This window comes from Tepidibacter mesophilus (assembly GCF_002724055.1).
Classification (GTDB): Bacteria; Bacillota; Clostridia; order Peptostreptococcales; family Peptostreptococcaceae; genus Tepidibacter_A; species Tepidibacter_A mesophilus.
The window spans coordinates 1-55,879 of sequence record NZ_BDQY01000023.1; the positions used below are offsets into that span (position 1 = coordinate 1).

The 55,879-nt window shown below is 27.3% G+C and carries 61 protein-coding genes and 2 pseudogenes; 54 read left to right on the plus strand and 9 right to left on the minus strand.

Annotated features, from left to right (window positions below; all coding sequences use genetic code 11):
• A pseudogene (locus Tmeso_RS12685) lies at positions 1 to 92 on the plus strand (IS200/IS605 family transposase); the annotation flags it as partial.
• A 136-nt stretch (positions 93 to 228) separates the two neighbouring features.
• On the opposite strand, the gene Tmeso_RS12690 reads toward Tmeso_RS12685, so the two are convergent.
• Positions 229 to 471 (minus strand): hypothetical protein, encoded by a 243-nt coding sequence (locus Tmeso_RS12690; RefSeq protein WP_099191772.1) that lies wholly within the window; start codon positions 469 to 471, stop codon positions 229 to 231.
• 31 nt (positions 472 to 502) lie between these two features.
• Between Tmeso_RS12690 and Tmeso_RS12695 the strand changes: the two genes are divergently transcribed.
• On the plus strand, positions 503 to 763 hold the full coding sequence (locus Tmeso_RS12695; protein ID WP_187296346.1) for a group II intron maturase-specific domain-containing protein: 261 nt from the start codon (positions 503 to 505) through the stop codon (positions 761 to 763).
• 240 nt (positions 764 to 1,003) lie between these two features.
• Positions 1,004 to 1,419: pseudogene (locus tag Tmeso_RS17200) on the plus strand (hypothetical protein); the annotation flags it as partial.
• Positions 1,420 to 1,634: 215 nt separating this feature from the next.
• Here Tmeso_RS17200 and Tmeso_RS12700 read toward each other — a convergent pair.
• Positions 1,635 to 2,039 (minus strand): pyridoxamine 5'-phosphate oxidase family protein, encoded by a 405-nt coding sequence (locus tag Tmeso_RS12700; protein WP_099191776.1) that lies wholly within the window; start codon positions 2,037 to 2,039, stop codon positions 1,635 to 1,637.
• 240 nt (positions 2,040 to 2,279) lie between these two features.
• Between Tmeso_RS12700 and Tmeso_RS12705 the strand changes: the two genes are divergently transcribed.
• From Tmeso_RS12705 to Tmeso_RS12715, 3 genes are all read left to right on the plus strand, one after another.
• Positions 2,280 to 2,921 (plus strand): CatB-related O-acetyltransferase, encoded by a 642-nt coding sequence (locus Tmeso_RS12705; protein WP_099191778.1) that lies wholly within the window; start codon positions 2,280 to 2,282, stop codon positions 2,919 to 2,921.
• A gap of 27 nt (positions 2,922 to 2,948) precedes the next feature.
• Entirely contained in the window at positions 2,949 to 3,722 is a 774-nt protein-coding gene (gene trpA, locus Tmeso_RS12710; RefSeq protein WP_187296348.1) for a tryptophan synthase subunit alpha, read from the plus strand.
• 61 nt (positions 3,723 to 3,783) lie between these two features.
• Positions 3,784 to 4,467 carry a histidine phosphatase family protein gene (locus tag Tmeso_RS12715; RefSeq protein ID WP_099191782.1) on the plus strand — a complete coding sequence of 228 codons (684 nt, stop codon included), beginning with the start codon at positions 3,784 to 3,786 and terminating at the stop codon, positions 4,465 to 4,467.
• Positions 4,468 to 4,581: 114 nt separating this feature from the next.
• Here Tmeso_RS12715 and Tmeso_RS12720 read toward each other — a convergent pair whose 3' ends face one another.
• On the minus strand, positions 4,582 to 4,905 hold the full coding sequence (locus Tmeso_RS12720) for a winged helix-turn-helix transcriptional regulator (protein WP_330400355.1): 324 nt from the start codon (positions 4,903 to 4,905) through the stop codon (positions 4,582 to 4,584).
• Between the two features lie 1,043 nt (positions 4,906 to 5,948).
• On the opposite strand from Tmeso_RS12720, the gene Tmeso_RS12730 reads away from it, so the two are divergent.
• The 8 genes from Tmeso_RS12730 to Tmeso_RS12765 all read left to right on the plus strand — a co-directional run bounded on the left by Tmeso_RS12730 (position 5,949) and on the right by Tmeso_RS12765 (position 14,932).
• On the plus strand, positions 5,949 to 6,653 hold the full coding sequence (locus Tmeso_RS12730; RefSeq protein ID WP_099191784.1) for an endonuclease V: 705 nt from the start codon (positions 5,949 to 5,951) through the stop codon (positions 6,651 to 6,653).
• A 901-nt stretch (positions 6,654 to 7,554) separates the two neighbouring features.
• Positions 7,555 to 8,412 (plus strand): alpha/beta fold hydrolase, encoded by an 858-nt coding sequence (locus Tmeso_RS12735; protein WP_099191786.1) that lies wholly within the window; start codon positions 7,555 to 7,557, stop codon positions 8,410 to 8,412.
• Between the two features lie 740 nt (positions 8,413 to 9,152).
• Positions 9,153 to 10,388 (plus strand): serine/threonine transporter SstT, encoded by a 1,236-nt coding sequence (gene sstT, locus Tmeso_RS12740; RefSeq protein ID WP_099191788.1) that lies wholly within the window; start codon positions 9,153 to 9,155, stop codon positions 10,386 to 10,388.
• A 177-nt stretch (positions 10,389 to 10,565) separates the two neighbouring features.
• Entirely contained in the window at positions 10,566 to 12,266 is a 1,701-nt protein-coding gene (locus tag Tmeso_RS12745; RefSeq protein ID WP_187296349.1) for a sensor domain-containing protein, read from the plus strand.
• 192 nt (positions 12,267 to 12,458) lie between these two features.
• Positions 12,459 to 13,307, plus strand: coding sequence for a stalk domain-containing protein (locus Tmeso_RS12750; RefSeq protein ID WP_187296350.1), 849 nt, complete (start codon positions 12,459 to 12,461; stop codon positions 13,305 to 13,307).
• 61 nt (positions 13,308 to 13,368) lie between these two features.
• Complete coding sequence (locus tag Tmeso_RS12755) at positions 13,369 to 13,563, plus strand: YwbE family protein (RefSeq protein ID WP_099191794.1); 195 nt, start codon at positions 13,369 to 13,371, stop codon at positions 13,561 to 13,563.
• A gap of 121 nt (positions 13,564 to 13,684) precedes the next feature.
• Complete coding sequence (locus Tmeso_RS12760; protein WP_099191796.1) at positions 13,685 to 14,332, plus strand: alpha/beta fold hydrolase; 648 nt, start codon at positions 13,685 to 13,687, stop codon at positions 14,330 to 14,332.
• Between the two features lie 150 nt (positions 14,333 to 14,482).
• Entirely contained in the window at positions 14,483 to 14,932 is a 450-nt protein-coding gene (locus Tmeso_RS12765; protein WP_099191798.1) for a rhodanese-like domain-containing protein, read from the plus strand.
• A 76-nt stretch (positions 14,933 to 15,008) separates the two neighbouring features.
• Here Tmeso_RS12765 and Tmeso_RS12770 read toward each other — a convergent pair whose 3' ends face one another.
• A complete protein-coding gene (locus Tmeso_RS12770; protein ID WP_145993163.1) occupies positions 15,009 to 17,978 on the minus strand; it encodes a hypothetical protein in 2,970 nt (989 codons plus the stop codon).
• An 11-nt stretch (positions 17,979 to 17,989) separates the two neighbouring features.
• Positions 17,990 to 19,999 carry a DUF3859 domain-containing protein gene (locus tag Tmeso_RS12775; protein ID WP_099191802.1) on the minus strand — a complete coding sequence of 670 codons (2,010 nt, stop codon included), beginning with the start codon at positions 19,997 to 19,999 and terminating at the stop codon, positions 17,990 to 17,992.
• Between the two features lie 183 nt (positions 20,000 to 20,182).
• Between Tmeso_RS12775 and Tmeso_RS12780 the strand changes: the two genes are divergently transcribed.
• The 5 genes from Tmeso_RS12780 to Tmeso_RS12800 all read left to right on the plus strand — a co-directional run bounded on the left by Tmeso_RS12780 (position 20,183) and on the right by Tmeso_RS12800 (position 25,722).
• Positions 20,183 to 20,509, plus strand: a complete 327-nt coding sequence (locus Tmeso_RS12780) for a winged helix-turn-helix domain-containing protein (protein WP_099191804.1) — start codon at positions 20,183 to 20,185, stop codon at positions 20,507 to 20,509.
• Positions 20,510 to 21,051: 542 nt separating this feature from the next.
• Positions 21,052 to 22,206: an MFS transporter gene (locus Tmeso_RS12785; RefSeq protein WP_099191806.1), complete on the plus strand. Its 1,155-nt coding sequence runs from the start codon at positions 21,052 to 21,054 to the stop codon at positions 22,204 to 22,206.
• A 161-nt stretch (positions 22,207 to 22,367) separates the two neighbouring features.
• Complete coding sequence (htpG, locus tag Tmeso_RS12790) at positions 22,368 to 24,242, plus strand: molecular chaperone HtpG (protein WP_099191808.1); 1,875 nt, start codon at positions 22,368 to 22,370, stop codon at positions 24,240 to 24,242.
• An 86-nt stretch (positions 24,243 to 24,328) separates the two neighbouring features.
• Positions 24,329 to 24,943 carry an ABC transporter ATP-binding protein gene (locus Tmeso_RS12795; RefSeq protein ID WP_099191810.1) on the plus strand — a complete coding sequence of 205 codons (615 nt, stop codon included), beginning with the start codon at positions 24,329 to 24,331 and terminating at the stop codon, positions 24,941 to 24,943.
• 2 nt (positions 24,944 to 24,945) lie between these two features.
• Positions 24,946 to 25,722 (plus strand): ABC transporter permease, encoded by a 777-nt coding sequence (locus Tmeso_RS12800; protein ID WP_099191812.1) that lies wholly within the window; start codon positions 24,946 to 24,948, stop codon positions 25,720 to 25,722.
• A gap of 50 nt (positions 25,723 to 25,772) precedes the next feature.
• On the opposite strand, the gene Tmeso_RS12805 is transcribed toward Tmeso_RS12800, so the two are convergent.
• A complete protein-coding gene (locus Tmeso_RS12805; protein WP_099191814.1) occupies positions 25,773 to 26,717 on the minus strand; it encodes an L-lactate dehydrogenase in 945 nt (314 codons plus the stop codon).
• A 284-nt stretch (positions 26,718 to 27,001) separates the two neighbouring features.
• Between Tmeso_RS12805 and Tmeso_RS12810 the strand changes: the two genes are divergently transcribed.
• From Tmeso_RS12810 to Tmeso_RS12895, 18 genes are all read left to right on the plus strand, one after another.
• The gene (locus Tmeso_RS12810) at positions 27,002 to 27,349 is read left to right on the plus strand and encodes a four-helix bundle copper-binding protein (protein ID WP_099191816.1); all 348 of its coding nucleotides are present in this window, start codon (positions 27,002 to 27,004) and stop codon (positions 27,347 to 27,349) included.
• Between the two features lie 117 nt (positions 27,350 to 27,466).
• Entirely contained in the window at positions 27,467 to 27,745 is a 279-nt protein-coding gene (locus tag Tmeso_RS12815) for a metal-sensing transcriptional repressor (protein ID WP_330400356.1), read from the plus strand.
• Positions 27,746 to 27,771: 26 nt separating this feature from the next.
• Positions 27,772 to 30,216, plus strand: coding sequence for a heavy metal translocating P-type ATPase (locus Tmeso_RS12820; protein ID WP_099191818.1), 2,445 nt, complete (start codon positions 27,772 to 27,774; stop codon positions 30,214 to 30,216).
• Positions 30,217 to 30,486: 270 nt separating this feature from the next.
• Entirely contained in the window at positions 30,487 to 30,615 is a 129-nt protein-coding gene (locus tag Tmeso_RS16985) for an LDCC motif putative metal-binding protein (protein ID WP_099191820.1), read from the plus strand.
• Between the two features lie 13 nt (positions 30,616 to 30,628).
• Positions 30,629 to 30,916, plus strand: coding sequence for a DUF2933 domain-containing protein (locus tag Tmeso_RS12830; RefSeq protein ID WP_187296351.1), 288 nt, complete (start codon positions 30,629 to 30,631; stop codon positions 30,914 to 30,916).
• 40 nt (positions 30,917 to 30,956) lie between these two features.
• Positions 30,957 to 31,166: a heavy-metal-associated domain-containing protein gene (locus tag Tmeso_RS12835; protein ID WP_099191822.1), complete on the plus strand. Its 210-nt coding sequence runs from the start codon at positions 30,957 to 30,959 to the stop codon at positions 31,164 to 31,166.
• Positions 31,167 to 31,363: 197 nt separating this feature from the next.
• Positions 31,364 to 31,594 carry an SHOCT domain-containing protein gene (locus tag Tmeso_RS12840; RefSeq protein ID WP_099191824.1) on the plus strand — a complete coding sequence of 77 codons (231 nt, stop codon included), beginning with the start codon at positions 31,364 to 31,366 and terminating at the stop codon, positions 31,592 to 31,594.
• Between the two features lie 72 nt (positions 31,595 to 31,666).
• A complete protein-coding gene (locus Tmeso_RS12845; RefSeq protein WP_330400357.1) occupies positions 31,667 to 32,461 on the plus strand; it encodes a tRNA threonylcarbamoyladenosine dehydratase in 795 nt (264 codons plus the stop codon).
• A gap of 14 nt (positions 32,462 to 32,475) precedes the next feature.
• A complete protein-coding gene (gene larE / locus Tmeso_RS12850; RefSeq protein WP_099191827.1) occupies positions 32,476 to 33,297 on the plus strand; it encodes an ATP-dependent sacrificial sulfur transferase LarE in 822 nt (273 codons plus the stop codon).
• Positions 33,298 to 33,665: 368 nt separating this feature from the next.
• Positions 33,666 to 33,854, plus strand: a complete 189-nt coding sequence (locus Tmeso_RS16510; RefSeq protein WP_099191829.1) for a hypothetical protein — start codon at positions 33,666 to 33,668, stop codon at positions 33,852 to 33,854.
• A 34-nt stretch (positions 33,855 to 33,888) separates the two neighbouring features.
• On the plus strand, positions 33,889 to 34,716 hold the full coding sequence (gene lgt / locus Tmeso_RS12860; RefSeq protein WP_242967929.1) for a prolipoprotein diacylglyceryl transferase: 828 nt from the start codon (positions 33,889 to 33,891) through the stop codon (positions 34,714 to 34,716).
• 108 nt (positions 34,717 to 34,824) lie between these two features.
• Positions 34,825 to 35,235: a hypothetical protein gene (locus tag Tmeso_RS12865; RefSeq protein ID WP_099191831.1), complete on the plus strand. Its 411-nt coding sequence runs from the start codon at positions 34,825 to 34,827 to the stop codon at positions 35,233 to 35,235.
• Between the two features lie 407 nt (positions 35,236 to 35,642).
• On the plus strand, positions 35,643 to 35,996 hold the full coding sequence (locus Tmeso_RS12870; protein ID WP_099191833.1) for a NusG domain II-containing protein: 354 nt from the start codon (positions 35,643 to 35,645) through the stop codon (positions 35,994 to 35,996).
• A gap of 105 nt (positions 35,997 to 36,101) precedes the next feature.
• Positions 36,102 to 36,290, plus strand: a complete 189-nt coding sequence (locus Tmeso_RS12875) for a hypothetical protein (protein ID WP_099191835.1) — start codon at positions 36,102 to 36,104, stop codon at positions 36,288 to 36,290.
• A 53-nt stretch (positions 36,291 to 36,343) separates the two neighbouring features.
• Positions 36,344 to 36,502, plus strand: a complete 159-nt coding sequence (locus tag Tmeso_RS12880) for a Spo0E family sporulation regulatory protein-aspartic acid phosphatase (protein ID WP_187296352.1) — start codon at positions 36,344 to 36,346, stop codon at positions 36,500 to 36,502.
• A 26-nt stretch (positions 36,503 to 36,528) separates the two neighbouring features.
• Complete coding sequence (locus Tmeso_RS12885) at positions 36,529 to 37,284, plus strand: peptidoglycan-binding domain-containing protein (RefSeq protein ID WP_099191838.1); 756 nt, start codon at positions 36,529 to 36,531, stop codon at positions 37,282 to 37,284.
• A gap of 114 nt (positions 37,285 to 37,398) precedes the next feature.
• Positions 37,399 to 38,106 carry a TIGR01906 family membrane protein gene (locus Tmeso_RS12890; protein WP_099191840.1) on the plus strand — a complete coding sequence of 236 codons (708 nt, stop codon included), beginning with the start codon at positions 37,399 to 37,401 and terminating at the stop codon, positions 38,104 to 38,106.
• A gap of 138 nt (positions 38,107 to 38,244) precedes the next feature.
• Entirely contained in the window at positions 38,245 to 38,505 is a 261-nt protein-coding gene (locus Tmeso_RS12895; protein ID WP_099191842.1) for a NusG domain II-containing protein, read from the plus strand.
• Here Tmeso_RS12895 and Tmeso_RS12900 read toward each other — a convergent pair whose 3' ends face one another.
• Positions 38,506 to 38,709: a DUF1657 domain-containing protein gene (locus Tmeso_RS12900; RefSeq protein ID WP_099191844.1), complete on the minus strand. Its 204-nt coding sequence runs from the start codon at positions 38,707 to 38,709 to the stop codon at positions 38,506 to 38,508. It abuts the gene before it with no gap.
• A gap of 173 nt (positions 38,710 to 38,882) precedes the next feature.
• Between Tmeso_RS12900 and Tmeso_RS12905 the strand changes: the two genes are divergently transcribed.
• The 15 genes from Tmeso_RS12905 (at position 38,883) to Tmeso_RS12975 (ending at position 52,827) form a co-directional block, all read left to right on the plus strand.
• On the plus strand, positions 38,883 to 39,335 hold the full coding sequence (locus Tmeso_RS12905) for a spore coat protein (RefSeq protein WP_099191846.1): 453 nt from the start codon (positions 38,883 to 38,885) through the stop codon (positions 39,333 to 39,335).
• 74 nt (positions 39,336 to 39,409) lie between these two features.
• Positions 39,410 to 40,102 carry a YetF domain-containing protein gene (locus Tmeso_RS12910; protein ID WP_187296354.1) on the plus strand — a complete coding sequence of 231 codons (693 nt, stop codon included), beginning with the start codon at positions 39,410 to 39,412 and terminating at the stop codon, positions 40,100 to 40,102.
• Between the two features lie 11 nt (positions 40,103 to 40,113).
• Positions 40,114 to 40,821, plus strand: coding sequence for a DUF421 domain-containing protein (locus Tmeso_RS12915; protein WP_099191850.1), 708 nt, complete (start codon positions 40,114 to 40,116; stop codon positions 40,819 to 40,821).
• 48 nt (positions 40,822 to 40,869) lie between these two features.
• Entirely contained in the window at positions 40,870 to 41,040 is a 171-nt protein-coding gene (locus Tmeso_RS12920) for a YgaP-like transmembrane domain (RefSeq protein WP_187296355.1), read from the plus strand.
• A 195-nt stretch (positions 41,041 to 41,235) separates the two neighbouring features.
• Positions 41,236 to 41,520, plus strand: coding sequence for a hypothetical protein (locus tag Tmeso_RS12925; RefSeq protein WP_099191854.1), 285 nt, complete (start codon positions 41,236 to 41,238; stop codon positions 41,518 to 41,520).
• Between the two features lie 114 nt (positions 41,521 to 41,634).
• Entirely contained in the window at positions 41,635 to 43,092 is a 1,458-nt protein-coding gene (locus tag Tmeso_RS12930; RefSeq protein WP_099191856.1) for a two-component system sensor histidine kinase NtrB, read from the plus strand.
• Positions 43,067 to 44,413 (plus strand): sigma-54-dependent transcriptional regulator, encoded by a 1,347-nt coding sequence (locus tag Tmeso_RS12935; RefSeq protein WP_330400358.1) that lies wholly within the window; start codon positions 43,067 to 43,069, stop codon positions 44,411 to 44,413. Before Tmeso_RS12930 ends, Tmeso_RS12935 begins: the two co-directional genes overlap by 26 nt.
• Before the next feature lie 263 nt (positions 44,414 to 44,676).
• Positions 44,677 to 46,428 (plus strand): urease accessory protein UreH domain-containing protein, encoded by a 1,752-nt coding sequence (locus Tmeso_RS12940; protein ID WP_099191859.1) that lies wholly within the window; start codon positions 44,677 to 44,679, stop codon positions 46,426 to 46,428.
• Between the two features lie 156 nt (positions 46,429 to 46,584).
• Positions 46,585 to 47,637: an ACR3 family arsenite efflux transporter gene (arsB, locus tag Tmeso_RS12945; protein WP_099191861.1), complete on the plus strand. Its 1,053-nt coding sequence runs from the start codon at positions 46,585 to 46,587 to the stop codon at positions 47,635 to 47,637.
• Positions 47,638 to 47,659: 22 nt separating this feature from the next.
• Positions 47,660 to 48,022 carry an arsenite efflux transporter metallochaperone ArsD gene (gene arsD / locus Tmeso_RS12950; RefSeq protein ID WP_099191862.1) on the plus strand — a complete coding sequence of 121 codons (363 nt, stop codon included), beginning with the start codon at positions 47,660 to 47,662 and terminating at the stop codon, positions 48,020 to 48,022.
• Positions 48,023 to 48,041: 19 nt separating this feature from the next.
• Positions 48,042 to 49,784, plus strand: coding sequence for an arsenical pump-driving ATPase (arsA, locus tag Tmeso_RS12955; RefSeq protein ID WP_099191864.1), 1,743 nt, complete (start codon positions 48,042 to 48,044; stop codon positions 49,782 to 49,784).
• Positions 49,785 to 49,934: 150 nt separating this feature from the next.
• Positions 49,935 to 50,246, plus strand: coding sequence for an ArsR/SmtB family transcription factor (locus tag Tmeso_RS12960; protein ID WP_099191866.1), 312 nt, complete (start codon positions 49,935 to 49,937; stop codon positions 50,244 to 50,246).
• A 15-nt stretch (positions 50,247 to 50,261) separates the two neighbouring features.
• Positions 50,262 to 50,969 carry a metallophosphoesterase family protein gene (locus Tmeso_RS12965; RefSeq protein ID WP_099191868.1) on the plus strand — a complete coding sequence of 236 codons (708 nt, stop codon included), beginning with the start codon at positions 50,262 to 50,264 and terminating at the stop codon, positions 50,967 to 50,969.
• A 153-nt stretch (positions 50,970 to 51,122) separates the two neighbouring features.
• Positions 51,123 to 52,271 carry an aminotransferase class V-fold PLP-dependent enzyme gene (locus tag Tmeso_RS12970; RefSeq protein ID WP_099191870.1) on the plus strand — a complete coding sequence of 383 codons (1,149 nt, stop codon included), beginning with the start codon at positions 51,123 to 51,125 and terminating at the stop codon, positions 52,269 to 52,271.
• A gap of 25 nt (positions 52,272 to 52,296) precedes the next feature.
• The gene (locus Tmeso_RS12975) at positions 52,297 to 52,827 is read left to right on the plus strand and encodes a (Fe-S)-binding protein (protein WP_099191888.1); all 531 of its coding nucleotides are present in this window, start codon (positions 52,297 to 52,299) and stop codon (positions 52,825 to 52,827) included.
• Between the two features lie 222 nt (positions 52,828 to 53,049).
• On the opposite strand, the gene Tmeso_RS12985 is transcribed toward Tmeso_RS12975, so the two are convergent.
• The gene (locus Tmeso_RS12985; RefSeq protein WP_099191874.1) at positions 53,050 to 53,475 is read right to left on the minus strand and encodes a SoxR reducing system RseC family protein; all 426 of its coding nucleotides are present in this window, start codon (positions 53,473 to 53,475) and stop codon (positions 53,050 to 53,052) included.
• 161 nt (positions 53,476 to 53,636) lie between these two features.
• Entirely contained in the window at positions 53,637 to 53,987 is a 351-nt protein-coding gene (locus tag Tmeso_RS12990) for a L,D-transpeptidase (protein ID WP_099191876.1), read from the minus strand.
• 189 nt (positions 53,988 to 54,176) lie between these two features.
• On the opposite strand from Tmeso_RS12990, the gene Tmeso_RS12995 reads away from it, so the two are divergent.
• Together Tmeso_RS12995 and Tmeso_RS13000 are read left to right on the plus strand one after the other, a co-directional pair.
• Complete coding sequence (locus tag Tmeso_RS12995) at positions 54,177 to 54,713, plus strand: sigma-70 family RNA polymerase sigma factor (protein WP_099191878.1); 537 nt, start codon at positions 54,177 to 54,179, stop codon at positions 54,711 to 54,713.
• A gap of 17 nt (positions 54,714 to 54,730) precedes the next feature.
• Entirely contained in the window at positions 54,731 to 55,645 is a 915-nt protein-coding gene (locus Tmeso_RS13000; protein ID WP_099191880.1) for a DUF3298 and DUF4163 domain-containing protein, read from the plus strand.
• Positions 55,646 to 55,879 lie beyond the last annotated feature (234 nt).

Below are 55,879 nucleotides of genomic sequence, written 5' to 3' on the forward strand. Positions count from 1 at the left end.
AAATACAAGAAGATATAGTACAAGAACAAATAAGTCTGAAAGAATATATAGACCCGTTTACGGGTGAGCCAGTAAACAAGGGCAAAAAATAAACCCCTTTTAGGGGTAGCCTGGGAAAAAGCGCGGTCGGCATACTTTTCAAAGTGTCTTGAGACACGGTAAGCAACATGCCCTTATAGGGCTCATGCAAACCACCCGTTTTACGGGTGGTCCTGATTATAAAATTAATTATAATGTACAAAGCTGTATAACATCTTCGTATATAGGATGACTCAGAATATCTTTATCAAGCAATCCAAATTTACTTAAATCATCCATTATAGGTTGTGAAAATTCAATAGTATATATTGTAGCTCCATAAGAGTTTTTGTACGTAGAAACCTCAATGGATAAATTTTCAAATAGAAGATTTACATCTTCTGACTTCTCAAGTTCATCATCATAAGAAATTATATTTTTATATCCTTTCAATGTAATTAGATTATCTTCATTAAAAACCCATTTGAATAAGATAATAAGGAAGAAAATAAAAGAAACTATAATGAATAATCGTTTTCTGAGCATGAAAGATATAATTAAATGCATAAATCCGATACTTACTGGTTGGGTAAATTATTATAGAGTTGGATATTCAAGTAAAGTACTCTCTAATATACGAGATTATGTAGAAAAGTGCATACGCAGATTATTGGAAAAACGTACAAGAAAGGGCGAGGTTTCGGTTGGAAGAAATGAAGTAGTCACTTTATTTATGGAGTACTAGGGTTGTACTGGGACTATAAAATTAAGTATTTACAACCACTAGGAATAAAAATGAACTGATGAAAGTTGACCAACTAGAATAGGAAACATAAACTTTAACAAGAATTCTTTAGGTGAGCTGTGTGAGGGAAAACTTCATGCACGGTTCTTTGGGGGGAGAAGCTGGAAACAAGAACTTATTGCGCCAATCTTTTACCCGACATAACAATAGATTCAGAAAAAGCATTTTCCAGTCTTTTAAAAAGAGACTTACTTTGGATTTAAGTTACATGCATTAACTACAACAAAAGGATTTTTAACTGATGTTGTTGTAACACCAGCGGATATAGATGATAGGGAAGCTATATTTGATTTTCTTGAAGCGCGATAATAGTAATGATCAGTACCCCAAAGATATAAGGCAGTTAATATTTAAAGTCAGAAGAAGAATAGAAACTAGCTTCTCACAATTGTTCGGAGCAATTAAATATAAATAGGGTGAAAAGCAAGTCATACTGAGGGTTTATTACCAGAACTAAGATAAAAATTCTTTCTCATAATATATCATTTTTTATAAATAAACTTCTTGGGAATGATGAGAATATAGCAAAAATTAAATCTTTAATATTTGGACAACATATGCATAAATTTGAATTAAAGAGGATATTTTTTTGTTGAAATCAATTTACCATATCAAGTGAATTGATTTTAACTAGCATAATAGATTGAATATATAAATTCTTAATATTTTTTAAATATAAAAAAGCTACAAAAATTACTGAGATAATTCTTAATCTAGTAATTTTTGTAGCTTTTTAAATTTGATTTGCAGCATTTTATTTGTTTGAAATGTAAATTACACACTTTATAGAAACTTTTTATATAAATAAAGTCTATATTGTATAGTGATGTGCCCCATTTACAAAATCATATGTTTGAACTCTCTTAACATCCATATAAAAAATCTTAAATAGTTCATTATCAGATGATTTATATATTTCTTTAATAGCAGGATATTCATTCAAAGCTCTTTCCTTTAACTCTTTATCTTCAACGAATGTAACAGGACCATCAATAGATAAAACACTAGAATAGTCTTTTGCATGTGAACAAAAAGAAGCTTCCGGGATTTCTGTTAATTGATCATAAACTGGTTTATCATTACTTGTTCCAAAATAAACCTTGTTTCCATTAGCAAAAAGGAATTGAAATGCTCTAGTTGATACACCTGTATTATTCCTTGTTGCAAGTACTCCACAAAGATTTTCTTTTAAAATTTTAACATAGTTAATACTCATTTTCCTAAAACCTCCTATATAGTAATTAAATTGTAACTACATAGTATAAAAATATCTATTAAATGTAAATAACGCACTTAAAAGTAACATAGTAACCTAAAAGATACTTAATTACTAAAAAGTGCCTAATTTACAAAAATTGCGACAATATTATACAATTAATTTACATAAAGTTCTTAATTAGTTAATTATATACTTTATTTACATAATACATTAAATATAAAGGGGAGAATGAATAAGATGACTGATTTTAAATCTTGGAGAGATATTGAATTTGTAAAAGACAAAATTGAAAATCCTCATATTTATGTAGGTGAATATACCTATTATGCTGGATATTACAATTTTAGAACTTTTGAAGATACTTGTGTCAGATATTTAGATGATGAGGAAGATAACTGTGATAACTTAATAATTGGTAAATTCTGTTCTATAGCTTCTGGAGTAGTATTTAACTTAGGAGGCAATCAAAGACATAGAAAAGATTGGGTTACTACTTATCCACTGTATCAAATGTTTCCCGATGATTGTCCTGAAAATGGATTTGCTCCAATGGGTGATACAGTCGTAGGAAATGATGTTTGGATAGGAAGTGATGCCCTTATAATGCCAGGTGTAACTATAGGAGATGGGGCTATTATTGCAGCAAAATCTGTAGTTACTAAAAATGTAGAACCTTATTCTATTGTAGCAGGAGTACCAGCAAAACAAACTTCCAAAAGATTTTCAGATGAAATAATCAAAGCTCTTCTTGAAATAAAATGGTGGGATTTCCCTATTGAATATATAAAAAAATTAATGCCTTTTCTTGCTAGTAATAATATTGAACTAATGATTAATAAGTCAAATGAACTTTTAAGAGAATTAAAACAAATTAGTTAACCACAAATATTAGAGAGGATGATAAACATGAAGAAACTTTTTTCTAAAAGAAATAAAGCTGCAATGTTAAAAAGAGGTAAATTATTTATTGGATATATCACAGCTGGATATCCTCAGAAAGATTCCTTTATCCCAATTTTAAAAAAATGTGAAAATGAAGGAGTTGATATTTTTGAAGTAGGATATCCTTCATTAAATCCGTTTGCAGATGGAGAAATTATTCGTAATGCTCAAAAAAGTGTAGATTGTTCAATTAGAACTGATATAGAGTATTGGAAGCAATTACGCTCTGAAATTGATGGACCTATTTGGGTTATGGGTTATTCAGCTGATCTTATTGGTACAGGTAACTATTTAAAAATAGCTGAGGCTGGAGTTGCAGATGCTTTTGTTATTCCAGACATTAATATAGATGAAACAATTAAACTTGGTGAAGAATTATCTAAATACGAAATAGATATGGTTTACTTTGTAAAAAACGGAGAACCTGAACTTGAAAAGTACTTTGAGCATAGTTCTCTGATTTATTATCAGTTAATTAATGGACCAACAGGTTCAAAAACAACACAGTCAGATGATTTTTCAGTATTTTTAAATCAATCAAAACAGTATGATGATATATACGTTTTTGGAGGCTTTGGTATAAACAGTGGAGAACGAGCAGTTAAATTACTTAACTCAGGATTTGATGGTACAATAGTTGGAACTGCTATGATATCTCATTTAAATGAATCCGAAGAATCTCTTTTATCATTTATAAGCGATATACACTCTGCTATTACAGAGTCTTCACATGCCTAGTGAATTTCATTTAATACAAAATCTTAAGGACAAAATTTAAAAAGTTGAAAGGATATATTATATGTACTTAAATAAAAATGATAAATCAAATTCTATTAATATAACAAAACCAGTGGAAATTTGGATGGTACGTCATGGAGAAACTATATTTAATATAAAAGGGCTTGTACAAGGATGGTGTGATTCACCTTTAACTAAGAAGGGAGTTATTACAACCTCTTATTTAGGGAAGGGACTTAAAGAAAAAAATATTCAATTTGAAGCACTATACAGTAGTGACTTAACTCGTTGTTTAGATACATCTCAAATTCTACTTGATAATATGGGTATTTCATTAGAAATAAATTTAGATAAGCGCCTTCGTGAAATAAATACTGGTGATGGTGAGGGGGATCCTATAACTGAACAACTAAAAAAATATCCCCATTCATTTAATTTTAAAAAACATCCAGGAACACCAAATGGTGAAAATTGGGATGATGTATTTAATAGAGTAATTCCGGCTTTAAAAGATATAGGAGAGGCTCATAAATTATCAGGGGGTAAGATTCTTGTAGTTTCCCATACTATGACAATAGCTGCCGTTATGGGTTATTTAAATCCAGAGCAAGAAATTGCTTCTTCCGTTCCAAATAGTAGTGTTACTATTTTTGAATATGAAGATGGTAATCTCTTCTTAAAAAAAGAACCGGATACTTCTTATAGTGAAATTGGTATAAATATATCCGAATCTAAGTTGGCATAAAGCTATTATCTGTTTCATTAATTTATGAAAAACTAAACCTTCTGTGTTGATTTTTGAAAAACCATTAAAACACATTTAGGTTTAGTTTTTTAGTATTAAACTTTACTATATAGTTTATGTATCTTTTATATTGTTAACTGTTTCTATATAAAACTCTCCCCAATTTAATAATTCGTTTAAAATTGGATCTATAGAGTATCCTAACTCTGTTAAAGAATATTCAACCTTTGGTGGAACAACGGGATACACTTTTCTATTTATTAATCCACCTTTTTCCATGACCTTCAAATTTGAAGAAAGTACTTTTTGAGTTATAGTCTTTAATGATTTTTGTAATTCTCCAAATCTCTTTGTTCCATTTAAAAGTTCTCTTATAATTAAAAATCTCCATTTATCACCTAACAGTTCGAGAGTTACTTCCATAGGGCATTTATTCAAAATATAACCTCCTTTAAATTTTTATTATCTAGTATTATATATATTAAAATTTTATCTATAGCATCTCGTATGTTTTAACTATATTTTGGAACCCTAATTTTATTTAAATTTAATATTTTTGCAAATGGAAGTTTTTTAGTTTGATTATTTTATAACATTATTTATTTCAAATTATATAAAATTATACATATTATGTCAACTGATGTCTTGTTTTCTATAATTTTACTGAAAATATTATTATTTAGATTGAAAATATTTTTTAATTGATCCAAGAAATTTAGAATATGTAAAATAATGGTTAGAAAGTTATAAAAATGAATTATCAGAAAAAACAACTAACTTTGGAAAGAGCCATTCATATTGTATCGTTTGTACATTGAGCAAAAATACTGAATAGGATAGAGGAATCTATCCTATTATACTTTTATTGTTTTCTACGTGGAGAACCTGCATATCTTATTTAAAAAAACTCGGCTAAATCTTTATCGACTGCAACTAAATCACTTCTATCTAATTTTTTTAAGTGAATTCTTACCAATAGCTTGGACTGCAAGTTTCATTTCAGTAATACATGATTTTAAGAAAATAGAAAGATGTGAAGCTGATTCGTCTATTTCTAATTGATATAGGTGTGATTTTATTGTATATATCATCAATAACTACAAAAATAGTTGTTAATAAATCCGTTAAATTCTTAAGTTTTTTTAATTTATTTAAACTATTTATATATTCATTAATAGTTTGTTTATTGTTAGAGTTAGGTAGGAATTCTTTACTCTTGTATTTTTTATAAATAAATATTGAGCAGTTAAAAAAATCTGTTTATATTTTACTTAAGCCATAGAGTGTGGAATTTATGGTAAAATAAGGACATATTTTTTTCGATAAATAATAAAGAATACTAATATGTTTCAAAATTAAGGTTAATATCTAAAGATATCTGCATTGTGACTTATGGTGAAAAGGCGAAAATAAAGAACAAATAAATCAGAATAGTAATTTAGTTAGCTTTTAAATAAAGAGTACTTGAAGGGGATAAAAATATGAAAATAGAGTATATACATAGATTTGATTATAATGATGAACAAGATTTTGTTAAAATACAAAATGATTTAAAGAGGCAAATTGAATTAAAAAATAGAATCGAAGAAAATAAAATAAATATTTGCGCAGGGGTAGACTTAGCTTACTGGGAAAAAGACGGAGAAACATATGGAGCCTGTAGTATTATAGTTTTAAATTATAAGAACAAAGAGATTATAGAGAAAGTTTCTAGCCATGGAAAGATAAAAGTTCCCTATGTTGCAGGATTTTTAGCTTTTAGAGAAATTCCTTTAATAATAGAAGCTGTTGAAAAATTAAATTTAGAACCAGATGTATTCTTATTTGATGGTAATGGATATCTTCACTATAATCATATGGGTATAGCAACACATTCATCATTATTTTTAAATAAGCCTACCATAGGAATAGCTAAATCTTATTTAAAAATAAATGGAGTAGATTATATAATGCCTGAAAATGAAAAAGGATCTTATAAGGATATTTTAATAAATGAGGAAGTATACGGTAGAGTAGTAAGAACAAGAAAAGATGTAAAACCTATATTTATTTCTTGTGGAAATTACATCGATTTAGAAACATGTAATAAAATTGTAATGGAGCTGGTAAATAAAGATAGTAGACTGCCAATACCAGTTAGGCTAGCAGACTTAGAAACACATGTATTGAGAGAAACTTTAAAATAACCATATGATTAACACAAAAGTTATAAACAGGTTATAATGCTGACAAGAGGATTAATCTCAATTTAGATAGTAGTCTTTATAGTAAATTTGCCACCAATGTATAAAATACAATTTATTAAGTTAAGGTCAAAGCATACAGAGTTATTGAATATCGTATATATGAACGTATAAGTTAGATTATAAAACATTTTAAGATATATCTAAATATTATAAAATGTTAGATTTATATAAATGCTCTATATTGAAACTGTCGCACTTATTCGTAAAAAGAATTAGAAAATTGTATAGTGGTTAAGCACAAATGACGCTTATTAAAAACTAGTAGCTAACATTTTAATAGGCGCGCCATATACATTTAGTAGGTGAAAAATTAGATTCCAGAACGAAGTATAAGTTTGAAAATAAAGAGAATAAGAAGAGTTTTAAAACTTAAATAATATAGTGGGGAGTATTTTGATTACGAAAATTTAGGTTGAAAATTTAATATTCCACCAACGGGGGAGTTTGTTGGTGGAATAAGCTAAGGTTTTAATAAAAGAAATAAAATCTTTTATTAAGAGTCATTAAATTTAGTATAGACTTAATTTAAGTATTTACAAGCTTTATGAATTTCATACACTTAATATTAAAAAAAGTAATAATTTATTTTGTTTATATAAATTAACTTTTATGCCTGATACCATTATTAAAGATATAAAAAGCTTAAAAACTAAAATGAATGAGTTTTTATAAGAAATTATTTTGTATAAGTTTTTTATATAATGTTAATTTCTCGGGAAATATACGGATTGATGTTAGAGCTGTTTATTGTAATCCATAAAACGATAGTATTAAGTACTGTGTTCGAAAAGATTGAAGGTAGGTATATTGAATTATATATTATTTTTAGGGGGGATGAATTATGTGGAAAGAACTTTTTATAAATAATAAAAATGGTAGTACATTGTTCGTAGATCACTATTACTATAGTGATAATGCTCCTAATATTATTTATATTCAAACGCCAGTAACATCCGTAATAGAGTATAAAATGTGTTATGAACCATTAGCTAAGTATGGATATAATATTTTTGCATTAGATTTATCTGGCATAGGAAAAAGTGGAGGAAATATTAATGAATTTTCAATTAAAACAATGGAATTTGATATTGATGCTTGTATAGACTACATAAGAGACAACTTTTCAAATAGAATTCATATATATGGAGGATCAGGAACAGGAGGAGCATTAGCTCAATTCTACGTTTCACATAAGAATTGCATAGCAAGTTTTGCTCAATATGGTGTTGCAATACATAATGATTTATCACATATGGGTATAAGTGCTGGGTTAATAAAAATACTATATCCTTTTTTAAAATTAATTCAAAAAATTAGCCCAGATGCTTCTTTTAAACTCTCATTACCAAAGTATACTGGGAAAAACGCACAACTTGAAAACCAATACTATGAGAATTTTATGAAATCTCATCCAGATATTTTTAATATGAAAATTAGCTTATTGTTAAGTTATCTTAGAATGTTTCTTGAAAAAGATAGCTGTATTCAGAATTCAATCAAATGCCCTACTCTTGTTTTTGAGGCCTTACATGATAGATATTATCCGGCCAAATATTATAGAAATTATTATAATTCATTAACTTGTGAGAAAAAATTATATTCTATTGATGATGTACACAGTAGTTTTGTTTTTCATGCAGAAGAAGTATGCTCTGTTGTTGCCGATTGGTTTTCTCAACATACAGAGATTAATATATAAATTAATTAGAAAAACTAGTAGATTTTATTTTAAATAGCTATATTTATATTAGTGAAAAGTATAAAAATAACCTAGCGAAATTAAATTTCGCTAGGTTATTTTAGTGTGTAAATTATGTTTATATGGATGATATAATTAATTTTTACAAAAATTACAATTTAAGTAATTTAAAAAATCAATTTGATGAAAAAAAATTATTTTTGAATTATTTTAAAAATATTCCATATAAAGTAAGTGGCAAGTTAATTGAAAACATGCCTTTTGTACATAGTGTATATACAAAATAGTGAAATTATGAAATCGAAGAATAAATTAGCTTATTACAAGAGTAATTTTTAGATTAAAAGTGATTAAAAATTTATTATAAACTATTAGTGTAAAATATGGTAAATGCTCAAATTTTAAGGGGTTGAACGTATAAAAAAATTAACATTATATATAAAATTAATTTTATGAATATTAAGTATAGAAAAGTATAAAAAGAATATTTCGGACTATTCTGACAATGAAAAAAATATAGAAAAATGTGCAAAAGAGTCTATAAAAACAAAAATAATGATTAAATTTCTTGTAATGAATTGCAAACTGTGGTAAGATGTCAGTGTAGTCAGAATTTTAGAAGTATTCAATTGAATGAAAACGGAAAACGTTTACTGGCATTATAAATTTTTTTCTTCAAGTTGAATACATTCTTAATTTATGGCAAACATATTTTAATAAAGTCATAGGAGGAAATCAGAATGACAAATTTGTTAAATCAATGGAATCAAATGAGTTTAGTTAAGAGAATCATTATAGGATTAATCGTCGGAATTATTTTAGCTATTACAGCTCCAGAGGTAGCACAACCAATTTCTATTTTCGGATCATTATTCGTAGGTGCTTTAAAATCCGTTGCACCTATATTGGTATTTTTCTTAGTAATGGCTGCTATTTCTCAACATAAGAGTGGTCAAAAAACTAATATGAAATCAATCATCGTTCTTTATCTTTTTGGAACATTTGTAGCAGGACTTGTTGCTGTTGTAGCAAGTTTTATGTTCCCAGTAACGTTAACACTTGGAGCAGGTGTTGAGAATGTATCGCCTCCAGGAGGAGTTTCTGAGGTATTAAAAGCATTATTAATGAATATAGTTTCTAATCCAGTAACAGCACTTTCTAATGCTAATTACATTGGTATTTTAGCTTGGGCACTACTTCTTGGTCTTGCATTAAAAAATGCACCTGATACTACAAAAACAATGATTAGTAATTTTGCAGATGCTCTAGCTCAGGTAGTAAGATGGGTAATAAACTTTGCACCACTTGGTATTATGGGTCTAGTATTTGATGCAATTGCTACAAATGGTATTGGATCTTTAGGTAACTATGCACAGTTACTTGCTGTATTAGTTGGATGTATGTTCTTTATGGCACTTGTTGTAAATCCACTTATTACATTTGTTGCTATTCGTCAAAATCCATATCCATTAGTATTAAAATGTTTAAAAGACAGTGGTGTTACAGCATTCTTTACACGTAGTTCAGCTGCGAATATTCCAGTAAATATGAACTTGTGTGAAGAGTTAAATTTAGATAAGGATACTTACTCAGTATCAATTCCGCTTGGTGCTACTATAAATATGGCTGGTGCAGCGATTACAATATCTGTATTAACACTTGCAGCAGTTAATACTTTAGGTATTAAGGTAGATATGGGTACAGCATTAATCCTAAGCATACTTTCAGCTGTAAGTGCTTGTGGAGCTTCGGGAGTAGCTGGTGGTTCATTATTATTAATTCCTCTTGCATGTAGTTTATTTGGTATTCCAAATGATGTAGCAATGCAAGTGGTTGGTGTAGGTTTTGTTATAGGGGTTATTCAAGATTCTTGTGAAACTGCGCTTAACTCTTCAACAGATGCACTTTTCACTGCTGTTGCTGAATTTGCACAGTGGAGAAAAGCAGGAAAGGCAATAGTTATTCCTAAAAAATAATAATTTGGTTTTTAGATATATAAACAAGCCCTCTATTGTAGTTGCAAATACAATAGAGGGCTTGTTTTGTTGTGGATTTATATCAATAAGCATAAATTAAAACAGTAAAATAGTATATATATTATAGACGTTTTTAATATAACTAATATGGGTATATATATTATGATAATTTTGCACTTGGAGGGAGGTTTTCATATTTATTTTAATTGGGGAATTAAACAAATAATAAAATTAGCAGAATCAATAGCTAAAAATATAAATGAAGCTATATTAATTACAGATAAAGAAACCAAAATTATTTATGTGAATGATGCGTATTGTAGAATTACAGGATATAAAAAATCAGATGTTTTAGGAAAAAAAACATCACAATTTAAATCAGGAAAACATTCTAAAAAATTTTATACAAAAATGTGGGAGGATATTAATGCAAAAGGCACATGGAAGGGTGAAATTTGGGATATAAATAAAAGTGGCAAATTATATCCTAAGTATTTAACAATTAATAAAATATATCTAGACAAAGAGATTAATTACATAGGAATTTTTGAAGATCTTACAGAAAGAAAAAAATTTGAAGAAAATATAATGAAACTTAAAAATTATGATACATTGACTAATTTGCCAAATGAAAAATTATTTTATGAGATTTTAGATAAAAGAATCCATTCAAAATCCGAATTTTTTGTAGTTATATCTTTTACAATTGATAAATTCACATTTATTAATGAAAAGTTTGGTTTTGATGTTGGAGAAAAATTAATTTTAAAAATTTCTCATATAATAGAAATGTTTTTAAAAAATGAAGATATATTATCTAGAACAGGGAAAAATGAATATATGTTAATTTTGAACCATACGAAAAATAAAAAAGAAGTAATACAATTCTTAGATAATTTATTTATTGAAATAAAACAAAATATTATCATTGATGAACAAGAAATATATCTTGGATTAAAGGCAGGGATTGCAATTTATACAGAAGGTACCAAGAACATTGATATTTTAATAAAGGAATCAAACATAGCCAAAGAATATGCTGTAAATCAAGGTATAGATGATTACTTATTTATCGATAATAGAATTAAAGAAATGTATATTGATGAAATTGAACTTGAAAATTTACTTAGAATTGCTTTGGATAAAAATGAATTTTTCTTGACATATCAACCTAAAATCAATTTTAATACAGAAAAAATATTTGGCATTGAAGCTTTAATTAGATGGAAAAATAGTAAACTAGGATATATTTCACCTGAACGATTTATACATACTGCAGAAAAAACTGGTTTAATAATACAAATAGGAGAATGGGTTTTAAAAGAAGCTTGTAAGCAATTAAAAATTTGGCATGAAAAAGGTTTTTATAATTTAAGTATGGCTGTAAATATATCTCCACTTCAATTTAAGAATAGTGATATAGTCAATCTAATAAAAAATACTTTAAAGGAATATAATATAGATGGAAAGTATTTAGATATTGAAATCACAGAGAATTTATTAATAGATAGAATAGATGATATAAAAAGACAATTAGTAGAAATAAAAAAAATGGGAGTTACTATTTCTGTAGATGATTTTGGTACCGGGTTTTCGTCTTTAGCTCATTTGAAAAATCTACCTATAGATAAACTTAAAATAGATCGTATATTTATTAAAAACTATCCAGAAAAAGATAATGGAATGATGTCTAAAATAATTATTAATATGGCACATGATTTAGGATTCAAGGTTATTTCAGAAGGGGTAGAAACCAAGGAACAATTAGAATTCTTAAAGAAAAATGGAAGTGATGAAGTACAAGGCTATTATTATAGTCCTCCTATTTTAGAAAGTGAATTTGAAGAGTTTTACATAAAATATACGAATGATTTATAGAATTAAGGACTTAAATTATTTAAAATAAAATTTTCATTGAAAATAGTAAACTTTTTATATATATTAAACGTCTAATAGGTATAGAATTAAAATTTAGGAGGCGTTCAAATATGAAAATGAAAAAAATTGTTACTTTAGGATTAACTAGTTGTATATCAATTAACTTTAAATGAAACTATAATGAAAGAGGCTATGGCATATATAAATGAAGCTGAAAAAGAATCTAAACAATTTGCTGAAGACTGCAAGAAAAATGGTTGGGAAGTAAGACCGAATACAGTTATAGTAGAATTTGAATTAAAAGATAATTCGGCGACAAATAACTCAATAGTTTCTTTAGAAGTTATTAAGGAGTTTAACAATGGTGGAACTGGAAATCCAGATATAGATTTTTATAATATTTCAAATAAAGATAAGGCAGTTGAATTAACTCTTAAAGATTTAATTGGAGAAAAAGACAAAGAAATAATAAATAATCAAATAAAAAAGCAAATAGAACAAAATAAAGATAAGTATTTTAATGGAGAAGATGGAATCGAAGGATTTAAAAGTATTTCAGATAATCAAAAATTTTATTATGAAAATGGAAATATAGTAATAGTATTTGACAAATATGAAATAGCTCCTGGAGCTACAGGAATTCCTGAGTTCAAAATAGAGATTCCACAAGATTCTAATACAGGATTACATTTCGGACTTGTTATAAACAATGAAAGGATTAATATACAAAAATCTAATGTGTATCAAAAAGAAGATGGAAGTATTATGATACCATTAAGAGTTGTTTGTGAAAAACTAGGATATGAAGTTAAATGGATTGAAAAGAATAGATCAATAGAAATAAAAAAAGGGGCTCAATACACAAGTGTTAAACCGGGTGAAAATAAGTATTTCTTCTCAAAGATGGCTCCAATATCATTAGGTTCAGCTCCTGAAATCAAAGATTCTACAACGTATGTACCATTTAAATTTGTATCTGATATTTTAAGAGTTGATGCATCGATGGACGAAACTGGTATAATTACAATTAATAATAAATAAATACATTTATATATGATATACTATCACCATATATTAAGTTATAAATAAAGAGGTGATAGATATGAATGGAGAAAAGAGAGCTGATATAAAACCTGGTATAAAGGTAAGAGTTGTTCAAAAGCAAGACCAGCGTTCTGGTAAACTAACAGAAGGTGTGGTTCAAAGAATTCTTACAAAATCACCTACCCATCCTCATGGCATTAAAGTGATGCTTGAAAGTGGTATTGTAGGTAGGGTTAAAGAAATATTAAATTAATTAAGTGAGAATAATAAAGAGCATCTAGCTGAGAAGCTAGGTGCTTATTTAGTATATAGATAATATTGTCATATGATCCATACGTTAGAATGAATTGAATCTTAATATGAAGGAGTTAAAAATGGATAATAAAATTATTTTAATTCATGGGTATAATAAAAAATCTAAAGATATGAAGGTCTTAAAGAAAAACTTAGAAACAAAAGGATATGAGTGTATTTTAGTAGATTTACCCCTTACATTTAAAGAAATTGAACATTCTACTAATATATTAGAAAGTATTATTTGTGAAATTATAAAAGATATTGAAGAAGATGAAAAAATACATCTTGTTGGACATAGTACGGGTGGATTAATTATAAGACATTTATTAACTATTACTAAGTACTTAGATAAAATAGGAAAATGCGTTTTAATAGCAACACCAAATAATGGAAGCGAACTTGCTGATATTGCTGGTAGCACTATTAAAATTGCTACATATATTTTTAAAACTTTAAAATCTCTTCAAAGTGAAAATGTAAAAACTTTAAAACTCAAGGATAATCACGGGATTGAAGTTGGTGCAATAGCAGGTAATAAACAAAATTTATTTTTAGGTAGATTTTTAACTGGAGAAAATGATGGGAGAGTTACGATAAATTCTGTTAAGTTCGATGGTTTAAAGGATTTTGTCGATCTTCCTTATGGACATAAAGATATTCATTATCAATTCAAAACATCTGAATTAATCGATTCATTTTTTAGAAATGGTAAATTTAATAAATAAAAAAACTATATAATAAGGATTAGTAATATAGAAATTTTTTATAACAGGAATATACAATTTGGTTATATAATAAGCATGACGTTACTTTAAATGAAGTGAGTTGTACATAATATCGAGTTAGAAAGATAACTATTAAAGGGGGACAGGACTATGAAAAAGAAAATTTCAGCATTGTTATTAATGATGATCCTTGCTGTATCTGTAGTAGGATGTGGATCAAATGAGGTAAAAGAAAATACAGGAGAAGAAAAGACTTATCAGTACTATACAGCAGAACAGGTTAAAGAAGCAATTGAAAATGGTGAGGATATAACACTTGTAGATATACAGGTTGAAGAAGAGTGGAATGCACATCATATAAAAGGAGCTATATCTACAAAGGCTTATCCAGTTAAAACTGATGAAGAAAGAGCTAAAGTTGATACTGTAATACCTAAGCTTGAAGGAGACAATCCAATAATAGTAGTATGTCCAGGAGGTAAAGGTGGAGCTCAAAGAACTATAGACCATCTTATCGAAAAAGGTATAAAGCCTGAAAGACTTTTCATACTTGAAAATGGGCAAGGTGGATGGCCTTATGATGAACTTTTAGAAAAATAGATGTTTTATTGAAAAATTTACTAACATTATTAACAAACCCACGATTTTTAAATCGTGGGTTTTAATATACTTGTATTTAGATATTTAACAGTTCTTTAGCATAAGAACTAACTCTGTTAGAAGAATCATCTACGAAATCTTTAATGAATTCTTTAGATGATGAAGAACTAGATGCTATTTCTAAGGCTCTCAGTCTATAATCTATATCCATATCCTTTATATATTTTGATGGATTATATGAATTTAAATATTCATTAAATGTATCATGATCATTACATTTAACTAGGAAATACGCTATATACTTATGATCTACGTTATTATCTATAAGAATTTTAAGGTAATCTATAGCTTCTACATTATTATGATTATAAGCGTATAAAACACCATCTTGATTAAACATGAACAAGTATTTTAAAGCTCTATTTTGTCTGGTTTCATCTAAGTTCCATAATCTATCAACAAATGATGACATACCGTCTAAATCTTTTAGTATGTCTACTGTGTATTCTATTTCATCTAGATCTATTTCGCCCTCTATATATTTAATTAAATCATCTGATATATTTTTGACTTTATTTTCATCTAAATTATTGCGATTTATATGAAATTCTCTTACAAATTCATTTATACTCATATAGAATAGTCTGGCATGAGCATGTTCAGATACATCACTATCTTTTTCTGAAATTTCTTCATAGAATCTAATTTGATTATAAATTGGGATAAGACTTAAAGCACTGTCTATATCTCTTCTAGTGTGAACATTTAATATATTAAACCCACTAGGCTGCTCATCATCTATATATTCTTGAACTAGATTATCACGAAAATCAGAATCATTATTTAAGATTTCCCATGCTAAAATTCTACTTTTATCTTTACTAACTTTTTTGATATCTTGATCAAAATCATACCATACAGTAGAATCTAATGATTTTTGGTTGTAATATATATAATAAAAATAAGAAGTTTGATTTATAACCTTAATAGGTGCCAGTTCAAGTAAAAGCTTATATAATCTTTTAAACTTATTAGAAGATGGGAGGTTAAATTTAATTCCTCCTAGATATAAAGCTATTAATATTGAGCTTACACCATCATCATAGTCAGAAAATAAGTCGTAATGAATTTGAGGATCGTCTTCATCAATTTCATTACTAAGCTTAGATTTTAAAATATCAAGAGCCTCATCAAGCTCAACGGGTTCAAACTTAGGATTTAATAAAGCTTTTTCTTCATCTGTTAAGGCTTCTTTTCCCATCATCATTTTCATCATTAATTCTCTTGGAGGCATTGGTTTGCCTTGTATATATTTTTTAATCTTATCTATTTCATCTTCTTTAAACTTACCATTTAGATTTATTATTTCTAAAACATGAGTTATTAAATGATTCTCTACAATATTTATTAAAAACTTAGATAAATCATCCATTAATCTATTTTTATAATCGTTATATAGTATGTTCATATATAAAACAAGTACTTTAGAAGTTATAGGATGTTTTTTAAGTAAAGATAAAGCATAATCTCTATCTTTATATATTAATGTAGTCAATCTTTCTAATTGAAGACCAAATATAGGTCCATAATTATTAAGCTCCTTTATTAATCTAACTAAAGAATTGTTACAATCGTATTTTTCTATAAAATCAGATGCACTCATAATCTTTGAGCTAATTATTAAACTAAACAAATCGTGAGAAAAGGTATTTTTGCCCAGAAGTCTATAAAAAATATCTAAAGCGCAAATAACAGCTTGTCTACCTGTTGTGTCATTCCCATTTATAGTAACTATCATATTATTATTTTCAAAGGCTTGATCTATATCATAGTAGTGATCTATAAAGCCTTCAAATATATCCTGGAATCTATCTTCAAATGTATCCATTTCACCTATAAACCATTCAAATTTTTTATACATAAGTAGATTCTTTTCTTTTGAAAGCTTTATTATATCTACAGGTTTTATTTCGTCTAATATAGAATCATCTTCTCCATATAGTATGTAATTTAGCATTTCTTCGCCATTATCAAAGCCGTTTAAGAAGAAGTCTTCCCAAATAGATTCTTCTTCATCATGGTCATAATCATCATAAGGATCTTTATATTCATCTACTAGAGGCATACCTATATACTCTTCTATTTCCTTATGCAGCTTATAGGCTTCATTATCATATGTATCATCTATAAATACTTTTTCTAAGTCTACTGCATCCCAATAATCTTCTCCATTTTCACTGCTAGAACGAAGAATTGATGTATAGAATTCATCTATAGGTCTAGGTGTATAATCATGTTTTGAGTACTGAATATATGGTTGTTCTTTAAATCGTTCTTTCATTAGAGTTTTAAACTTTTCGTACTTACCTGGATTTTCTCTAAAGTATTCTTCAAGATTAAAAGAATTTTGTTGGCAGCTATGCCATCCTATTGAAAGCATATACATTCTTGCTTCAGAATTATCACAATAGCAAAATGCCTTTAATAAATCATCTGTAAAACCATTTTCTAGATAAAAATATTCTAGATAAGATAATACATATGAAGCATGTTCTGTATCCCAGTATGGTATTATATATGAACCCATTAAATATATATATTCTGGATATTTTAAACCTAGTATATATACAGCATCTGCACCGAATACAGCGCAATCATCAGACCACAGCTTCCATGTATCGTTGTGTCTTCTTGAGTAATTTACTATTTCTTTTATAGTATCTACAACATCTTGTTTAAGGTTAGGGAGCTTTAAACAGTGAGAAATAAATATAGCCTCAGCGCTAGTTGAATGAAAATCTATTTCGCCTTTGTAGTAAGATTCTGAAATACTTATAATATTTTTTATTAAGTCAACATCACCATCTGATAAAGATAATGGATAGTCTTCTCCATCTTTAACTTGTACAAAGTCAATATCAAAGCAATCGCCTTCATATACTAAGTCTTGTTGAAGTAGAGCTTGATATTGCTTTAGAGCATCTCTAAGAGAATCTTCATTATTTAACCTAAATCTTATTCTTTGATTTTTATCGAATTGTCCCATAATATCCTCCCTTAAATATCTATTTGTATGATTTGTTTTAGTATGCATTCTTCTTTATAATATAGCTTAAATTCCCATAGACCACTTTGAAGTTCTTCTTCATTTTCTATTTTATATACAAACTGGTTTGTTTTTGTGCAGTATGATATATCATTCCAAGTTTCATCTATAATTTTTTTATTTGATTTTACTAAAGAGACATTACATTTTATATTTATATCATTTTTAAACCAAAGTGGATTTAGATTATATGAGATACCAAAGTATGTACCAAGATTTGTTTTTAAATATTTCTTTTGAGGTTTTAAAGATATATTTATATTTTCATTAAAATCTTTGTTTTTCTCATATATTCCATAGTTTAAAACTTCTGTTTTGGATATTTTTTGTTTTGATTTAATTTTATCTCTCCACATAGAGTCCACATAATGTGGAATATATCCATTTAAAGAGTTAAAATAATTACTTGCAACTTCTACAATAGAGCTTATTATTTCTTCTTTAGTCAAAAACTTAAAAAACTTAATTTTAAATAGTTCTTCAAATTCTCCTATGGTTTGTCTTAATACATTTTTATTAAATCTCTTAGGATCTTCTTTAAAAAATAAATCTATAGTTATTTTATTTAAAAATTTAAATTCTTCTTGTTTAGAAGTGAAATATTCGTTATATGGATTTTTAAAGAATACTTGTCTATGTAATATTTCTGATTCATCTTCGCTTAAAAGAAGAAATTCAAAATACCCTAGTTTAAAATCGAAAAATTCATTTGGATTTAAAATCATATTGTATGTTCCTTTATTAAGGTAATTACACTCCAATAGATCAGTTTGAACTGCACTATTTATAGTCTCCTTTATTAATGGAGGATGATATAAAAGACCTTTTACTTTTCCAGACTCTATAGAAAATCTTATTCCGAAGGGTTCATCTATTGATTTAAATGGTTTAGATGTAGCTCTTAATGAGGAATCTGTGAAGTTAAAAATGTTAATATTTTTGATTTTAGATTTAACTTTATCTTCTATTAAAAATTTTTCTTTAATTATAGGGCGTCCTTTTAATAATATTGTTACTGTATATACTCCAGGTGCATGTGGGCATAATTTGAACTGATTAATTTGTCCGTCTATACACTTGGCTTTAAACTTTGATACTTTCTGTAAATCTTTATTTTCAGGATGATCTACTTTAATAGTAACCTCTGTAGTTTTAGTTAAAGTAAGTATATATTTAAATTTAATTACTTCTCTACTAGATTCTTTTTCAATTACATTTCCCTTAGTATGACTTTCAGTTTCTTTTATTTTTTTTATATTTATATCTTTTAAGACGTCATTTATATCTTTGATAGAGTAGTTTATCTTGGCAGTTTTAAAGTATTGCTCCACTTTATCAGCAGATAAACCCTGCTTATGCTTTCTTGCTATTATATTTTTTAAAAGTTTTATTTTGCTTGGTAGATTTAAAAAATATTTTAAATCTAGTTCAGCTAAGCTTTCTTTTACATTTTCATTGTCACAATAAACGAAAACGTCAAGTGTATCATCTGTCCATTTATTAGATTTTATAAACTTAGTGATAATAGGAGTTAAATCTTTCAGTGATCCTTGCGATAAGTTTGGATTAATAGCTTTACCTAGAAAATATGAGTAGAAAGGATATGAACTAGATACAGCATAAATTATATCTAAACCAAGAGTAACACTATTTTTGTCAGTTAATTTTCTTAAAAACTTACTTAATTCAAATGCTATATCACTTACCTCTTCTTCCATATCAAATTCAATAAGCTTTAGTATAAATATTAAATCACTTTGAATATCTGAAAATATCTCTGAAATATTATAATATAATGATTTATATTTTAATAGATCTGATGTTAGCACGCCATCATTTATATCTTCTATTACAATTTTTTGAGGATTATTTAAATAATAATCACTTTTTATAATTTTAATCCATTTATTAATAGCTTTTGAAAATGATTTATGTTGAGTTAAGTCAACTGTGATTTTCATATAGGAACCTCCTTAATTAGATCAAATGCGACAAAAATTGGAATTTAAATAATATTATATATTAATGATTTAGGTTGTGCAATTTTGTTAGGCAAAGTTAAGTTTACGTTATTAATAAATGTTCAAAATTAATATAAGAATTTTGTGTTATAATCAAATCATAAAATTTTAAGGAGGTATATTATGGATTTGGGATTAAAAGTTTGGTTAAAAAATGATAAGAATAAATTCTTTGGAAGTGGTCCTAAAAATCTTCTTTTAAAGATTGAAGAATCTGGATCTCTTAGAAAAGGAGCTGCTAAGCTTAATATGTCTTATAGTAAAGCTTGGAATATGGTATCAAATATAGAAAAAAATTTAGATTTTAAAGTTTTGGATAAAACTATAGGGGGAGTAGAAGGTGGAGGAAGTTCATTAACAGATGAGGCGAAAGAATTTATAAAAAAATATCATGAGTTTGAAAGAGAAGTAGAAGAAAGCATAAAAAAAATTTATAAAAAACACTTTTAAATTGTAAAATATTTGATTTTTTTTACAACCGTGATACTATCACAAATATAACTAAAATATTAAATTAAAACCTAAAATATACAATACAAAATAAATATTTATGATTTAAGAGGGGAGAAAATAATGAAACGTAATAAGTTAATTATTTTGGTAATGATAAACCTGTTTTATTTTACGGTACAACAATTGCTGCAACGGCTCGTTTTAAAGATTTAAATAGATTTTGTCCGTGTAGCAAATAAAGATTAAAGATGTATACTTCTAAGTAGATATTTTATTTTAATTAATAAATAAACAAAATAATTGTAAAAAAATTCTAAATATTATATAATAAAGAAAATACTATTGTAAAGGAGGATTAAAGATGAAGATTATGGCTTATAGTAGTTCAGTTTCAAAAAATGGAGTATCTCTTTTTTACGGGAGAAGTGCGTCCGTTTTTAGAAAACTACGATTATAAGACCGTAATTTTTTAATCCTTATTATATACGCACACTCCTAATTATCGAGGTTTAATAATACAATATTAGGAGTGATTTTTTATGCAAAAAAATATTAAATTAAGCTATGTATACAACTTTTTCTTTAGTTTTAATATAACATCAGCTATTTGGGTATTATACTTAAGCTTTAGGGGAATTAATTTGGTACAGATAGGTTTGCTAGAATCTATATTTCATTTAACTAGCTTTTTATGTGAGATTCCAACTGGTGCTATTGCAGATATATATGGAAGAAAAACAAGTATTATAATAAGTAGAATTTTTAGTTTTATATCTACAGTTCTTATGATTTGTTCAGATAGTTTTACTGGATATGCCTTTAGCTTTGTATTTTCAGCTTTATCATATAACTTACATTCTGGAGCAGCAGAATCTATAATATATGACAGCATGAAGATTTTGAATAAAGAGGATCAATATAAAAAGACGTACGGGTCAATATCCTTTTACATGGAAATTGCAAGAGGATTGGCCATATTACTTGGAGGAATACTTTCTGATTTTAGATTTGTATATGCATATATTTTGGCGCTGTTTATAGATATACTTGCATTAAGTAGTTCAACTCTTTATGTTGAGCCTAATATAGAGCATAAAGAGCATAATGAAAATGTATTTATACATCAATTAAAAGAAAGCTTTAAAATATTAAACGAAAGAAAAATAGCTTTATATTTAATTTTATTTTCTTCTTTTATATCTACAATAGATACAACAGTGTATTTCTATTGTCAGAAGCATTTTGAGAATATTAGTATGACTAGAACTTCGATAGCTATTATCTATGGTATAACTAATGTAGTAGGTGCTATAAGTTCTAAGTATGCTTATATTATAGAGGAAAGATTAAATAAGAAAACTATTATTATAACGCTTTGTATTTTAAATATTTTTATACTAATAGGATTTTCAGTATTTAGAGGATACTTTAGCATTATAATCTTTTTATTATCTTGTATGATAAGTGGATTTACGATACCTATTTTTAGCGATTATATAAATTCTTTAATTCCATCACAGTATAGAGCAACTATACTATCATTTGACTCTGTATGTTTCAGTATGTTTATGCTAGTATTATTCCCGATTGTCGGTTTGATGGCTCAAAGCTTTGGGATAACAAGGGCATTTGGAATAATAGGGGTATTACTTATACCTATAGCGGGGTTTATAATTTATAAGATGCGAGATTAAAAGTTATTAATATTATAGCAACGGAATTTTACTGAATTTCGTTGCTATAATATTGACATAAAAATTTAAATATGATATATAAGAAATAGGAGTTATCACTCGAACACTTAGAGTGCTAACAAAATGATTATATACATAAGAGGTTGAAAGGAGAGATCAATTTGGAAACAAAACAATTTAAAGCAGAATCTAAGAGATTGCTAGATCTTATGATCAACTCAATTTATACTCACAGGGAGATTTTTTTAAGAGAGCTTATCTCGAATTCAAGTGATGCTATAGATAAAATATACTACAAGGCATTAACTGATGATACTATAACATTTAATAAAGACGATTATTATATAAACATAGGTATTGATAAGGATAATAGATTAATTAAAATATCAGATACTGGTATTGGAATGAATGAAGATGAACTTGAGAACAATCTAGGAATTATAGCTAAAAGTGGATCTTTACAATTCAAAAAAGATAATGAAATAAAAGATGGACATGATATAATAGGTCAATTTGGAGTAGGTTTTTATTCAGCATTTTTAGTAGCTGATAGTGTAACTGTTGTAAGTAAATCATTTGGATCTGATACTGCTTATAAGTGGGAGTCCAAAGGAGTAGAAGGTTATACTATTGAAGAATGCAGTAAAGACAGTGTAGGAACAGAAATTACACTTAAGATAAAAGAAAGTACAGAAGATGAAGATTTTGATAAGTACTTAGAAGAATATACAATAAAAAATATAATTAAGAAATACTCTGATTTTATAAGATACCCAATCAAGATGGATGTAACTACTAAAAAGCCTAAAGAAGGAACTGAAGGTGAATACGAAGATGTTGTGCAAGAAGAAACTATAAACAGCATGGTTCCTATATGGAGAAAGAATAAGAATGAGTTAACTGATGAAGATTACGAGAACTTCTATGCAGAAAAGCATTATGGATTTGATAAACCGCTAAAGCATGTTCACCTTAGTGTTGATGGTATGATAAGATACAATGCTATATTATATATTCCAGAAAAAACTCCATTCGATTTTTATACTAAAGAGTATGAAAAAGGCTTAGAGCTTTATTCAAGCGGAGTTATGATTATGGAAAAATGCTCTGATTTACTTCCGGATTATTTTGGATTCGTAAAAGGTATAGTAGATTCAGAAGATTTATCTTTAAATATATCAAGAGAAATTTTACAACATGATAGACAGTTAAAGTCTATTGCTAAGAATATAAAGAATAAGATAAAGAATGAGTTAAAGAACTTATTAAAGAATGAAAGAGAAAATTATGAGAAATTCTATGAGTCATTTGGAAGACACTTAAAGTATGGAGTATACAGTGATTTCGGAGCTAATAAAGAAGTGCTTCAAGATTTACTTATGTTCTATTCATCAAAAGAGAAGAAATTGGTTACTTTAGATGAGTATGTATCTAGAATGCCTGAGGATCAAAAGTATATATATTATGCTGCTGGAGAATCTATTGATAGAATAGATAAACTACCACAAACTGATCTTATAAAGGATAAGGGATATGAGATACTTTACTTTACAGATGATATAGATGAATTTGCTATAAGAGTTCTTATGAACTATAAAGAAAAAGAGTTTAAGTCTGTGTCTAGCAACGATTTAGGAATAGAAGCAGATGATAGTGAAACTTCAGTTGATGAAAATGAAAACAAAGATTTATTTACATTTATGAAAGAATCTTTATCTGATAAGGTTAAGACTGTTAAAGCATCTAAGAGACTCAAGAAACATCCTGTATGCTTATCAAATGATGGAGATTTAAGTATAGAGATGGAAAAAATTCTAAATGCTATGCCTGAGAGTCACGGAGTAAAAGCTGATAAGGTATTAGAAATAAATATAAATCATGATATATTCGAATCTTTAAAAGATGCTTATGAAAACGATAAAGATAAGTTCAAGCTATATACAGAATTACTTTACAATCAAGCTCTTCTTATAGAAGGACTTCCTATAGAAGATCCTGTAGAGTTTACTAATAATATGTGTAAGATAATGAAATAGAAAATGGCGCCTTTAATAGGCGTCATTTTTTAATGTATAATTAAAACTATATATATCAGATACTATAAAAATAGGAGGTGCGGACATTGATTAAATTTAAAAATATAAATTTGAGATTTGATAACAAGGTTATATTTGAAAATTTCAATATGAATATAATGGATGGAGAAAAAATACTTTTAAAATCGCCTTCAGGTAAAGGTAAATCTACACTACTTAAAGTACTTTTGGGATTTCATAAGATTGATTCAGGAGAAATATCATTTGATTCTAAGAAATTAGAAAAGAACAATCTAGTGTATTTTAGAACAAATATAGCTTATTTGAGTCAGGATGTTGAATTAAGAAATCAAAATATTTGGGACTTAATCGTTGAAATTTTCTCTTATAAATATAATAAACATATAAAAATTACTAAAGATAAGTTTTTAGATATTGCAAATTATTTTGACCTTCCAAAAGATATTATAAAAAAGGAAGTAAGAGAGCTCTCAGGTGGAGAAAGACAAAGGTTGGGGCTTGTTATATGTATATTATTAGATAGAAAGGTATGGCTTTTAGATGAAGTTACTTCTGGACTGGATAATGATATGAAGCAAAGAGTAGTAGATTATGTTTTAAATCAAGATAAAACGGTTTTAATAGTTTCTCATGATAATATTTGGAGTGAAAATTATATCGTTAGAATAGAGGAGTGGTAAATATGAATGTACAAGAAGTTTCTTATTTATCTATAGTCAGCTTAGTTTTTTTTATACTTCCAATTGTTATAATAAATTATAAATTAGGTATTAGTATAAATAAGAAAATATTTTTTTCAATAGGAAGGATGGTAATACAACTTACTTTAGTTGGGGTGTTTTTGCAATACCTTTTTGATCTTAATAATCCTTATTTTAATTTTTTATATTTGGTTTTTATGATATTTATTGCTAGTTTCTCAACAGTTAAATCTTGTGATTTGAATATAAAAAAATTTATTATTCCATTGTTTTTGTCATTTATAATTCCAAATATAATTGTGTTAATGTTTTTTAATGCTTTTGTTGTAAAAACCGACAATATATTTAATGCTCAATATATGATTACTATTGCAGGAATGTTATTAGGGAATAATTTAAGTGGGAATATTATATGTATAAATAATTTTCACAATAATATAAGAGAAAATAAAGAAGAGTATTATTATTTTTTGAGCATTAGTGCAAATAAGATAGAAGCTTTGAAGCCATATTTTAAAAATGCTGTTTTATCTTCTGTAAATCCCACAATAGCATCTATAGAAACTATAGGATTGGTGTCTTTGCCGGGAATGATGACAGGACAGATTTTAGGTGGAGCAATACCATTGACTGCAATAAAATACCAGATAGCTATAATGGTAGCTATTTTAATAGTGAGGTATTTTGGAGCGATTTTATCTTTAATACTTACTGGTTCAAAAATGTTTGATGAGTATGATATTTTAAAAAATAGATAAAATAAAAATATAAGTATAGAAATATAAATTATTTCTATACTTATATTTGGTTAATAATTAATACTATCTAAAATACCTCTTAACTTATCAGACGATTTTTTTAAGTTGCTCATTTCTTCATCTTCTAATTTAAGATCTAATTTTTTACCAACACCGTTTTTATTTACTATTGTAGGAATGCTAAGAGCTACATTTGAAAGATTATATTCTCCATTTAGAACACTTGAAACAGTTAAAACAGAATTTTCATTTCTAAGTATAGCTTCTACAATTCTTCTTGTTGCTAGTGATATTCCATATTGAGTAACGCCTTTTCTTTTTAAAATTTCATATCCTGCATCTCTTACTTGTTCAAATATTTTCTTAGTATTAATATCACAACTATCTATACAAAGAGGACAATCTTTGTCAATTCTAGACCCAGCTACATTAGTAAGACTCCAAACTGCAACCTCACTATCACCGTGTTCTCCTATTATATATCCATGTACATTTCGAGTATCTATATTAAATTTATTGCTAAGCAAATATCTAAATCTTGAACTGTCAAGCACAGTACCTGTGCCAATTACTTTATTTTTATCATAATTCACACTTTTTACTGCTACATAAGTTAGCACATCAACTGGATTTGTTGCTATTATAATTAATGCATCTTTTGTATATTTAATTATTTCATTCATTGTACTCTCTATAATCGTAGTGTTTTTATTAGCAAGATCGAGTCTAGTTTCACCAGGCTGTATACTAGGACCTGCTGTAATTATTATAATATCTGCATCTTTACAATCTGAATAATCTCCAACTCTTATATCCATGGGCTTTACAAAAGATACACCGTGATTTAAATCCATGGCTTCTCCCTCTGCCTTTTGTTTATTTATATCAATAAGAACCATTTCAGATATTAAACTAGAGTGCATTAAAGTAAAAGCTGTAGTAGATCCTACAAATCCAGTACCTATAATAATAACTTTATTAGTTTGTTTATTCATAAATATCTTCCCTTCTAAATTCTGTGTTTGATTTTAGTATATATTTTATTTGGGATTTTATTTATACAGGTTAAAATTTTTATCCGAAAGCTAAGAGTTCTAAAACTCCACCCTCCTAAAGCTGGAGATAATAACTCTACAGCTTCTGGATAAGTTCAACTAACCTTCAGATGGAGTTACAAACTCCACCTGAAGATAAGTTTCACTTGATAAAGTTCGTATAAGATTTTTTTATACGGTTATAATAAGTTTTGTACAAATAACAAATATGGAGGTATTAAAATATGGGATTAGTTGGAAACGTAGGAAATGAAAATATGCAAAAGTGCATAGATGAGTGTATGAAGTGTTTGCAAGCATGTGAGGAATGTCTTGTATTATGTTTAAAAGAAGCTGATGTAGAAAATAGAATTAAGTGTATACAAACTCTTCATGATTGTATTGATATTTGTGTTTTATCAATAAAATATATGTCAAGAGGAAGCCAATATGCAGCAAATATTTGTAAAGAATGTGCAATGATATGTGAAGCTTGTGCTAAAGAATGTGAAATGTTTACACAAGAACATTGTAAAAAATGTGCACAAATATGTAATACATGTGCAGATGAATGTAAAAAAATGTCTGTATAGAACATATAAAAAAAGAGCAGGATTTTTTTCCTGCTCTTTTTTTATATTATAATATTGACAAAAATATTTGTATATGTTTAAATGAAATCATACCACCCCGCATAGGGGGGAGGGGTAATGGAGGTGGCGCTATTGAATAAAAATCAGGAAATTGCAGTGCACAATTTAAAGACAGCTAGAGGCCAAATCGATGGAATTTTAAAAATGATAGAAGATGAAAGGTATTGTATAGACATATCTAATCAAATAATATCTTCTCAATCATTATTAAAAAAAGCAAATTTGACTATACTCAAAAATCATTTAAATAGTTGCATAAAAAATTCTTTTAAAGATGATGAATATGAAAAAATAGAAGAAGTATCTAAAATAATAGAGAGAATAATAGGAAAATAAAATTTAAAAGGAGTTGAGAATTAGGTATGGGAAAAAATTTTAATATAGAAGGATTACATTGTGCTTCCTGTGTAAGTGCTCTAGAAAAAGCGATGAATAAATTAGAAGGAGTACAAGATGTTAGCGTTAACTTAGCCACACAAAAAATGGAGATAAATTATAGTGAAGATATTATTTCTGAAAAAGAAATTATTGAAGCTGTAACTAAGGCTGGATACAAAGCAAGTAATAATGCAAATACAAGGGAAATTGTTATTCCAATACAAGGAATGACTTGCGCATCTTGTTCAAGAGCTGCTGAGAAAGCTATTAATAAATTAGAAGGAATAAAATCTGCACAGGTAAACATTGCAACTAATAAAGCAAATGTAGTTTATGATGCAGATAAGGTAAGAATTTCAGAGATAAAAAATGCAATCAAAAAAGCTGGATATACACCTTTGGATATAGAAAAAGAAGAAACACAAGATCAAGATAAAGAAAAAAGGGAAAAAGAGATAAAAACACTGTTTAACAAGTTTATTTTATCAGCTATATTCACAACACCTCTTTTCTATATTGCAATGGGTCACATGATGGGATTACCGTTACCTAATATTATTGACCCTATGCATAACGCTCTGAATTTTGCATTAGTTCAAATTATTTTAACTGTTCCTGTAGTAATAGCAGGGTATAAATTTTATACGGTAGGATTTAGGTCTCTATTTAAAGGAAGCCCAAATATGGATTCGTTAATAGCTGTAGGAACGAGTGCAGCTATTATATATGGATTATATGCTATATACCAAATAATGAATGGAAACATAGAATATGCAAAAGATTTATATTTTGAAACGGCAGGAGTTATTATAACTTTAATACTTCTTGGGAAATACTTAGAATCTGTTTCGAAAGGAAAAACTTCAGAGGCGATAAAAAAGCTTGTGGGTATGCAGCCTAAAACTGCAATAGTTATTCAAGATGGTGAAGAAATAACTATTGCCATTGAAGAGGTTGAAGAAGGTGATATAGTACTTGTAAAACCTGGAGAAAAAATTCCTGTTGACGGAGTGGTTATAGAGGGTCATAGTTCTGTTGATGAATCTATGCTGACAGGTGAAAGTATTCCCGTTGAAAAAAAATCAGGAGATAAAGTAGTAGGAGCAAGTATTAATAAAAATGGTGTAATTAAATTTAAAGCGACTAAAGTAGGGAAAGATACAGCTCTTTCTCAAATTATTAAGCTAGTAGAGGCAGCACAAGGAAGTAAAGCACCTATTGCAAAGCTTGCAGATGTAATATCAGGTTATTTTGTACCAATAGTCATGGGAATTGCTTTAATATCAGGAGTTGCTTGGTATATTTCGAGTCAGTCTCTAATATTTTCTTTAACTATATTTATATCTGTTTTAGTCGTAGCGTGCCCATGTGCTTTAGGCCTTGCAACTCCAACAGCTATAATGGTTGGAACAGGAAAAGGAGCAGAAAATGGAGTGTTAATTAAAAGTGGAGTAGCACTTGAGTCAGCTCATAAGATAGAGACGGTTGTATTTGATAAAACAGGAACTATAACAGAAGGGAAGCCAGAGGTTACAGATATAATTACTTTAGATAATTATACAAAGGAAGAACTGCTTCAAATTGCAGCTTCCGCTGAAAAAGGTTCAGAGCATCCATTAGGAGAAGCGATTGTAAAAGGAGCAGAAGAAAAAAATATTTCTTTATTAAATTTAGATAAGTTCTATGCTATACCTGGCCATGGTATAGAGGTTGAAATAAAAAATAAGAAAATATATCTAGGTAATGAAAAATTAATGAAAGACAAAAACATAGATATAAGCTTAAAAGAAAAATCTGATAAGCTTGCGGATGAAGGGAAAACACCTATGTATATGGCTATTAATGATAAATTAGAAGGTATTATCGCTGTTGCAGATGTAGTGAAAGAAAGTAGTAAAAAAGCTATAGATATGCTTCATGAAATGGGAATAGAAGTTGCTATGATTACAGGTGATAATAAAAAAACTGCTAGCGCTATTGCAAAGCAAGTCGGAATAGATGTGGTTCTAGCTGAAGTTCTTCCTGAAGACAAATCAAATGAAGTTAAAAAACTTCAAGGAAAAAATAAAGTTGTAGCTATGGTGGGAGATGGTATAAATGATGCTCCAGCTTTAGCTCAAGCAGATATAGGTATTGCAATTGGTTCTGGCACTGATGTGGCGATGGAATCAGCAGATATAGTACTTATGAAAAGTGATTTAGTGGATGTTGTTACTGCTATAAAATTAAGTAAGAGTACTATAAGAAATATTAAGCAAAATCTGTTCTGGGCATTTGCATACAATACTGCGGGAATACCTCTTGCCGCTGGGGTATTTTATGCACTTGGTGGACCTAAGCTTAATCCAATGTTTGCAGCAGGGGCAATGGCTTTAAGCTCAGTATCAGTAGTAACAAATGCTTTACGATTAAGAAAATTTAAGGTATAACATAAATAATTGTAGCATTTGACACACCTAAATTATGATATGTTACATTATTTAGCTTTAAATTATAATTAATATAAGTAAAAAGCATAATGAAAGCAATAATAGAAGAAGCTATAACATATATAAGTTGTTATAGCTTCTATTTTTTTGATAATGATAAAGATGGCATAGTTATTGCTTTGAATAATATATATATTATAAATTTGAAAGGATATAATATATATCCTTAATTGAATATAATTAGATAAATTGACAAGGGAGAGGTATAACATGAAAAAACTGTTTGAAAAATTTTTGAAAAAATTGGAAAAAGCGAATAAAGAGAATTTTGGAAATACAAAATTAGATTGTTGTGATTTAAATAAAAAAGATAATAATATGAATAACAAAAAACAATAGGGGGGATTCATTTATGAATTGTTCAAAAAATAATGATAAAAACAGCAAAGGGTTATTAAAGTATGGAGCTTTAATGATGCTATGCTGTATGATTCCGATATTAATAGTACTGGGATTACCTTTATTTGGAATACAAGGAGGTATTCTTTCGTCGTTAGCATTTCTTTTATGCCCTTTAATGCATGTTGGAATGATATTTATGTTGAAAAAGTCTCATAAGAATAAAGATTGTAACCATCAACAAAATAAAGAATACGTAGAATTAGAAGGAAAAGATTATAAAGTGATAGAAAATAAATAATAATATAAAAGAACTAGTAATTAATAAGGAGGGTATTTAAATGAAAAAAATTATTAATATTGAAGGAATGAGTTGTGGACACTGTGCAGGTAGAGTAAAAAAAGAGTTAGAGGGTATAAATGAAGTTAAGAGTGCTGAGGTAAGTGCTGAAGAGAAAAAAGCAGTAGTAGAACTAGCACATGAAGTAGATGATAAGAAACTAAAAGAAGCAGTTGTTGAAGCTGGCTATGAGGTACTATCAATAGAATAAAATTATATACAAATACAATATGAAAAGGAGAGAAATTTTTCTCTCTTTTTTGTATTAAATTATTGATAATTAGTATAAATTTAAGATTTAGAATTAGGTTTTCTGTTTTTTATTTAAAGATTTAAAAAGAACGATACTTGGCATTGTTATTGCTAATATATAAATTAAAATAAAAAATTAATAAAAGGAGGATATATATGTTTGGTTGTGGATTTGGATATGCATTAGGAGGCCCATGGAGTTATATATATATGGGACTAAGATTTTTATTTATTATAGGAGCTGTTTGGTTTATTGCAAATATGTTTAAAAAGGATTATAAAAAAAGCAATACTGGTATAGAAATATTGAGTCAAAGATATGCAAATGGGGAAATAGATGAAGATGAATATAAGAGAAAGATGGAAATTCTTAGAGATAAAAACTAAAGATTAAATATATATAATGCTAAGAATATATTGTTGACTAAAATAAGTAAATATGATAATCTTTTTATCAAAATGATAAAAATGAAAGTTGGATTAAGAGGTGTTAAAATGTTACATGAATTTTCTAGAACAGAAATGTTAATTGGGACAGGAGAATTAGATAAATTAAAGAAAAGCACTGTAGCTGTATTTGGAGTAGGAGGAGTAGGAACTTTTGCAATAGAGGGATTAGTTAGAAGTGGGGTTGGAAGCTTTATATTAGTAGATGATGATGATGTTTGTCTTACAAATATTAATAGACAGATTCATGCTACGAGAAAGACTGTTGGGAAATCAAAAGTAGAAGTGATGAAAGAAAGAATGTTAGAAATTAATCCTAAAGTAGAAGTGAAAATATTTAAAGAACTATATAATAAAGACAGCGCTGAAAGGTTACTTTCTAATGAATATGATTATGTTATAGATGCTATAGATATGGTTTCTGCAAAACTAGATCTAATAGAAAGGTGTACTAACAAAAATATACCGGTTATAAGCTGTATGGGAGCAGGAAATAAGTTAAGTCCAACTAGGCTTGAAGTTACAGATATATATAAAACATCAATGTGCCCACTAGCAAAAGTTATGAGAAGTGAGCTAAGAAAAAGAGAGATAAAGAAATTAAAGGTTATATATTCTAAGGAAAAGCCTATAACACCAAAAATAGTAGGTGGAGATTGTAAAACAAACTGTATTTGCCCAAATAAAGATAGAACGTGTGTAGAAAGAAGACAAATTCCAGGAAGCGTATCTTTTGTTCCATCTGTTGCAGGGCTTATTATTGCATCAGAAGTTGTAAAAGACATAATAGGATATACAGAAAATTAAAGGTGGGGTAGACGTTGAATTTAGAAGAGAAATATATAAAACTTAAAGAGATTATTAAAAATTTAGAAAGTGTAGCAATAGCTTTTTCCGGAGGAGTAGATAGTACTTTTTTATCTAAAGTATGTAAAGATGTACTAGGAGACAAAGCGATAGTTGTAACAGCAAAGTCATCGACTTATCCAGAAAGAGAATTTAAAGAATCACAAAAACTAGCACATGACATAGGTATAAAGCAGATTGTAATTGTATCAGAAGAGACTGAAATAGACGGATTTACAAAAAATCCTCCAAATAGATGTTATTATTGCAAACATGAACTTTTTTCTAAAGTAGGAGAAGTAGCTCAAAAACATGGAGTAAAATATGTCTTGGATGGTTCTAACTTTGATGACTTAGGAGATTATAGACCAGGTATGAAGGCCGCAAAAGAGTTACAAGTAATAAGTCCTCTTAAAGAAGCAGGTTTAACTAAAGATGATATAAGAAATTTATCTAAGAAATTAAATTTAGCAACATGGGATAAACCAGCTTTTGCTTGTTTATCTTCTAGATTTCCATATGGTCAAGAAATTACTTTAGAAAAACTTTCAATGGTAGATAAAGCTGAGAATTACTTAAGGGACATTGGATTTAAGCAATTTAGAGTAAGACATCATGGAGATATTGCGAGAATAGAGATATCATCAGATGAAAGAACAAAGATTTTTGATGTAAAAATAATGAATGAAATAAGTAATAAATTAAAAGATATAGGTTTCAATTATGTAACTTTAGATTTACTTGGTTATAGAACGGGTAGTATGAATGAAGTTTTAAAAGAAGAAGATAAAATATAATAATAAAAAAGTCGTTAGTTATATAAAACTAGCGATTTTTTTATTATGCTAAGGGATTATAAAATTTTCGTTCTGTTGATAACATTGATGGAAGAATTATACTTGCAACTAGACGAATTCTTATTGTATTAAATAACTCATAAGTTGTGTCATATGCATAACTTTAAAATTAAATTAGAGTTTTAATATGTATTTATATTTTTATTAAGTAATTTTTTAATTAAAATATCCTTTATAGTGTAGTGTTTATAATGAAAGAAAAATAATATTTTATATTTTATACAAAACATAAAAAGTGGCATTAATATTGCTTAAATAATAAGTATATAAAATGAATACATTGTAACCATTAGAGAGGAGTGTTTTATATGATTTATATTCTTAGAGTCATTTATATAATTTTTATCGGATTTATGGTGTATCGAATGTATAAAAATGGTGGATGTTGTGGTGGACATATGAGTCACTCAAGTGATGAAAAAATAAATGTAAATAAAAATAAGAATGCTAAGAAATTAATAGGTGAAGAAGATATAAAAAATGCGATTGATCTATAAAAATATATAAATTATGTAGAGGAGAGAAGTAGATGTGGTTGAAATTTTTAAAATAGGATATTTTAGTATTTACCTGTTTGGTATAACTATCACATTAGGAATGATATTAGGAACAATAGTTATGTTAAGGGAAGCAAAACGTAAAAAACTATATGGAAATGAATTACTAGATTTAGCAATTTATACAATTGCTGCTTCTGTAGTTAGTGCAAGGCTCTATTATGTACTTGTATTTAACTTTTCTTATTATTTAAAGCATCCGATAGAAATATTTTTCGTAAGAAATGGGGGTTTATCTATACAAGGTGGGTTAATAGGAGGAATCGTTTTTACACTTTTCTATACAAAGAAAAAAGATATTAACTTTTGGAAAGCTGCTGATGCTTTTGCTCCGGGGATAATACTAGGTCAAGCAATAGGAAGAATTGGATGTGATGTATTTGGTATTCCCATGAAAAAGGGATATTTATGGGGTGTAAATTTAAATTCACAGATTGTTCATCCAGTTCAAATTTATGAATTATTACTAGACTTGATCTTATTTACTTATTTGTGGAGAAAAAGAGATAAGACAAAATATGAAGGTCAGTTGTTTATAATATATATAATTGGATTTTCATTAATTAGAGGGGCAGTTGAATTCTTTAGAGATAATCCAATTGTATTCGGTAGTCTGAGTGTTGCACATATTACTAGTTTTATTATTATAGGTTTTGCATTTTTTATTAATAATAAAATAAAAAATAATAATATTAATTATAAAAATAGTGAAAGTAATAAAATCAAAGTTTCTTTTATCGAGTACATGATTATCTTGTTTATTGGTATATCAGGAACTTCACTTTATTACTATATCCACTAACTGTAAAAAATCAATTTAAATACTAGAGCTTTTTTAAACTTACAAAAGTGGCATATATATTGCTTAATGTAAAGGTGAATAAAAAATAATAAAGAGGAGTGGAGAATTATGAAAAAAAGAGGTATCGTATTTGTACTATCAGGAATTCTAATGGTTGGAGGTATAACTGGTTTTTCATATGCTAACGCAAAACCTAATCTTGTTAAAGAAGAAAACAAAGTAAGAATTGAATCAAAATTAGATGAAAAAGAAATGATTAAAATTATGAAGAAAAATGACTTTAAAGATGCAGCAAAAGCTTTGGAAAAGAAAGATTATGAAGCAATGGATGAATTTATGAATAATATGACAGATGATGATTATCAAAAAATGATTGAAATAATGAGAAAAGGTGGATATGAATCTATGGCAAACATGATGGAATCTGTTAGTAGAGAAGATATGATAGAAATGCATAATGCTATGGGTGGATCAGAATCATGCCACGGAGACAATAATAATATGATGGGAAGTTTTTAATTTATAAAATTGTATAAACTATGATATTACATTAGTAGAGTTCATATTATTTATAGGCCCAGTATATTTTTAATATGCTGGGTTTAATGTTTTTTATGGCTAATTAAATGGTATTGATTCATATACTACAGTATTTAGTGGATTTAATACAATAGATGTAAAAAATAAGGAGGTATTGTAATGGAGTATCAAAAAGAAAGTAATTGTAATAAGAGTATAGGTCTTTTAAAATTTATATTATTATCTATAGGTGTGATGCTAATTTCTATTTTTTATTTTATGAAATAAAAAATATATAGTTAAAACAAGATGGGGATGTATATGATATGTAGGATATGAATCAATTAATGTTGGAAAACTTACAAACATAATATATTTGACATAATAAATTAAAGGAGTTATGTAGTATGAGAAGAGGAGATATAATTATTATTTTATTAGTAGTAATTATTAGCATTGGAGGAATGGTATCTGTTAACAAAGTAAGTGTAGATATGGATAAAAAATATGTAGTAATAAAAGTAGAAAATGAAACAGTACAAAAAATTTTGGTTGATAATAAAACCGAAGGAATATATAAATTTAGGTTTAATAATGAGTACGGATATGTTGAAGTGAAAAATGGAAGAGCAAGGATGATTGAGATGGATAAAAGAATATGTCCACGAAAAATTTGTTCTGAAATTGGATGGATAGATAAGCAATACCAAAGTATTGTTTGTTTACCAAATAAAATTTTAGTAAAGATTGAGAGTGTGTAAGGATGCTTTATAAATAGGCATTCTTATTTTTTTGCGTTATATTAAAAAAATTTGGCATGATAATTGCTTTGAATTTAATTAGGGATTAAATATGGAGGGATAAAAATGTTATGTCCAAACTGTAGCTGGGGAAATCTTAGAAAAATCGGACGGAATATATATTATTGTAAAAATTGTTTTCATGAAGTTGAAAAAAAATCAAATATAATTATTTTATTTGAGCTAGATGGAGATGGAACAAGAAAAAAAGTTTTTACAGTAAATATTGAGACTGAATCAGAAGAAGCAATATAAAACCTTAAATATTTAGGGAAATTTGATTTATAAAAAAGAAAAGGAGAGATAGTGTGAAGTATGAAACTAGTGATGAAATCGATATTTTGAAAAAACAAATAGAAGATAAATTTATAAAAAATAATATGAATATAGATGAAAATATAATAAATCTTAGTAAGAAATTAGATATTTTAATAGTAGATTTTATGAGAAAAAAACGACACAATTAAAAACAAATGTCAACGAGGAGGAAGTAATGAATAAGAAAAAAATAATTACAGGTATTATAGGATTAAGCCTATTTATGCAACCTTTTATAGGAAATAGTATTTATGCAGACAATGAAATTAGCATAACAAAACCATTAAAAGCTGGAACGAGAGGTGAATCGGTTGTATCGCTTCAAAAAAGGTTAGAAAGTTTAGGGTATTTTAACTATAAGGCAACAGGTTATTTTGGAAATATAACTAAAGAATCTTTAAAAAAATTTCAAAGAGATAGAAATCTTACTGCGGATGGAATAGTAGGAAAGTACACTATAGCTGAATTAAATAAAACAAAAGAAACATTAACTCCTGTAAATAGAGGAACTACAGAAAATACAATTTCTAATTGGACTTGGTTTGGAAAGATAACAAATATAATTTCAAGAGGAACTACTTTTAAAGTTATAGATGTATATACAGGAAAAGAATTTAATGTCAAAAGAACTTATGGAACTAACCATGCAGATTCAGAAACATTAACAAAAGAAGATACAAGGATTATGAAAGAATTGTATGGTGGTAAATGGTCTTGGGATAGAAGACCTATTATCGTTGAAGTTAATGATATGAAAATTCCAGCATCTATGGCTGGTATGCCACATGGATCAGATTTTATAGGCCATAATTCTATGAATGGTCATTTTGATATTCATTTTTTATTAAGTAAAACGCATGGCAGCAATAGAGTAGAATCAAAGCATCAACAGGCAATTAAGATAGCAAATAAATATTTAGGACAAGAATAATAAATAAAGATGCAGAAAGTTGACCCTATACGATTAGAATGAGTTCATAATTCATATAGATCTCTTTAAAAATTTTGAGCATATTTTTATTATCAGAAATAAGGAGAGTTTAAAGTGAGTAAAAAAATAAGTTTAAGAAAAGGAAAAATGATACAAATAAATGCAATTTTTCAACTGTTACTAGTTATATTCTTAAGTGTAACTGTTTTTGGGAGTATGATAAAATTTACTTTGAATTTCAAAGTATGGTACTACACTGAGATTTACTATCTGGGTATTGAAAAACAGTCAAATTTAGAAAAAGAAGAAATTATGAAAAACTATAATTATGTTATTGATTATTTGCAAAATAAAGAAAAGGAAGATTTTAATCTTCCATCATTACCGTCATCTGAAAATGGAAAAATTCATTTTAAAGAAGTAAAAAATATATTTCTTATACTAGAAAGAATATTATGGACTACTTTAACTCTAAGTATTTTTGGAATATACATACAATGTAAAAAAAAGGAATTTAATTTTATAAAGCAAGTATCTAATATGTTATGTATTACACCATCGATATTAATATTGATTTTTATTATTAATTTTGATACAAGTTTTACAATATTTCATAAAATATTCTTTAGAAATGAATATTGGATTTTTAATCCAAATACAGATCCGATTATCAGATTATTACCTCAAGAGTTTTTCCTTCATTCAGCATTAATGATATTAATTCTATGTATAATGAGTGGAGTTCTTTTAAGAATTATTTATGAAAAAAATTTTAAAATAGATAATAGAGTAATAAAAAAACATTCTAATCTTTGTTCTTAAATATATAAGAGTAATAAGAAGTACAAGGTAAGATGCAAAAAATAGAAGAATTGTCTATGTATGTTTAACTGAATTAGGTAAAAAATGTAGATAAGAATTAATGCATGAAAGATGTCACTATTCTGAAAGAATCATCTAATAAAAAATAAGGTAGAAAATGAAACAGTACAAAGGATTTTGCTTGATAATAAAGCAAAAGGAGTATATAAATTTAAGTTTAATAATGAGGACGGATATTTTGAAGTGAAAAATGAAAGTACAAGGATATTTGGGATGGATAAAAGAATATGTCCACGAAAAACTTGTTCTAAAACTGGGTGGATAGATAAAAAATATCAGAATATCGTATGTTTATCAAATAAAATTTTCTGTATTGTATTCAAAATGAAGTTGTTATAATTATTCTCTATACTGAGGTTCTTCAGATTTTACAAAATCAAGTCTGCTTTGAAGTGATTGAGCTGTATTCTGAGTAGTTTGTGCTAATTGATTAAAAAGTTGTTTAGCTTGTTGATCATTTGTATCCATTGAAAATGTTTTAAGTTGTGATGATAATCCTTGAGCACTTGCTAAAGCTTGTTCTAGTTTATTAACTGTAGCCATATAAATTCCTCCTCTTATAAACTTTATGATTATTATATGCAAATATAATTATTTGATTATTCGAAATGATATGAAATTTATTCCAAGGTAAAAGTTTTGATACTGTTAAATTTCGTTTTATGAGAATACTATATTTATTTTTGATAAAAATAATATAGTAAGGAGGTGTAATTATGCAAATACAACTTAGTCAAAAAGAAAGAATGTACTTAGAAGATGGAAAAATTCAAGAGGGGTTATGTGTTCAAAAATATCAAAAATATGCTCAACAAGCTCAAGGTCAGCAATTGAAACAGCTTTTCAATAAAATTGCTACAGAGGAGCAGCATCATCTTGACATGATTAATCAGTTACTTCAAGGTCAGCAGCCAAATATGGCACATCCTCAACAGCAACAAAATCAAACTGCTTCTCAAGATACTATGAATAATGAAAATGATAAAAATCTTTGTAGAGATTTATTATCTACAGAAAAATATGTTTCAAGTACTTATGATACAGCTGTTTTTGAATCTGCTAATCCAGCAGTTAGACAAGCTTTTCAACATATTCAACAAGATGAACAAAAACATGGAGAAGAACTTTTTAATTATATGAATAGCCATGGGATGTACAATGTTAAATAAATTTAAAGATAAGCTTAATATTTTTATTAAGCTTATCTTTAAATAAATTTCATACAAAAGGTGATTTTATGGATATGCATACTATTTTCTTTGAAGGAGAAAAATTTGGTATATTAGAGTTATTTATTAGAGCATCTATTTTATATTTTATGTTGTTTGGATCAGCTAAAATTATGGGGTTTCGACAACCAGGAATAGTAACTCCATATAATTTTTTAATGGCAGCTGGAATTAGTCATATTGCAGCCGCTCGTATGGTAAACCCAAAAGCGAGATTAGTAGATGCAATGTCTATAATTATTATATATACTTTGATTAATTTATTTATATCATATTTATATTTTAAATTACCGTCTATTACTTCTCAAAAACCAATTATATTAATAAAAAATGGAAAAGTAATAAAGAACAATCTTTTAAAAGCAAAGTTGACAATTGATAATTTATTTTCTATATTAAGACAAAAAGATGCTTCTAATATTGAAAAAGTAGAATATTTAATATTCGAAGCAACGGGGGACTTTAGTATAGCATTAAATAACAATACTCTTCCTGTAATTAAAAAAGATATGGGGATAGAGCCGCCTCCGGACAGTTTATCTGAAATTGTAATTTATAAAGGAAAAGTAGATCAGAAAATTCTTACCAATAATAATCTTAATCATGACTGGGTTATAAATGAGCTTAAATTGAATAATATAAACAATATAGAAGATGTTTATTTAGGGATTTTAACTCCAAATAAAAAGTTATATATAAATATGTAGGAGGGAATTTAATGCCACAGATTTTTGGAGTTATAAAAGAAATATCATTAGTTGGATTTATTATAAGAGCTTTTATAGTAGGCATTATAGTTTTTTTAGTAGGAAGAAATATACCAAAACGAACTATAAATCAGCTAACTGCATATGATTTTGTACTCGCATGGATATTAGGTGCTCTTACAGTTGCTCCACTATTAGACGGAAAAATTTCATTTACATATATAATTATACCATTATTAACTTTATTTTTATGGCACTTTATATTGGATTATATATCTTTAAAAAATAGAAAAATAGCTTTATATTTTAATGGGAAACCTGTTATTTTAGTAGATAATGGAAAATTAATAAAAAAAAATATGAAAAAACACTTTATAAATATTGATTTACTTTTGAGTGAATTACGAATTAAAAATATTTTTGATATTTCAGAAGTTAAGTATGTAATTTTAGAGCCAAATGGACATTTTAGCGTTACAAAAAAAGAGTCACATAGACCTGTTACTCCCATAGATGTTAAATTATTTGCTAAACCTACAGATTTACCTTTAGTTATTATAAATGATGGAAAACTATTTGAAGAAAATTTAGTCAAATCAGGAGTAGATAGAACTTGGCTTATGAATAATCTTGCTATGTACAATATAGATGATGTAAAAAATGTTTATCTTTGTACTATAGATAGTTTTAAAAAAATATATGTTGCCAAAAAACTTTAATAAAACTTATATCAATAAAAAGAATAATAAATAAAGAGGTGCAAAAATTTGAAATTAGATTTCAAAAAAAATTTAGGAAGTATAGATAAAATTATAAGGACAGTATTAGGGTTAGTATCAATATGGTTAGCATATAATAAAATAATAACAGGGTGGATAGCTAATCTTGTTATAACATTTGGGTTGTTACAATTTATAGAAGCATATTTAGGATATTGAATTGCATATGATTTAATGGGGTGGTCAACCTTAAAAAGATAGATTTATATATTAAGATTCAGTTATGATTTTAAACAATAAAAATTAAGTTAAAATAAAAGATGCATTGATATGCATTTTTTTTAATTTAATTATAAAAATGGCATGATTATTGCTTTAAATATAAGATATATTATATACTAGGAAGGGATGACTATGAAAAAAAGAACTTTTGTAATAGGAATAGCTATATGTATTATAATACTATGTATATCGTTGTATTATAATCAAAATAATTTTTCATATAGTAGTAGTATGTGTGGCAGCGGTATGCATGGGTTAAGGTATATGGGATTATATTATTTTTCAGTAATAGTAATTATATTATTAGTTTTTATAATGTATTTTAAGAAAGAACAAAGGATATGCTCTTTTTGTAAATCAAATGTGCATGAAACATGGAATGTATGCCCTTATTGTGAAAATAAATTAGATAAGTAGACATGCTCTGGTAATAAATTAATTTACCAGAGTTTACACTATTATAGAAAATGTGTGTATAAAGAGTTTCGCTGGTAAAATACAACTATATAATAAATTTCAAGGAGATACAGTATGGTAAATGAAAACAACAAAAGAGATTTAATTTTTATTGGGTTAAATATAGTTATTATAACATTACTACATTATTTTACTACATCTGCAAAATGGGATATACATGATTTTTATAGAAGGTTATATTATATTCCAATCATTGTATCAGCCTATAAATTCAGGTTAAGAGGAGGCATCTTTGCTTCGTTAACAGTATTCTTATTTTATGCGCCTCATATGCTAATCTACTTTAGGGAGATTAATATAGCTAGTTTAAATCAGATTTTAGAAATTGTAATGTTTGTTGTTATAGGCAGCATAACAGGTTTTTTAGCAGAATCAGATTTCAAAAAAAAGTTGATGTTAAAAATTCAAATAAAAAAAATAACAGATCTTGAAAATTATACGCAAAACATATTAAATAGCATAACTAATGGACTTATTGCAGTAGATAGGGATTTGAGAATAAAATCTATAAACAAGGAAGGTCAAGAATTATTTAATTTAGATGAACATTATTTAGAAAAAAAATTAGATAGTTTATTTATCGAGTATGAAAAAATTGAAAAAATACTAACAGATTTACTTATAGAAAATAAAAAAATGTTAAATATTGAAACTAAATGTAAGCGTAAGAATGGAGATGTTTTGGATGTAAGACTGTTGTCATACCCTCTTAAAAATACTACAGGAAACATAGAAGGAGTAGTACTTATAATAGAAGATATATCAGAAATTAAAAAGCTTGAAAAACAAGTAAGAAGAGCAGATAAACTTTCTGCTGTAGGAGAGTTAGCATCTGGAGTAGCGCATGAAATTAGAAATCCATTAGGTATTATAAAAACCATATCTCAAACAATCAATGAAGATATTAAAGATAACAACATAGAGCAAGAAGAAATAAAAGAAGGAATTGATATTATTATTCATGAGATTGATAGGGCCAATTCTGTAATTAAGGGGTTGCTAGATTTTGCAAAACCAAGTATATATCAAATAAAAATTCAAAGTATTGATAAATTACTAAATGATATATTACTTATTACTAATAAGTATGCAAAGCAGCAAAATGTGAGAATAAACTATGTTTGTAAAGAAGATAAAAATATATTAATAGATGGAGAAAAACTCAAGCAAGCTTTTGTAAATATAATATTTAATTCTGTACATGCTATGCACAGTGGAGGAAATATCAATATTAGCTTATGTATACAAATGGATTGGGTCAAGATATCTTTTGAAGATGAAGGAATTGGTATACCTAAGAATAAATTAGAAAAAATATTTGAGCCTTTTTACACCACAAAAGATATAGGAACAGGACTTGGATTATCTATTACTCATAGGATTATAGAAGAACATAAGGGGTATATAAATGTAGAAAGTGAAATCGGAAAAGGAACGAAACTAGATATTTATATTCCATCTAATCATGAGAAAGGAGATGAAAAAATTGAAAAAGATACTAATTGCAGATGATGAGCAAAATATGCTTTGGGCAATAAAAAGAGCATTAAAAGGTAAAGGATATAAAATTATTACAGCATCAGATGGATTAGATGCACTGGAAAAGTTTAAATCGAACGAACCTGATCTTGTACTTATAGATTTTAAAATGCCTAAAATGGATGGTATGGAAGTTTTAAAAGAAATAAAGGATGCGAACTCAAAAATACCTGTTATTATGATTACAGCCCATGGCACAATGGAATCTGCTGTTGAAGCTATGAAAATTGGAGCTTTAGATTATATTTCAAAGCCATTCGATATAGATGAGTTAAAAATTCAAATAAAAAAAGCACTTGAAATTGGGGATATGAAGGAACAAATAGATTTTTTTAAAGAAGAAATAAGAAAAATCACAGGGAAACCAATAATAGGTGATAGTCCTCATATGAAAAGAGTAATGGAAGTAGTAGAACGCGTTTCAAAAACTAATGCAACGGTATTAATAACAGGAGAAAGTGGAACTGGAAAAGAACTAATAGCAAGTGCCGTACATTATAGCAGCGATAGAAGCGATAAACCCTATATAACAGTAAATTGTGGTGCTCTTCCTGAAAATTTGCTTGAAAGTGAGTTATTCGGACATGATAAAGGATCTTTTACTGGAGCCGTAAGTAAAAAGTTAGGAAGATTTGAAAGAGCAAATAAAGGAACTATTTTTTTAGATGAAATAGGAGAACTAAGTCTAACTGTTCAAGTAAAACTCTTAAGAGTATTGCAGGAAAAAGAGATAGAAAGAGTAGGTGGAACCGAAACGATTGATGTAGATGTTAGAATTATTGCTGCAACAAATAAGGATTTAAAAAAAATGGTTGAAGAAGGCACTTTTAGAGAAGATTTGTATTATAGATTAAATGTTATACCTATACGATTACCTGCATTAAGAGAAAGAAAGGAAGACATTAAATTATTAGTTCAGTATTTTTTAGAAAAATACTCTAAAGAAATGGGAAGAGATAGTATGAAAATCAGTGTAGAAGCAATAAATACTTTAACTGATTATAGCTTCAAAGGAAATATAAGAGAACTTGAAAATATAATTGAAAGATTAGTTATATTGAGTGAAAATAAATTGATAGATAAAGATGATTTACCTAGAGAAATACTATATGAGAGTGATAGAGAATTTCAATTTAAATTACCTCAAAGTGGAATAAATTTAGAAGAAATAGAAAAAAGTTTTATATTGCAAGCTTTAAAAATATGTGATTATAATCAAACAAAAGCAGCTAAACTTTTAGGAGTCACAAGACATACTCTTATATATAGAATGGAAAAATACAATATAAGCTAAAATGAGAATTCTAATATTAGGATTCTCATTTTTGCGTTAAAGAACACATCTTGTGTGGCATATAACACATATTAAATAATATTTATAACAATTTAATTGAAATATTATTTAAAAATTCAGCATTACGAAGATTAAAACTATATAAATAAAAAATCAGAGTTTGGCACGAAAATTGCTAATAGTATATTCCAGACATTAAATTTTAATAACATATGAATATATAATAATATAGTGAGGATGTTGAAAAATGAAGGAGCGGTGTTATGAAAGTAATTAAGTTGTATGTAGATGGGATGGTTTGTAATAGCTGTGAAAATATTATAAGAGATGCTTTGTTAGAAGTTGATGGAGTTAGTAATATTAATGTAGTATTCAAAAACTCCAATGTTGAAATAAGTTATAATGAAAATAAAGTAAGTGAAAAAACTTTAAAGCAAATAATTGAAAATGAAGGATATGAAGTTGTTGAAAAACCGAATGGTTCAAACAAATCTACTTTCGGGTTACTAATATTAATTTTTAGTGCATTTTATATTATAAAAAATACAATCGGATTTAATTATATTCCAGAAGTAAATGAAGGAATGGGATATGGATTGATTTTTATAGTTGGAATTTTAACATCTATTCACTGTATTGCTATGTGCGGAGGAATTGCTCTCTCTCAAAGTGTGAATAATAATTCAAATAATAAAGTAAAAACCTCTATACTTTATAATATAGGAAGAGTAATTTCTTATACTTTAATTGGAGGTATAGTCGGCGGGTTAGGACAAATAATAGAACCTTCAGGTGAATTTAAAGGTATTGTTGCTATTTTTGCAGGAATATTTATGATTTTATTAGGTTTAAAAATGTTGAATATAATTTATATTCCTAGATTTTTTAAATTTAAAGTAGTAATGCCCAAATTTATAACTAATAGTATAAATAAAAATAATGCTATAACACCTTTTTTTATAGGTGTTGCTAATGGTTTTATGCCATGTGGACCTCTTCAAACAATGCAACTGTATGCTTTGGGAACAGGAAGTTTTGTAAAAGGGGCTTTATCAATGTTTTTATTTAGTTTAGGGACAGTTCCTCTTATGCTTGGGTTTGGAGCTATCACTTCTATATTAGGTGCTAGATTAAATAAAAAAATATTAAAAATTAGTTCTATATTAGTTATAGTATTAGGTATAATAATGGCAAACAGAGGGTTAGCTTTATCTGGAGTTTCATTCGATGTTCCTATATTTGAAAATTCAACAAAAGATATGAAAACAGCAAAAATAGAAAATGGAAAACAAGTAGTTAATTTAACTGTTAATAATAGCCAATATATACTAGACTCTAAAGTAGTTAAAGTAGGAGAACCAGTAAAAATAAATTTAAATGTAGAAAGTTTAAATGGATGCAATAATCCAATTACAATTTCAAAATATGGAATAGAAGCAGATCTAAGTAAAGATAGTACTATTGAATTTATACCTGATAAAGAAGGACCTATAACTATAAGCTGTTGGATGGGAATGATTACAACAAAATTGTATGTAGTTGATGATTTAAGCAATGTTGATAATAATGAATTCGATTCTAATGAAGACTATAATAATGGATTTAGCGGCTCGGGTTTTTGTAGTGTTCAATCAGAAAATAAAGCTAAAGTTGCAGATATAAATAATAATAATCAAGTTATTCAGATGAATGTAAACTCTAGTGGATATAATCCAAATATTTTAGTTGTACAAAAAGATATACCTGTTACATGGGTTATAAATGGAGAGGAAATTAACTATTGTAATAATTCAATTATAATTCAAGGAAATGATTCAAAAATAGATCTTAAAGAAGGAAAAAATGAATTGAGATTCACACCAAATGAAATTGGTGAAATTGAATTTTCATGCTGGATGGGTATGCTAAGCGGTAGAATAGTTGTAGTAGATGATATAAATAATGTGGATTTAAAATTATTACAGGAAACAGCGAATCAAAATATTCAAAGTGATGGAGGTTGCTGTGGAAATTAATAGTCCGGTATTTCAAATACAGGACTATTTTTCTTTTATCTTCTATAAAATTATGTATATAAAAAAGATAATATTGACACATTAAAGTGTATACACATATACTGTATATAGATATATTTAAATATATCTATATAAAAGAAAGGAGATATTTTTAAAATGAAAGAAAAAAATATAAAAAATACAGGATTGGATTTTTTTGGAAGATATCTTACGATATGGGTAGCTATATGCATAATAGTAGGGGTCGGTATAGGTCAAATCTTTCCTGATTTTCCTAGAGTATTAAGTAAATTTGAATATGCAAAAGTTTCAATTCCAGTAGCTGTACTTATATGGATTATGATTTATCCTATGATGCTTAAAATTGATTTTTCAAGTATTATAAATGCCACTAAAAAACCAAAAGGACTAACAGTAACTTGCGTTACAAACTGGTTAATAAAGCCATTTACTATGTATTTGATAGCAGCATTTTTCTTTAAAATAGTTTTCAAAAATTTAATTCCAGCAAACTTAGCATCTGATTATCTAGCTGGAGCAGTACTTTTAGGAGCAGCACCTTGTACGGCTATGGTATTCGTTTGGAGTCATTTAACAAAAGGGGATCCTGCTTATACAGTAGTTCAAGTTGCTATAAACGATCTTATTTTACTATTTGCATTTACACCTATAGTTGCATTCTTGCTTGGAGTAAGTGATGTAGTTGTTCCGTATGATACATTATTTTTATCAGTGATTTTATTTGTAGTTATTCCTTTGGTTGGTGGATATTTATCTAGGAAATACATTATAAAGAACAAAGGAATAGAGTACTTTGAAAATATATTTCTTAAAAAATTTGACAATATAACAATGATAGGGTTGTTACTTACTTTAATTATAATATTTTCTTTTCAAGGTGAAGTAATAATTAATAATCCAATTCATATTGGATTAATAGCTGTACCACTTATAATTCAAACGATTTTTATATTTTTTATCGCATATCTTTGGGCAAAAGCATGGGAATTACCTCATGATATAGCGGCACCTGGAGCAATGATTGGAGCAAGTAACTTTTTTGAATTGGCAGTAGCTGTTGCAATATCTTTATTTGGTTTACAATCTGGAGCAACTCTTGCAACCGTAGTTGGAGTATTAGTTGAGGTTCCTTTAATGCTTGCTCTTGTTAAAACAGCTAATAAAACCAAACATTGGTTTTGTAAATAAAAAATAAAAAGGAGTGGTTTTTATGAAAAAAATGATTATATTTGATCCAGCAATGTGTTGTTCAACAGGTGTTTGTGGACCTTCAGTAGATCCAGAATTACTGAGAGTATCAACGGTTATTAATAATTTAAAAAACAATGGAATAGTGGTTGAAAGATATAATTTAGCAAGTGAACCACAGGCATTTGTAGATAATAAGATGATAAATGAATTACTAAATAATGAAGGTGTAAATATTCTACCAGTAACAATTGTCGATGATAAAATAGTGAAAACTAAGGAATATCTTAAAACTGAGGAATTTTACAAATTACTAGGTGTATCAAATGATGTATTAAAAGTTTCTAAATCTAATGGGTGCAATTGTAAAGATGGATGTTGCTAATTATAAAGGAGCGATATAGATGACTAACTTTAATCCTAATAAAATAGATTTAACTAAATATTTATTTTTCACAGGAAAAGGCGGAGTGGGTAAAACATCAACAGCTTGTGCTACTGCCATAACTTTAGCAGATCAAGGTAAAAAAGTTATGCTTATAAGTACAGATCCAGCTTCGAACTTACAGGATGCATTCAATACTGATCTAAATAATAAAGGTGTTCAGATAAAAGAAGTTCCGAATCTAGTAGTAGCAAATTTTGATCCAGAGGAAGCTGCAAAAGAATATAAAGAAAGTGTTGTAGGTCCGTATAGAGGAAAGCTACCTGATGTAGTAATAAAAAATATGGAGGAGCAACTTTCAGGTTCATGCACAGTTGAAATAGCAGCATTCAATGAATTTTCAAATTTTATAACAGATAAAAAAGCAGAAGAAGAATTTGACCATATTATATTTGATACTGCACCAACAGGTCATACTCTTAGAATGTTACAACTTCCATCAGCATGGAGCAATTTTATTAGTGATAATAAGCATGGAGCATCATGCTTAGGTCAATTAGCAGGGCTTGAGAGCAAAAAAGAGGTTTATAAAAACGCAGTAGATATTTTAGCAAATAAAAACTTAACAACTCTTATATTAGTTTCTCGTCCAGAAGAATCTCCTTTAAAGGAAGCAGAGAGAGCATCAAAAGAGCTTTTAGATTTAAAAATAAACAATCAAATTCTTATAATAAATGGTGTACTTAAAGATTTTGATGATGAGTTATCTACAAATATTTTTAAGAAACAGCAAGGTGCATTACAAAATATTTCAAGACATTTAAGTGAATTACAAACATTTGAAATTCCACTTAGACCGTATAATGTTACTGGTATCGAAAATATAAGATTATTTTTGAAAGAAAATAATGTTAAGTATAGTAATGAGACTTTGAGTATAGATGTTATACCTAAGTTAAAGGATGTTATTGAAAATCTATATAATTCTAATAAAAAGGTTATTTTCACAATGGGCAAAGGTGGTGTTGGGAAAACAACTATAGCAGCTACTATTGCACTTGGTCTTGCTAAAAAAGGTAAAAAAGTGCATCTTACAACTACTGATCCGGCAGATCATTTGAAATTTGTACTTGATGAAAGTTATGGAATTACATTAAGTCATATTAATGAGAAAAAAGAACTTGATAATTACAAAGAGGAAGTATTAAGTAAGGCAAGAGAAACTATAGGAGAAGAGGATCTTGCTTATATAGAAGAAGATTTAAGATCTCCTTGTACTCAAGAAATAGCTATATTTAGAGCTTTTGCACAGATAGTTGATAGATGCGAAAATGAAGTTGTTGTAATAGATACAGCGCCAACTGGACATACGCTTTTACTTTTAGATTCAACTCAAAGCTATCATAAGGAAATTGAGCGTTCACATGGAGATATTCCTGAATCAGTTAAAAAACTTTTACCAAGGTTGAGAAATGATAAAGAAACAGAAGTTATAATAGTAGCTTTAGCTGAAGCAACTCCAGTATATGAAGCTATGAGATTACAAGATGACTTAAATCGAGCAGGAATAAATAGCAAGTGGTGGATAATTAATTCAAGTTTATTAGCTACAAACACAACCAATGAAATTTTAAAAGCAAAAGCAAGTAATGAAATTGCTTGGATTAATAAAGTTAATGAAATTTCAAAAGGTAATTTTGCAGTTATTAAATGGAACAACGAAGAAATCAAGGGTGAAAAATTATTAGATTTATTAATGTAAATAAAAAATCCACTATAAGTAAGATGAGATTTTTCTTATAGTGGATTCTTTTAATTGAACTACTATATATAAATGATATTGACATATTAAATTTTATATGGATATACTTCATATATAGATTTAAATACATATATGGAGGTTAAATAAAATATGGACAAAATGGTTGAAATATTCAAGGCTCTATCTGATAAAAATAGACTCCTTATTTTAGATATGCTTTCATGTGGAGAATTATGTGCTTGTGATATTATAGAAGGATTAAACTTAACTCAACCGACTATTTCGCATCATATGAAGATTTTACAAAAGGCAGATTTAATAAATGTAAGAAAAGAAGGAAAGTGGATGAGATATTCTTTGAATTTAGAAGTTATAAAAGAATCAATAAATTATATAAACATACTTGCATCACCTAAAGATGATTGTATTTGTAAAGGAATAAAAAAAGATTGCAATGACTAAATGGAGGGAATTAATATGAAAATAGCAGTAATAGCAGACGTTCATAGTAATATTTATGCATTAGAGAAAGTAGTAAATGATATAAAAGCAAAAAATTTAGATTTAACAATTTGTGTTGGAGATTTAGTAGGATATGCTACATTTCCAAATGAAGTTATAAATTTAATCAGAAGAGAAAATATATTAACTGTAATGGGAAATTACGATGATGCAGTAGGTAATATAAGATTTATATGTGGATGCGATTATCCAGATCCTAAGGATGCTGAAAATGCAACAAAATCTCTTATGTATAGTATTGAAAATACAAATGAAGAAAATAAAGAATTTTTAGCAAACCTTCCAAAAGAGATGACTTTGACATTTGAAGGAAAGACTATTAAATTCGTTCATGGAAGTCCAAGAAAGTTAAATGAATACTTAAAAGAGGATTCTAAAGAAGCTGAAGAAGTTATGGAAGAATTCAATGAAGATATTTTAGTATGTGGACATACTCATAAACCGTATTATAAAATGTATGGAGATAAAATGCTTGTAAATAGTGGAAGCGTAGGTAAGTCTAAAACAGGAAGTCCAGATGCAAACTATGTGATAATAGATATAAAGAATGAAAATGTAGAAATTGTACAAGTTGCTTATGACTTTGAAAAAACAGCAAAAGCTATAGAAGAAAGTGTCTTACCTAATGAATTTGCAGAAATTATAAGAACGGGCAGAGCATAAATATATTAATTGTATCAAATAAAAAAGGTAGAGATTCAGTTTTCTCTATCATTTTTATTTTTTGATTGTAAAATTATAGTAACTACGGGTTTGAATAGGTATAATAAAAGAAAGCAATGTCATTAGTTAGGAATGACAAAAGGGGGATTTTATATGGGAATATATTTAGATAATGCAGCTACTTCTTTTCCAAAGCCAATACAGGTATCAGAGGCAGTATATAATTTTATGGTCAATATTGGAGCAACATCTGGAAGAGGAGCTTATGAAAAAGCTATGGAGTCAGATAGATTAGTTTATGAAACAAGAAAAAGTATTGCTTCTTTGTTTAAGCAGGATGACCTTAAAAAAGTAATTTTCACATCTAATGTAACAGAATCATTGAATTTAGCTATAAAAGGAATATTAAAAAAAGGAAATCATGTAATTACAAGTTCTCTTGAACACAATGCAGTATGGAGATCTCTTAAAACTCTAGAAAGAGATATTGGAATAAGTATTTCTAAGGTGCCATGCGATGAATACGGATATACAAATCCAGATGATGTTGAAAAATACATAAAAGAAAACACAGCACTGATTATTTTTACACATGCTTCTAATGTAATTGGAACAATACAGCCAATAAGAGAAATTGGATTTATTGCTAGAAGATATAAAATTCCTTTTTTAGTTGATGCAGCTCAAACAGCAGGAGTATATCCTATAGACGTAAAAAAAGATAATATTGATTTATTAGCTTTTACAGGACATAAAAGTTTACTTGGACCTATGGGAACTGGAGGTCTTATTGTAAATTTGGATAAAGATATAAGTCCTCTGAAATCTGGAGGGACAGGTGGAGATTCATCTTATGAATATCAACCAAATTATTTTCCAAATAGATTAGAAACTGGAACGCCTAATGTTGGTGGAATAGTGGGTCTCTTAGAAGCTATAAAGTTTATACAAGAAACAGGTATAGATACAATTTTAAATAAAGAAAAAGAAGTATTATCATATGCACTTAAAAGATTAGAAGAAGTAGAAGATATATCTATTTATGGTCCAAAAGATATTGAAAAAATAGTAAGTGTAATTACATTTAATTTAAAAGATAAATCTGCAGAAGAAGTAGCTTATGAGCTTGATCAAAATTATGACATTATGATAAGAGCAGGTCTTCACTGTGCACCAAGTGCTCATAATGTAATAGGAACACAAAAAATAGGAACGGCAAGAATTGGAATAGGATATTTTAATGAAAAAGAAGATATTGATTTATTAGTAGATGCACTTAAAAAAATAAATAACCAAAATTAGGGGATTAAAATTGGGGGGAGATTATTTGTATTTAAAAGAAGTTAAAATGAATTTTATACAACCTTGTACAGCTGATTCTACAAGAATAAGATTTAAGGCTAAATTTTCAAGTGATATTTCAGAAATATTACCTTACATAAATACTGTTGTAAAAGATGCTATATATAATAAGAAGATTCAAAGCTTAACAATAAGAAAGGAATTTAGAATTATTACAATTTATGGAATGAATTTAGCTGTATCTAAAGCAGTTAATGAATCGGAAGCCTACGAGATAATGGATTTAGTAAAAGATTTAGTTAATAATACATATAAAAGAAAAGATGAAATAGAACCTTTATATGAAATGAGAGAAAAACCTAGTACTTTAGAAGTATATAAATATTTACCAAAACTAAATTGTAAAAAATGTGGAGAAGCAACATGTCTTGCATTTGCATCAAAAATTTTATCGGGCATGCAAACAATAAAAAAGTGTAGACCTATTTATGAAGAAACTAATAAAGAAAATTTAGATAAAGTGGAGAATATGTTGCAAGTTATGGGATATGAATAAAAATTATTTGATAAATAAAAGACCTAGAAGTTGTTTAGAGTATAAAACAACTTTTAGGTCTTTTATAATATAGTAATAAACTTGTATATTTAGTTTGATAAATTTATATTCTCCTTCATATATCAACTTATATTTTTTATCAAAAAAATTACTTCCTGCTATTAGTTTAAATGGAGATGATTTAAAATACATACTCAATTTAAGAATGCCCTAGACTCTAAATTATAACTTATTTATCATTGTATATTTAAGTATTCCTTTTGATTGATAGATTAAGTCTACAATTTTAATTACTATACCAGATACAACCATGAATATTAATCCAACTGATAAACTAAATAATTCTGACGAAAATGGTATATCAAATTGGTTATAAATAAAAGAACTAAAAAAAATACCCAATATAAGCATAAATAAAGGGAATAGATAAACTATAAACGCTATTTGCATAATAGATTTTGTTTCTGTTTCTATCTTCACAAAATCGCCAGATTTAGCGTTTAGCGTATTCTCTATATTTACATATATTCCAGTGGTACTACAACCACCTTTACAGCTAGAACATTTTTCGCCACATGCACTTGCTCTTCTTATTTCTAGTTTTGCAAAATTATCTTTTGTTTTTACAACTCTTCCTATGTTATCCATAAAAACACTCCTCTCTATATAAATTTATATGCAAAAATTATGCCAAGTCAACAAAATATATAGAGAATCCATTAAATAACTTATTTTAAAATATAAATAAAAATAAGAATAAATAAAAATAAGATATATATTGATCTATATGACACAGCATTCATAGGATTTCACACAATAGTAACAACTGTTCCTATTGGAATAATATTATATAGTTCTATAATATCCTTATTATACATTCGTATACATCCATTTGAAATTGATTTTCCTATTGATAATGGGTTGTTTGTACCATGTATACCGTAATGAGGTTTGCTAAGACCTAGCCATCTTTCGCCAAAAGGCCCTCCAGGTTTATAAGCTTTGTTTATTATTGTGAATGTACCTTTTGGAGTAGGAGTAGAAGGCTTACCTATAGCTATGCTATATGATTTAAACCATTTATTGTTTTTAAATAAAGTAAGTATACGATTATTGGTATTTATAGTAATCTTATAATTTGAAGCTCTGTTGGAATACATATTACCACCTCGAATCCGTCTTATTCAAGTAATTATAATCTATTGTATTATATAGTATATATTTTTTTTAGAAATTGTTTCTAATATATATTGAGCTATATTAAAATTTTTAAGTCAAAACACTTTTTCATTCGTATTGTTTTATGTAATCGATTATAATCAATATACAAAGAGGAGGTAATATACTAGATGATAGATGAGAAATTGCAACAAGGTATAAATAGTGGCAATCCTAAAACTTATGATTTTCTAATTAATGAATATAGTAAGTTGCTTTGGATCATTGCCTCGGGTGTACTTAAAAATGTTGGAAGTAGAGAAGATATAGAAGATTGTGTAGCAGAAAGTTTTACATATTTATGGGAGCATCCTGAAAAATACAATCATCAAAGGGGAAGCATTAAATCATACTTATGCATTATTACAAAAAGTAAAGCAATAGATAAAGTAAGGAAGATAAATAAAACTACAACTTTACCATATGATGAAGAGTTAAAAGTAAAAACTGAAGACATAGAGGAAGCGTTAGTAAATAAGCAAATGGTTAATGATATTTATGAATTTGCAAAAAATCTTAAGCAATTAGATAGTGAAATTTTTATACTTAGATATTTTTATCAATTAAAACCTAGAGAAATTTCAGATAAATTAAAGATTACAGTCAAAGAAGTGAGTAATAGACTTTACTATAGTAGAAAGTCTTTGCTTACAAAAATTAAATTATAAATTTTAGGAGGAAGACTATGGAAAAATATGATAACCTTATGTCAGAGCTTGAGAAAGAAAATCTTGATATGATTGCAAACGAACTTCCTGAGTTTACAAATGAAAATTTAACTAATATAAAAAATAAATTTAACGAAAAAACTATAAATAAATCAAGTAGGCTTAAAAAAATAATTAGAAAAAGCTTTATAACAGCAGCTTGTATATGTTCTATTTTTGTAGGTTTAGTTAATGCAAATAATGCATTTGCAGCAAATTTACTAGATGTCCCAGTACTTGGTGATATAGTAAAAATTGTAACCATTGATAAATTAGCACTGTATGATAAGTATAAAGAAATAAATATAGAAATACCTTCTATTGAAGGACTTGAAAATAATGATGTTCAAGACGAAATAAACAGAATTTTAAAAGAACGTGCTATAGCTGTATATGATAATGCTATTGAAAACTCAGAGGAAATAAAAGAACAATCTCAGAATTCAGGATTTTCAAAGCTGATGCCTGAGATAGTAGATCAAAGTTATACAACACTTACAAAGAGTGATGACATGTTGTCATTTAAAGTTGTTACAACTCAAATAAAAGCAAGTGGATATGAAACTGCTGACTTTTATAATGTAGATTTAAAAAATAGCAAGTTACTTAATATGAGTGATTTATTTAATAAAAATTATGATTATATAAGTACTATAAACAATGAAATTATAACTAAAATGAAAGAAGAAATAGAAAAAGAAGATGCTGGATACTTCGTGGAAGAGTTTAAAACTATAGATGACAATACTAATTTTTATATAAATAAAAAGGGTAAACTTGTAATAGTTTTTGATGAATATGAAATAGCCGCTGGTTATATGGGAATGCCAGAATTTATAATTGAAACTTCTATTTTTGGAAATAACATTTCAGATTTAGGTTATTTGAAATAGCATATTAAGTAAAATAGTTATACGAACAAAAGCCATGAATAGATTTAGAATATCTTTCATGGTTTTTTATTATTTGCTTATGATACTTATGCTGTTTTATTTAAATTCTATGAAAGTGCAAAAACACTTCAATAATTTTCCATTAAAATAAAACAAAAAAACATTTATGCAAAACCTTGTTATAATTAAGTTCCTACACAAAAACATAACAGGTGGTGTTGCATAAATGTTTCA

Excerpts from the sequence above, each read along its gene's own strand:
- Tmeso_RS12995 (WP_099191878.1), top strand. The coding sequence starts at position 54,177 with ATGATAGATGAGAAATTGCAACAAGGTATAAATAGTGGCAATCCTAAA.
- Tmeso_RS12905 (WP_099191846.1), top strand. The coding sequence starts at position 38,883 with ATGCAAATACAACTTAGTCAAAAAGAAAGAATGTACTTAGAAGATGGA.
- Tmeso_RS12865 (WP_099191831.1), top strand. The coding sequence starts at position 34,825 with ATGAAAAAAAGAGGTATCGTATTTGTACTATCAGGAATTCTAATGGTT.
- Tmeso_RS12990 (WP_099191876.1), bottom strand. The coding sequence starts at position 53,987 with ATGTATTCCAACAGAGCTTCAAATTATAAGATTACTATAAATACCAAT.
- Tmeso_RS12760 (WP_099191796.1), top strand. The coding sequence starts at position 13,685 with ATGGATAATAAAATTATTTTAATTCATGGGTATAATAAAAAATCTAAA.
- Tmeso_RS12810 (WP_099191816.1), top strand. The coding sequence starts at position 27,002 with ATGGGATTAGTTGGAAACGTAGGAAATGAAAATATGCAAAAGTGCATA.
- Tmeso_RS12835 (WP_099191822.1), top strand. The coding sequence starts at position 30,957 with ATGAAAAAAATTATTAATATTGAAGGAATGAGTTGTGGACACTGTGCA.
- Tmeso_RS12770 (WP_145993163.1), bottom strand. The coding sequence starts at position 17,978 with ATGGGACAATTCGATAAAAATCAAAGAATAAGATTTAGGTTAAATAAT.
- Tmeso_RS12965 (WP_099191868.1), top strand. The coding sequence starts at position 50,262 with ATGAAAATAGCAGTAATAGCAGACGTTCATAGTAATATTTATGCATTA.
- Tmeso_RS12960 (WP_099191866.1), top strand. The coding sequence starts at position 49,935 with ATGGACAAAATGGTTGAAATATTCAAGGCTCTATCTGATAAAAATAGA.
- Tmeso_RS12750 (WP_187296350.1), top strand. The coding sequence starts at position 12,459 with ATGGCATATATAAATGAAGCTGAAAAAGAATCTAAACAATTTGCTGAA.
- Tmeso_RS12875 (WP_099191835.1), top strand. The coding sequence starts at position 36,102 with ATGTTATGTCCAAACTGTAGCTGGGGAAATCTTAGAAAAATCGGACGG.
- arsA (WP_099191864.1), top strand. The coding sequence starts at position 48,042 with ATGACTAACTTTAATCCTAATAAAATAGATTTAACTAAATATTTATTT.
- Tmeso_RS12930 (WP_099191856.1), top strand. The coding sequence starts at position 41,635 with ATGGTAAATGAAAACAACAAAAGAGATTTAATTTTTATTGGGTTAAAT.
- arsD (WP_099191862.1), top strand. The coding sequence starts at position 47,660 with ATGAAAAAAATGATTATATTTGATCCAGCAATGTGTTGTTCAACAGGT.
- trpA (WP_187296348.1), top strand. The coding sequence starts at position 2,949 with ATGAAGAAACTTTTTTCTAAAAGAAATAAAGCTGCAATGTTAAAAAGA.
- Tmeso_RS12940 (WP_099191859.1), top strand. The coding sequence starts at position 44,677 with ATGAAAGTAATTAAGTTGTATGTAGATGGGATGGTTTGTAATAGCTGT.
- Tmeso_RS12755 (WP_099191794.1), top strand. The coding sequence starts at position 13,369 with ATGAATGGAGAAAAGAGAGCTGATATAAAACCTGGTATAAAGGTAAGA.
- arsB (WP_099191861.1), top strand. The coding sequence starts at position 46,585 with ATGAAAGAAAAAAATATAAAAAATACAGGATTGGATTTTTTTGGAAGA.
- Tmeso_RS16510 (WP_099191829.1), top strand. The coding sequence starts at position 33,666 with ATGATTTATATTCTTAGAGTCATTTATATAATTTTTATCGGATTTATG.
- Tmeso_RS12820 (WP_099191818.1), top strand. The coding sequence starts at position 27,772 with ATGGGAAAAAATTTTAATATAGAAGGATTACATTGTGCTTCCTGTGTA.
- Tmeso_RS12705 (WP_099191778.1), top strand. The coding sequence starts at position 2,280 with ATGACTGATTTTAAATCTTGGAGAGATATTGAATTTGTAAAAGACAAA.
- Tmeso_RS12885 (WP_099191838.1), top strand. The coding sequence starts at position 36,529 with ATGAATAAGAAAAAAATAATTACAGGTATTATAGGATTAAGCCTATTT.
- Tmeso_RS16985 (WP_099191820.1), top strand. The coding sequence starts at position 30,487 with ATGAAAAAACTGTTTGAAAAATTTTTGAAAAAATTGGAAAAAGCGAAT.
- Tmeso_RS12700 (WP_099191776.1), bottom strand. The coding sequence starts at position 2,039 with ATGAGTATTAACTATGTTAAAATTTTAAAAGAAAATCTTTGTGGAGTA.
- Tmeso_RS12775 (WP_099191802.1), bottom strand. The coding sequence starts at position 19,999 with ATGAAAATCACAGTTGACTTAACTCAACATAAATCATTTTCAAAAGCT.
- Tmeso_RS12785 (WP_099191806.1), top strand. The coding sequence starts at position 21,052 with ATGCAAAAAAATATTAAATTAAGCTATGTATACAACTTTTTCTTTAGT.
- Tmeso_RS12715 (WP_099191782.1), top strand. The coding sequence starts at position 3,784 with ATGTACTTAAATAAAAATGATAAATCAAATTCTATTAATATAACAAAA.
- Tmeso_RS12845 (WP_330400357.1), top strand. The coding sequence starts at position 31,667 with ATGATAAAAATGAAAGTTGGATTAAGAGGTGTTAAAATGTTACATGAA.
- Tmeso_RS12925 (WP_099191854.1), top strand. The coding sequence starts at position 41,236 with ATGAAAAAAAGAACTTTTGTAATAGGAATAGCTATATGTATTATAATA.
- Tmeso_RS12840 (WP_099191824.1), top strand. The coding sequence starts at position 31,364 with ATGTTTGGTTGTGGATTTGGATATGCATTAGGAGGCCCATGGAGTTAT.
- Tmeso_RS12815 (WP_330400356.1), top strand. The coding sequence starts at position 27,467 with ATGGAGGTGGCGCTATTGAATAAAAATCAGGAAATTGCAGTGCACAAT.
- Tmeso_RS12830 (WP_187296351.1), top strand. The coding sequence starts at position 30,629 with ATGAATTGTTCAAAAAATAATGATAAAAACAGCAAAGGGTTATTAAAG.
- Tmeso_RS12870 (WP_099191833.1), top strand. The coding sequence starts at position 35,643 with ATGAGAAGAGGAGATATAATTATTATTTTATTAGTAGTAATTATTAGC.
- Tmeso_RS12915 (WP_099191850.1), top strand. The coding sequence starts at position 40,114 with ATGCCACAGATTTTTGGAGTTATAAAAGAAATATCATTAGTTGGATTT.
- Tmeso_RS12985 (WP_099191874.1), bottom strand. The coding sequence starts at position 53,475 with ATGGATAACATAGGAAGAGTTGTAAAAACAAAAGATAATTTTGCAAAA.
- Tmeso_RS12805 (WP_099191814.1), bottom strand. The coding sequence starts at position 26,717 with ATGAATAAACAAACTAATAAAGTTATTATTATAGGTACTGGATTTGTA.
- Tmeso_RS12765 (WP_099191798.1), top strand. The coding sequence starts at position 14,483 with ATGAAAAAGAAAATTTCAGCATTGTTATTAATGATGATCCTTGCTGTA.
- Tmeso_RS12910 (WP_187296354.1), top strand. The coding sequence starts at position 39,410 with ATGCATACTATTTTCTTTGAAGGAGAAAAATTTGGTATATTAGAGTTA.
- Tmeso_RS12780 (WP_099191804.1), top strand. The coding sequence starts at position 20,183 with ATGGATTTGGGATTAAAAGTTTGGTTAAAAAATGATAAGAATAAATTC.
- Tmeso_RS12970 (WP_099191870.1), top strand. The coding sequence starts at position 51,123 with ATGGGAATATATTTAGATAATGCAGCTACTTCTTTTCCAAAGCCAATA.
- Tmeso_RS12730 (WP_099191784.1), top strand. The coding sequence starts at position 5,949 with ATGAAAATAGAGTATATACATAGATTTGATTATAATGATGAACAAGAT.
- Tmeso_RS12900 (WP_099191844.1), bottom strand. The coding sequence starts at position 38,709 with ATGGCTACAGTTAATAAACTAGAACAAGCTTTAGCAAGTGCTCAAGGA.
- Tmeso_RS12800 (WP_099191812.1), top strand. The coding sequence starts at position 24,946 with ATGAATGTACAAGAAGTTTCTTATTTATCTATAGTCAGCTTAGTTTTT.
- Tmeso_RS13000 (WP_099191880.1), top strand. The coding sequence starts at position 54,731 with ATGGAAAAATATGATAACCTTATGTCAGAGCTTGAGAAAGAAAATCTT.
- Tmeso_RS12735 (WP_099191786.1), top strand. The coding sequence starts at position 7,555 with ATGTGGAAAGAACTTTTTATAAATAATAAAAATGGTAGTACATTGTTC.
- sstT (WP_099191788.1), top strand. The coding sequence starts at position 9,153 with ATGACAAATTTGTTAAATCAATGGAATCAAATGAGTTTAGTTAAGAGA.